At 48.2% G+C, this 57671-nt stretch carries 55 protein-coding genes; 31 read left to right on the plus strand and 24 right to left on the minus strand.

Going from position 1 to position 57671, the window contains the following annotated elements; genetic code table 11:
* The first annotated feature begins 139 nt into the window (after positions 1-139).
* Complete coding sequence (locus LRP49_RS19775) at positions 140-1609, plus strand: protein adenylyltransferase SelO (RefSeq protein ID WP_274144252.1); 1470 nt, start codon at positions 140-142, stop codon at positions 1607-1609.
* 95 nt (positions 1610-1704) lie between these two features.
* Here the strand turns inward: LRP49_RS19775 and LRP49_RS19780 are convergent, their stop codons facing one another.
* A complete protein-coding gene (locus LRP49_RS19780) occupies positions 1705-2865 on the minus strand; it encodes a 2-octaprenyl-3-methyl-6-methoxy-1,4-benzoquinol hydroxylase (RefSeq protein WP_274144254.1) in 1161 nt (386 codons plus the stop codon).
* A gap of 295 nt (positions 2866-3160) precedes the next feature.
* Here LRP49_RS19780 and miaB point away from each other — a divergent pair, with 295 nt between their 5' ends.
* From miaB to LRP49_RS19810, 6 genes are all read left to right on the plus strand, one after another.
* A complete protein-coding gene (miaB, locus tag LRP49_RS19785; RefSeq protein ID WP_274144257.1) occupies positions 3161-4585 on the plus strand; it encodes a tRNA (N6-isopentenyl adenosine(37)-C2)-methylthiotransferase MiaB in 1425 nt (474 codons plus the stop codon).
* Positions 4586-4688: 103 nt separating this feature from the next.
* Positions 4689-5765 carry a PhoH family protein gene (locus LRP49_RS19790; protein WP_274144259.1) on the plus strand — a complete coding sequence of 359 codons (1077 nt, stop codon included), beginning with the start codon at positions 4689-4691 and terminating at the stop codon, positions 5763-5765.
* Complete coding sequence (ybeY, locus tag LRP49_RS19795) at positions 5766-6230, plus strand: rRNA maturation RNase YbeY (RefSeq protein ID WP_274144261.1); 465 nt, start codon at positions 5766-5768, stop codon at positions 6228-6230.
* 25 nt (positions 6231-6255) lie between these two features.
* Positions 6256-7125 carry a CNNM family magnesium/cobalt transport protein CorC gene (gene corC, locus LRP49_RS19800; protein ID WP_274144263.1) on the plus strand — a complete coding sequence of 290 codons (870 nt, stop codon included), beginning with the start codon at positions 6256-6258 and terminating at the stop codon, positions 7123-7125.
* A gap of 7 nt (positions 7126-7132) precedes the next feature.
* Positions 7133-8662 carry an apolipoprotein N-acyltransferase gene (gene lnt / locus LRP49_RS19805; RefSeq protein ID WP_274144265.1) on the plus strand — a complete coding sequence of 510 codons (1530 nt, stop codon included), beginning with the start codon at positions 7133-7135 and terminating at the stop codon, positions 8660-8662.
* Between the two features lie 113 nt (positions 8663-8775).
* Positions 8776-9360: a lipid-binding SYLF domain-containing protein gene (locus tag LRP49_RS19810; protein ID WP_274144267.1), complete on the plus strand. Its 585-nt coding sequence runs from the start codon at positions 8776-8778 to the stop codon at positions 9358-9360.
* Between the two features lie 49 nt (positions 9361-9409).
* Here LRP49_RS19810 and LRP49_RS19815 read toward each other — a convergent pair whose 3' ends face one another.
* Positions 9410-9895 carry a zinc ribbon-containing protein gene (locus tag LRP49_RS19815; RefSeq protein WP_274144269.1) on the minus strand — a complete coding sequence of 162 codons (486 nt, stop codon included), beginning with the start codon at positions 9893-9895 and terminating at the stop codon, positions 9410-9412.
* A gap of 107 nt (positions 9896-10002) precedes the next feature.
* On the opposite strand from LRP49_RS19815, the gene leuS reads away from it, so the two are divergent.
* From leuS to lipA, 12 genes are all read left to right on the plus strand, one after another.
* Positions 10003-12576 carry a leucine--tRNA ligase gene (gene leuS, locus LRP49_RS19820; RefSeq protein ID WP_274144271.1) on the plus strand — a complete coding sequence of 858 codons (2574 nt, stop codon included), beginning with the start codon at positions 10003-10005 and terminating at the stop codon, positions 12574-12576.
* A gap of 15 nt (positions 12577-12591) precedes the next feature.
* The gene (locus tag LRP49_RS19825; RefSeq protein ID WP_274144273.1) at positions 12592-13260 is read left to right on the plus strand and encodes an LPS-assembly lipoprotein LptE; all 669 of its coding nucleotides are present in this window, start codon (positions 12592-12594) and stop codon (positions 13258-13260) included.
* Positions 13257-14285, plus strand: a complete 1029-nt coding sequence (gene holA, locus LRP49_RS19830) for a DNA polymerase III subunit delta (protein WP_274144274.1) — start codon at positions 13257-13259, stop codon at positions 14283-14285. Before LRP49_RS19825 ends, holA begins: the two co-directional genes overlap by 4 nt.
* A gap of 130 nt (positions 14286-14415) precedes the next feature.
* Positions 14416-14733, plus strand: coding sequence for a ribosome silencing factor (rsfS, locus tag LRP49_RS19835; RefSeq protein ID WP_274144276.1), 318 nt, complete (start codon positions 14416-14418; stop codon positions 14731-14733).
* Between the two features lie 4 nt (positions 14734-14737).
* Positions 14738-15208, plus strand: coding sequence for a 23S rRNA (pseudouridine(1915)-N(3))-methyltransferase RlmH (rlmH, locus tag LRP49_RS19840; RefSeq protein WP_274144278.1), 471 nt, complete (start codon positions 14738-14740; stop codon positions 15206-15208).
* Positions 15209-15211: 3 nt separating this feature from the next.
* Positions 15212-17095 (plus strand): penicillin-binding protein 2, encoded by a 1884-nt coding sequence (mrdA, locus tag LRP49_RS19845; protein ID WP_274144279.1) that lies wholly within the window; start codon positions 15212-15214, stop codon positions 17093-17095.
* Positions 17092-18213: a peptidoglycan glycosyltransferase MrdB gene (gene mrdB / locus LRP49_RS19850; protein WP_274144280.1), complete on the plus strand. Its 1122-nt coding sequence runs from the start codon at positions 17092-17094 to the stop codon at positions 18211-18213. The genes mrdA and mrdB overlap by 4 nt, the downstream gene beginning before the upstream one ends.
* Complete coding sequence (locus tag LRP49_RS19855; RefSeq protein WP_274144282.1) at positions 18213-19031, plus strand: septal ring lytic transglycosylase RlpA family protein; 819 nt, start codon at positions 18213-18215, stop codon at positions 19029-19031. Before mrdB ends, LRP49_RS19855 begins: the two co-directional genes overlap by 1 nt.
* A 93-nt stretch (positions 19032-19124) precedes the next feature.
* Positions 19125-20297, plus strand: coding sequence for a serine hydrolase (locus tag LRP49_RS19860; RefSeq protein WP_274144284.1), 1173 nt, complete (start codon positions 19125-19127; stop codon positions 20295-20297).
* 245 nt (positions 20298-20542) lie between these two features.
* Positions 20543-20812, plus strand: coding sequence for a DUF493 family protein YbeD (gene ybeD, locus LRP49_RS19865; RefSeq protein WP_274144285.1), 270 nt, complete (start codon positions 20543-20545; stop codon positions 20810-20812).
* Between the two features lie 128 nt (positions 20813-20940).
* Positions 20941-21624: a lipoyl(octanoyl) transferase LipB gene (lipB, locus tag LRP49_RS19870; protein ID WP_274144287.1), complete on the plus strand. Its 684-nt coding sequence runs from the start codon at positions 20941-20943 to the stop codon at positions 21622-21624.
* Positions 21621-22586, plus strand: coding sequence for a lipoyl synthase (gene lipA, locus LRP49_RS19875; protein WP_274144289.1), 966 nt, complete (start codon positions 21621-21623; stop codon positions 22584-22586). Before lipB ends, lipA begins: the two co-directional genes overlap by 4 nt.
* Before the next feature lie 224 nt (positions 22587-22810).
* On the opposite strand, the gene LRP49_RS19880 is transcribed toward lipA, so the two are convergent.
* A complete protein-coding gene (locus tag LRP49_RS19880; RefSeq protein WP_274144291.1) occupies positions 22811-23260 on the minus strand; it encodes a hypothetical protein in 450 nt (149 codons plus the stop codon).
* Positions 23260-23871 carry a hypothetical protein gene (locus tag LRP49_RS19885; protein WP_274144293.1) on the minus strand — a complete coding sequence of 204 codons (612 nt, stop codon included), beginning with the start codon at positions 23869-23871 and terminating at the stop codon, positions 23260-23262. The genes LRP49_RS19880 and LRP49_RS19885 overlap by 1 nt, the downstream gene beginning before the upstream one ends.
* Before the next feature lie 260 nt (positions 23872-24131).
* On the opposite strand from LRP49_RS19885, the gene LRP49_RS19890 reads away from it, so the two are divergent.
* Both LRP49_RS19890 and LRP49_RS19895 read left to right on the plus strand, forming a co-directional pair.
* On the plus strand, positions 24132-25673 hold the full coding sequence (locus tag LRP49_RS19890) for a YjjI family glycine radical enzyme (RefSeq protein ID WP_274144295.1): 1542 nt from the start codon (positions 24132-24134) through the stop codon (positions 25671-25673).
* Between the two features lie 17 nt (positions 25674-25690).
* Complete coding sequence (locus LRP49_RS19895) at positions 25691-26572, plus strand: YjjW family glycine radical enzyme activase (protein ID WP_274144297.1); 882 nt, start codon at positions 25691-25693, stop codon at positions 26570-26572.
* A gap of 27 nt (positions 26573-26599) precedes the next feature.
* On the opposite strand, the gene LRP49_RS19900 is transcribed toward LRP49_RS19895, so the two are convergent.
* The 7 genes from LRP49_RS19900 to LRP49_RS19930 all read right to left on the minus strand — a co-directional run bounded on the left by LRP49_RS19900 (position 26600) and on the right by LRP49_RS19930 (position 34013).
* On the minus strand, positions 26600-27514 hold the full coding sequence (locus tag LRP49_RS19900; RefSeq protein WP_274144415.1) for a LysR family transcriptional regulator: 915 nt from the start codon (positions 27512-27514) through the stop codon (positions 26600-26602).
* 125 nt (positions 27515-27639) lie between these two features.
* Positions 27640-28893: a glutamate-5-semialdehyde dehydrogenase gene (locus LRP49_RS19905; RefSeq protein ID WP_274144299.1), complete on the minus strand. Its 1254-nt coding sequence runs from the start codon at positions 28891-28893 to the stop codon at positions 27640-27642.
* Between the two features lie 51 nt (positions 28894-28944).
* Entirely contained in the window at positions 28945-30099 is a 1155-nt protein-coding gene (gene proB / locus LRP49_RS19910; RefSeq protein WP_274144301.1) for a glutamate 5-kinase, read from the minus strand.
* A 97-nt stretch (positions 30100-30196) separates the two neighbouring features.
* Positions 30197-30601 (minus strand): sigma factor-binding protein Crl, encoded by a 405-nt coding sequence (gene crl / locus LRP49_RS19915; RefSeq protein ID WP_274144303.1) that lies wholly within the window; start codon positions 30599-30601, stop codon positions 30197-30199.
* 202 nt (positions 30602-30803) lie between these two features.
* The gene (gene frsA, locus LRP49_RS19920) at positions 30804-32057 is read right to left on the minus strand and encodes an esterase FrsA (RefSeq protein WP_274144305.1); all 1254 of its coding nucleotides are present in this window, start codon (positions 32055-32057) and stop codon (positions 30804-30806) included.
* A gap of 145 nt (positions 32058-32202) precedes the next feature.
* On the minus strand, positions 32203-32661 hold the full coding sequence (gene gpt / locus LRP49_RS19925) for a xanthine phosphoribosyltransferase (protein ID WP_274144306.1): 459 nt from the start codon (positions 32659-32661) through the stop codon (positions 32203-32205).
* Between the two features lie 65 nt (positions 32662-32726).
* A complete protein-coding gene (locus LRP49_RS19930) occupies positions 32727-34013 on the minus strand; it encodes an NCS2 family permease (RefSeq protein ID WP_274144308.1) in 1287 nt (428 codons plus the stop codon).
* A 1002-nt stretch (positions 34014-35015) separates the two neighbouring features.
* Here LRP49_RS19930 and LRP49_RS19935 point away from each other — a divergent pair.
* Complete coding sequence (locus LRP49_RS19935; RefSeq protein ID WP_274144310.1) at positions 35016-36476, plus strand: aminoacyl-histidine dipeptidase; 1461 nt, start codon at positions 35016-35018, stop codon at positions 36474-36476.
* Positions 36477-36538: 62 nt separating this feature from the next.
* On the opposite strand, the gene dinB is transcribed toward LRP49_RS19935, so the two are convergent.
* Positions 36539-37597: a DNA polymerase IV gene (gene dinB / locus LRP49_RS19940; RefSeq protein ID WP_274144311.1), complete on the minus strand. Its 1059-nt coding sequence runs from the start codon at positions 37595-37597 to the stop codon at positions 36539-36541.
* Between the two features lie 131 nt (positions 37598-37728).
* Between dinB and LRP49_RS19945 the strand changes: the two genes are divergently transcribed.
* Positions 37729-38949, plus strand: a complete 1221-nt coding sequence (locus LRP49_RS19945; RefSeq protein ID WP_274144313.1) for a GGDEF domain-containing response regulator — start codon at positions 37729-37731, stop codon at positions 38947-38949.
* A gap of 47 nt (positions 38950-38996) precedes the next feature.
* Here the strand turns inward: LRP49_RS19945 and nqrM are convergent, their stop codons facing one another.
* The 9 genes from nqrM to bolA form a co-directional block, all read right to left on the minus strand.
* Positions 38997-39218: a (Na+)-NQR maturation NqrM gene (gene nqrM, locus LRP49_RS19950; RefSeq protein WP_078751161.1), complete on the minus strand. Its 222-nt coding sequence runs from the start codon at positions 39216-39218 to the stop codon at positions 38997-38999.
* Between the two features lie 9 nt (positions 39219-39227).
* Positions 39228-40244, minus strand: a complete 1017-nt coding sequence (locus tag LRP49_RS19955) for an FAD:protein FMN transferase (RefSeq protein ID WP_274144315.1) — start codon at positions 40242-40244, stop codon at positions 39228-39230.
* 183 nt (positions 40245-40427) lie between these two features.
* Positions 40428-41651: an NADH:ubiquinone reductase (Na(+)-transporting) subunit F gene (gene nqrF / locus LRP49_RS19960; protein WP_274144317.1), complete on the minus strand. Its 1224-nt coding sequence runs from the start codon at positions 41649-41651 to the stop codon at positions 40428-40430.
* A 31-nt stretch (positions 41652-41682) separates the two neighbouring features.
* Positions 41683-42279 carry an NADH:ubiquinone reductase (Na(+)-transporting) subunit E gene (nqrE, locus tag LRP49_RS19965; protein WP_078751158.1) on the minus strand — a complete coding sequence of 199 codons (597 nt, stop codon included), beginning with the start codon at positions 42277-42279 and terminating at the stop codon, positions 41683-41685.
* Between the two features lie 7 nt (positions 42280-42286).
* Positions 42287-42919, minus strand: a complete 633-nt coding sequence (locus tag LRP49_RS19970; RefSeq protein WP_274144318.1) for an NADH:ubiquinone reductase (Na(+)-transporting) subunit D — start codon at positions 42917-42919, stop codon at positions 42287-42289.
* The gene (locus LRP49_RS19975; protein ID WP_274144320.1) at positions 42912-43694 is read right to left on the minus strand and encodes a Na(+)-translocating NADH-quinone reductase subunit C; all 783 of its coding nucleotides are present in this window, start codon (positions 43692-43694) and stop codon (positions 42912-42914) included. Before LRP49_RS19975 ends, LRP49_RS19970 begins: the two co-directional genes overlap by 8 nt.
* Complete coding sequence (locus LRP49_RS19980) at positions 43681-44925, minus strand: NADH:ubiquinone reductase (Na(+)-transporting) subunit B (protein WP_274144322.1); 1245 nt, start codon at positions 44923-44925, stop codon at positions 43681-43683. The genes LRP49_RS19975 and LRP49_RS19980 overlap by 14 nt, the downstream gene beginning before the upstream one ends.
* A 3-nt stretch (positions 44926-44928) precedes the next feature.
* The gene (locus tag LRP49_RS19985) at positions 44929-46269 is read right to left on the minus strand and encodes a Na(+)-translocating NADH-quinone reductase subunit A (RefSeq protein WP_274144324.1); all 1341 of its coding nucleotides are present in this window, start codon (positions 46267-46269) and stop codon (positions 44929-44931) included.
* A 506-nt stretch (positions 46270-46775) separates the two neighbouring features.
* Complete coding sequence (gene bolA / locus LRP49_RS19990) at positions 46776-47096, minus strand: transcriptional regulator BolA (RefSeq protein ID WP_274144326.1); 321 nt, start codon at positions 47094-47096, stop codon at positions 46776-46778.
* 123 nt (positions 47097-47219) lie between these two features.
* Here bolA and LRP49_RS19995 point away from each other — a divergent pair, with 123 nt between their 5' ends.
* The 8 genes from LRP49_RS19995 to LRP49_RS20030 all read left to right on the plus strand — a co-directional run bounded on the left by LRP49_RS19995 (position 47220) and on the right by LRP49_RS20030 (position 53950).
* The gene (locus LRP49_RS19995) at positions 47220-48353 is read left to right on the plus strand and encodes a methyltransferase (protein ID WP_274144328.1); all 1134 of its coding nucleotides are present in this window, start codon (positions 47220-47222) and stop codon (positions 48351-48353) included.
* Between the two features lie 27 nt (positions 48354-48380).
* Positions 48381-48953: a YajG family lipoprotein gene (locus LRP49_RS20000; protein WP_274144330.1), complete on the plus strand. Its 573-nt coding sequence runs from the start codon at positions 48381-48383 to the stop codon at positions 48951-48953.
* Positions 48954-49526, plus strand: coding sequence for a peptidylprolyl isomerase (locus LRP49_RS20005; protein ID WP_274144332.1), 573 nt, complete (start codon positions 48954-48956; stop codon positions 49524-49526).
* Positions 49527-49540: 14 nt separating this feature from the next.
* Complete coding sequence (locus LRP49_RS20010) at positions 49541-49906, plus strand: hypothetical protein (protein WP_274144334.1); 366 nt, start codon at positions 49541-49543, stop codon at positions 49904-49906.
* A gap of 49 nt (positions 49907-49955) precedes the next feature.
* Complete coding sequence (locus LRP49_RS20015; protein ID WP_274144336.1) at positions 49956-51347, plus strand: AmpG family muropeptide MFS transporter; 1392 nt, start codon at positions 49956-49958, stop codon at positions 51345-51347.
* 255 nt (positions 51348-51602) lie between these two features.
* Complete coding sequence (locus LRP49_RS20020) at positions 51603-52361, plus strand: outer membrane protein OmpK (protein WP_274144338.1); 759 nt, start codon at positions 51603-51605, stop codon at positions 52359-52361.
* Positions 52362-52473: 112 nt separating this feature from the next.
* Positions 52474-53364 (plus strand): 2-dehydropantoate 2-reductase, encoded by an 891-nt coding sequence (locus tag LRP49_RS20025; RefSeq protein WP_274144339.1) that lies wholly within the window; start codon positions 52474-52476, stop codon positions 53362-53364.
* Complete coding sequence (locus tag LRP49_RS20030; protein ID WP_274144341.1) at positions 53351-53950, plus strand: DJ-1 family glyoxalase III; 600 nt, start codon at positions 53351-53353, stop codon at positions 53948-53950. Before LRP49_RS20025 ends, LRP49_RS20030 begins: the two co-directional genes overlap by 14 nt.
* Before the next feature lie 67 nt (positions 53951-54017).
* Here LRP49_RS20030 and thiI read toward each other — a convergent pair whose 3' ends face one another.
* From thiI to pomA, 3 genes are all read right to left on the minus strand, one after another.
* On the minus strand, positions 54018-55466 hold the full coding sequence (gene thiI / locus LRP49_RS20035) for a tRNA uracil 4-sulfurtransferase ThiI (protein WP_274144342.1): 1449 nt from the start codon (positions 55464-55466) through the stop codon (positions 54018-54020).
* A gap of 255 nt (positions 55467-55721) precedes the next feature.
* On the minus strand, positions 55722-56651 hold the full coding sequence (locus LRP49_RS20040; RefSeq protein ID WP_274144343.1) for a flagellar motor protein MotB: 930 nt from the start codon (positions 56649-56651) through the stop codon (positions 55722-55724).
* 10 nt (positions 56652-56661) lie between these two features.
* Positions 56662-57423, minus strand: a complete 762-nt coding sequence (gene pomA, locus LRP49_RS20045; RefSeq protein ID WP_274144344.1) for a flagellar motor protein PomA — start codon at positions 57421-57423, stop codon at positions 56662-56664.
* Positions 57424-57671: the final 248 nt, after the last annotated feature.

Raw genomic sequence — 57671 nt, forward strand, 5'->3', positions numbered from 1 at the left:
CTGAGAGCTCGCCTAACGGCGGGCTTTCTTCGTTTCTGCCCTGCCAAATTTTTCCAACGCTTATTCCCTGCTTTCTCCGTGGTTGCATCAGTGTCCAATACCTGTACGCTTTAATAAGGACAGTAAGGAAGTGGTCACCGTGAGTAAGACAAACCCGATTTCAAACCAGATTTACCTCGATCTGCCAAATGACATGTACACGCCCTTAACGCCAAAGCGTGTGGAATCTCCCACTCTTCTGGCACTTAATCACGATCTGCTAAAAAGCTACGGGCTGGATTGTGAATGGTTTGAAGATGCTGAAGGTATTAACTACCTAGCAGGAAACGGCGACTATTCAGCCTCCAATCCGATTGCAATGGCGTATGCCGGACATCAATTTGGCCATTACTCTCCGTTGCTGGGCGATGGGCGAGCCCACATGCTAGGCCAACTCAAAATCTCAGATGAGCAATACGTCGACGTCCAACTGAAAGGCTCTGGAAGAACGCCCTATTCTCGTGGTGGGGATGGAAGAGCAACCGTAGGGGCTGTTATACGCGAATATTTGATGGGTGAAGCCATGGCAGGCTTAGGCATTCCAACCACTCGCACGATCGCTATCCTGAGTACAGGCGAAAACGTCATGCGAGACTACCAGATGGTAGCGGGCGGCATTCAGGCGCGCACAGCGTCGAGCCACATTCGTGTTGGCTCCTTTCAGTACGCTTACGCCAAAAATGGCGAGTCTGGCGTCAAGGCACTGGCTGATCACCTCATTCAATATCATTATCCTGAGCTTTCTGAGCGCGATGATAAATACCCTGCTCTGCTAGAGGCCATCGGCATCCGGCAAGCTACCCTTATCGCGCAGTGGATGTTAGTTGGCTTTATTCACGGCGTCATGAACACAGACAATATGTCATTGGTTGGAGAGACCATCGATTTTGGTCCGTGCGCCTTCATGGACGAATTTAAAGCAAGCAAGGTATTTAGCTCTATCGACAGAGAAAGTAGATATGCGTGGAACCAACAAGCGAATATTGGTTACTGGAACCTTTCGCGCTTGGCGGAAACCTTGCTGCCTTTGTTCGACAGCGATTCAGAGCAAGCCATCAAGATTGCGGAAGCGCGGTTGCAGACTTACGTATCCACCTTCCAAGAAACTTTCCAGCAAGGGCTAAAAGCCAAGCTCGGCATCACGTCAGACAACGAATTAGCGAAAGATTTGATTAACAGCGCGCTTCCCACCCTCGAACGCGAAGGTATCGACTTTACGCTGTTCTTTGATGCGCTGACTCGCCATGCGATAGGTGAAAGTGACGCTGAATTGCTGTTGCTGTTTTCGACACCTGATGTCGGCCAAGCATGGTTATCTCAGTGGAAACAAGTGCGAGATAGCAGTGAAGAAGCCGTTAAAGCGATGCGACAAGCCAACTCGGCTTTGATTGCGAGAAACCATCAGGTAGAGAAAGCCATAGACGATGCCATGGAGCGAAATGACTTCACCCTCTTCCATCGTTTAGCAGAAGCGTTGAAGACGCCGTATGAAGTATCACAACAGAATCGCGACCTGCAAGCCGCCCCAGAACCACAAGAACGCGTGCTAAGGACCTTATGCGGAACCTAACAGTTGCGCCAAAATAAGATTTAGCGACATTTCTGACGCAGGATAAATGGCGATAAGCATTAGGCAAGTCGCCATTTTGGCAAGTAAGAAGGATGCTAAAGCCCCATTGCGTACTTAAGCACCTGCTGCTTAATAGGCCCACTGTTCTCAGCCACCTTTAATCCAACGTTACGCAGCAATTTGAGCGGTGCAATATCATTGCTAAAACCACCATAGAACACGTCCATACCAGTTTGCATCACAAGATTATCTGGTTTGCGCTTGCGTTCGTAGGCTTTCAATACGGCATCATCCAGCCATTCAACGCCAGCATCCGCCACGACGTCCAGTAATGCATCGACATCTTTAAAGCCAAGGTTCACACCCTGCCCTGCCAGTGGGTTGATGGTGTGCGCAGCATCGCCGAGCAGCACGACGTTATTTCGGTAGTAACGCTGAGCATGACGACGAGTCAATGGAAAGGCCCCTTGCCCGATGACGTCAATGTCCCCTAACTCTTTCGGGAAGTGTTTCAGAATTTCTTCACGCAACGCTTCAGGTGACATACCGCAAAGCTGCTTGATGCGCGCTGGGCTGTCATACCAGACCAATGACCCTTGATGTCCCGGTAACGGCAAGAAAGAGCGCGGGCCATCTGGCGTAAACCATTGCCAAGTGATGTCTTGTTGAGGAAGCGCAGTGTTAACGTTCACTAACATGCAGTGCTGACGATAATCCCACGCCGTCACACCGATTTTGCCGTAATCACGCACGCGAGAGTTCGCGCCATCGGCACCTAGCAGCCATTTGCCATGAAGCATCTCGCCATTTTCCAGCTCTACCACATGACCGGTTTCATCAGCCAGCATGGCAACGATATTACCCGGGCAAATGACCTCTAGGTTTGCCTGTGCTTCGCAGCCCTTCCAAAGGGCCAGCTGCAGAACTCGATTTTCGACAATATACCCAAGCTCAGACAGGTTCATATCCTCAGCACTAAATCGTATGCGGCACTCAGGATGCTCCCAAGTTTCAAGTCTGCGATAAGGACAAAGACGCATCTTTTCGACATCGTTCCAGACTTTTAGGGATTTAAGTAGGGCGATTGATGCAGGAGAAATCGCGGAAACACGCAAATCCATGGGCTGTTCAGGTGAATAAGCCACTGGCGCATTGCGCTCAACCATTGCGACGCGCTTTCCTTGCTTAGCAAGGCCCAATGCGGCCGCAGCACCTACCATGCCACCGCCCACGACAATAATATCGAATTGTTTCATAACACAATCTCTTTATAAGCTGACATCATTCTACCTGTAAGGCAGCACGTTAGTACAAGAACTGCAAAAATCTCAGGAACAATTCCACTAAAAATTTGGGGGGAACGCGATCTGGTCACAGAATGACTAAAGCAGTACAATACGCGGCTTATCAGAGCCCAGCCCAGCTTAAGCAGGGTGGTGGGATACACAGAATAGTGATTTTCGGTTGAGATGAGTCGGTGCTAGACAGCCTGCTCCTTTGATATCTCGCTCAACCGAAAGATATAAAACATTAACATGAGCAATAAGTTACATGGCTAAGAAACTGCTGATCAAAACCTGGGGCTGCCAGATGAACGAATACGATTCATCAAAAATGGCGGATCTTCTTAACGCGGCCGGTGGCTACGAGCTAACCGAGGAGCCAGAAGAAGCGGATGTACTGCTTCTTAATACCTGTTCAATCCGCGAAAAGGCTCAGGAAAAAGTGTTCCACCAGCTAGGTCGCTGGAAAAACCTGAAGGATCAAAAGCCTGGCCTTGTAATTGGCGTAGGTGGCTGTGTAGCAACGCAGGAAGGCGACCACATTCGTGAACGCGCACCGTATGTTGATGTGATCTTTGGCCCACAGACGTTGCACCGTCTGCCACAGATGATCAAACAGTCTCAGCAAGATCATGGTCCTGTCATGGACATTTCTTTCCCAGAGATCGAAAAATTCGATGCATTGCCTGAGCCGCGCGCCGAAGGCCCAACAGCATTTGTTTCCATCATGGAAGGCTGTTCGAAGTACTGTACCTACTGCGTCGTGCCTTATACCCGTGGTGAAGAAGTAAGCCGTCCGTTGGATGACGTACTTTACGAAATTGCTCAGCTCGCAGAGCAAGGCGTGCGTGAAGTAAACTTGCTGGGTCAAAACGTAAATGCCTACCGTGGTGACACGCATGAAGGCGACGTATGTACGTTTGCTGAATTGCTGCGCTATGTAGCTGCGATTGACGGCATCGACCGTATTCGCTATACCACCAGCCACCCAATTGAATTCACTGATGACATCATTGAAGTCTACAGTGATACGCCAGAGTTGGTTAGTCATTTGCACTTGCCAGTGCAAAGTGGTTCAGACCGTATTCTGACACTGATGAAACGCCCACATACGGCGATTGAGTACAAGTCGAAAATCCGCAAGCTGCGTGCTGTGCGTCCTGATATTGCCATGAGCTCTGACTTCATTGTTGGATTCCCAGGTGAAGAAGACGCCGATTTCCAAGCAACCATGAAGCTGATCCGTGATATCAACTTCGACATGAGCTTTAGCTTTATTTTCTCTCCACGTCCGGGTACGCCAGCGGCTGATTTCCCAGACGATACACCAGAGCAAGTGAAGAAAGAGCGTCTGTACGAGCTGCAACAGCAAATCAACGCCCAGTCGATGATCTACTCACGCCAAATGGCGGGTACTGAACAGCGTATTTTGGTAGAAGGTCCATCGAAGAAGAACCTGATGGAACTGCGCGGCCGTACTGAAAACAACCGCGTGGTGAACTTTGAAGGTTCTGTTGATTTGATCGGTCAATTCGTAGACGTGAAAATCACAGACGTGCTTACCAACTCACTGCGCGGTGAACTGATTCGCACTGAAAAAGAAATGAACCTGCGCGTGGCGGTGTCACCTGCAGAGATGATGGCAAAAACACGCAAAGAAGATGATCTTGGCGTAGGCGTGTATACTCCGTAATAATACGGAGGCCATTTAGCCATCCCAAGCCCTGCAATGACGCAGGGGAAATCACCGTTATCGGCGCGAGATACAAGCGCCGATAGCACTTGCGAGGACAGCGTTGAACAAAATCATTACTTTGGAAGTATCACTGGAACCAGCTGATAATTCACGCCTTGCCAGCCTGTGCGGCCCGTTTGATGACAACATCAAGCATCTCGAACGCCGTTTGGGTGTGGAAATCAACCATCGTAGTCACGAATTCTCTGTTGTTGGCAAGCCTCACACGGCCACTGCTGCAATCGACATCCTCAAAACGCTTTACGTTGACACTGCCCCCGTCAAAAACCGTTATCCGGATATTGAACCGGATCAGGTCCATTTGGCGATCAAAGAAAGCGGCGTCTTAGAGCAAAATGTCGAGTCAACGATCCCTTACGGCAAAGAGATCAACATCAAGACCAAGAAAGGCGTCATTAAACCGCGCACACCCAATCAGGCACAATACATTGCCAATATGGTGACGCATGACATCACCTTTGGTATTGGTCCTGCAGGTACCGGTAAGACCTATCTGGCTGTTGCCGCAGCGGTTGATGCACTGGAACGTCAGGAAATCCGTCGCATTCTGCTTACGCGCCCTGCGGTCGAAGCGGGAGAAAAGCTCGGTTTTCTGCCTGGTGACTTGAGCCAAAAGGTTGACCCCTACCTTCGCCCTCTTTACGACGCCCTGTTTGAAATGCTGGGTTTTGAGCGCGTAGAAAAACTGATTGAACGTAATGTCATTGAAGTGGCACCACTGGCTTACATGCGTGGTCGCACACTCAATGATGCCTTCATCATTTTGGATGAAAGTCAGAACACCACTGTCGAACAGATGAAGATGTTCCTGACCCGTATCGGTTTTAACAGCCGCGCCGTGATCACTGGTGACGTAACCCAAATCGACTTGCCCCGCAACGCAAAGTCTGGCCTACGCCACGCCATTGAAGTGTTAGCAGATGTGAACGAAATTAGCTTCAATTTCTTCCAAGCTGATGATGTGGTTCGACACCCTGTGGTTGCCCGTATTGTCCTTGCTTATGAAGCTTGGGAAGCGGAAGACGCCAAAGCACGTAAACATGCTGAAGAGCGTCGTCGACTAGAAAGAGAAGCCGCAATGAGCACCACTGTACACACAGAAGAGAAGCAATCTTAAATGCAATATTTCGTTGATCTTCAAATCGCGACACAAAACACTGATAATCTGCCGTCCGAAGCACAGCTACAAAGCTGGTTCGAGCAGGCTGTAAAGTCCTTCCGCGAGCAAGCGGAAGTGACAATCCGAATCGTTGACGAATTCGAAAGTCAGTCGCTTAACCGTGACTATCGCGGTAAAGACAAACCGACTAACGTTTTGTCATTTCCATTCGAAGCTCCTCCTGGTGTAGAGTTAGATCTGCTAGGCGACTTGGTAATTTGCCGCCAAGTTGTGGAAAATGAAGCACAAGAACAGAATAAAGACCTGTTTGCCCATTGGGCGCACATGGTTGTACATGGCAGTCTCCATCTGCTAGGTTATGACCATATTGACGATGAAGAAGCGGAAGAAATGGAATCTCTAGAGATTTCCATTATGAATGCGCTGGGCTTTGATAACCCTTACGCAGCCGACTTTATCTAATATCAACGTTGTAAAAATTGAGACAATGAACGAAGACAACTCACAAAGCTCTGAAGGTCCGAGTAGAAAGACCTTCTTCGAACGTTTAGGACAGTTCTTTCAGGGTGAGCCGAAAGACCGTCAGGAACTGGTAGATGTATTCCGTGACTCGGAACAGAACGATCTGATCGACCACGATACACGGGATATGCTTGAAGGCGTTATGCAGATTTCTGAAATGCGCATTCGAGACATCATGATTCCGCGTTCGCAGATGGTGACCATCGAACGCTCACAGCCTCTTGAAGAAATCATCACGATTATCAATGACGCGCAGCACTCACGCTACCCTGTGATCAGCGACGACAAAGACCATGTTGAAGGCATTCTGCTAGCAAAAGATTTGCTGCGCTATTTAATGGCGAACAGCGAACCATTCGACATCGACAAAGTAATCCGCCCTGCAGTCGTAGTGCCGGAAAGCAAGCGTGTTGACCGTCTACTGAAAGAATTTCAGGAAGAACGCTACCACATGGCGATCGTTGTCGACGAATTCGGCGGCGTGTCTGGCGTGGTAACCATTGAAGATATTCTTGAGGAAATCGTTGGCGACATCGAAGATGAATACGACGATGAAGAAGAGCAAGAAATCCGTCAGCTCAGCAAGCACACCTTTGCGGTGAAAGCACTGACCACGCTGGAGGACTTCAATGAGAAATTCGGTTCTCATTTCAATGACGACGACATTGACACGATTGGCGGTCTAGTCATGACCAGCTTCGGTCATTTGCCTGCACGTGGCGAAGAAGTGGACATCGAAAACTTCCATTTCAAAGTCACTGCAGCTGACAGTCGACGTATCATCCAATTGCAGGTTACTATTCCGGATACTACTGCAGAGGAAGAAACGGCTTAAACGTCAAATGCTAGCTATACAAACTTTAAAGCGGCCCCAAGTATTCATGCGGATCTTCGGGGCCGCTTTTTCTGGCGCACTCGCCACGTTGGCCTTCGCGCCATACTCATTCTGGCCAGCCATGCTGGTTTCCTTGGTTTCCCTATTATTGCTCCTCTATGGGCAATCGCCTAAACGTGCCGCACTAATCGGTTTCAGTTGGGGTCTGGGCCAATTTGGTACAGGCATCGGCTGGGTATACGTCGTCATCGCCAACTTCGGCGGACTGCCAACCGCAGTCGGGTTAAGCCTCATCGCATTGCTGGTGATGTTCCTGTCGCTGTATCCTGCGTTGTTCGCATTTATCCTTCAACGTATCAAACTGCCTCTTTCGATTTCCTACTTATTGTTCGCACCCTCACTGTGGCTGCTTATCGATTGGTTCCGAGGCTGGTTCCTCACGGGCTTTCCTTGGCTATGGCCGGGTTATAGCCAAATTGATGGGCCACTGGCTTCTTTTGCGCCAATGTTTGGCGTACAAGGTATCACGCTTGCCCTGCTCATCATTTCTGGCTCCGTCGCCATCACGGTCATCACACGCAAAGCGTCAGCTTTACTGCCCGCTTTAGTGGTTGCCATTGTGGGCACGCTATCAAGTCAGATTAACTGGGTACAGGAAACGGGCAAAGACGTCGACGTGGCCATGGTACAAGGTAATGTCCCACAGGAACTGAAATGGCTGCCAAGTCAACGCTGGCCAACGCTATTAAGCTACCAAGACATGACTCGCCAAAACTGGGATGCAGACATCGTCATATGGCCTGAAGCAGCAATACCAGCCCTAGAGCGCGATTTGCCCGATTTCTTGCATCGTCTGGATGCTGCCGCCATCAATAATCACACCGCATTGATCACAGGCGTCCTCGACCAAACCGATGATGGGCAGTTCTACAACAATGTCATTACCTTAGGTGAGAATGGCGAAAACGGTTATACCTACCCGGCAACGCAGAGCTATAGCAAACACCATCTGTTGGTGTTTGGTGAGTTCGTCCCGTTCGCCGACCTGCTTCGTCCGTTAGCACCGCTGTTTAATTTGCCGATGTCATCCTTCAGTCGTGGGAGTTACACACAGCCAAACATCAATGCCAAGGGCTATCAGTTAGCTCCGGCGATATGTTATGAGATCGCATTTAACGATCAGGTTCGTCAAAGCCTGACCCCAGATTCTGATTTCATTCTTACGCTGTCGAACGACACCTGGTTTGGCCGCTCTATTGGTCCTCACCAGCATCTGGAAATTGCCCGCATGCGCGCCTTGGAAAACGGCAAACCTGTCCTTCGTGCAACAAACACAGGCCTGACAGCAGCAATTGGCTATAAAGGTGAGCTGATCAAGCAGATCCCTCAGTTTGAAACTGCGGTATTACGCGCGAAGGTACCAACTACCCAAGGACAAACGCCCTACACCCAATTTGGTGATTGGCCCTTGTATGTATGGATATCGCTTTCAATGGGAGCGGCATTCTTTATGACCAGAAAGCAGAAAATTCGATAAGTGTTTAGCTTGTCGCAAAAGTAAGAGAGAACATTCCGTCTCTCTTCAAGTCTAATTCAGGCAGAGTGCTTACAATAGCACCCTGCCTGTTTTGTTTTGTGAAGGAGTCACTGATGCGTGTCGCTTTGCGTTTGTCTCTGGGCTTTTTCCTTGCCCTGTCCACCTTTTTAGTTAAACCCGCCTTCGCCGATACGGATGCTGAATTGTTTGCCGATACCCGTGCAGCGCTTGCGAACTTTCACCGCTTTGAAACTGTAAAACCCTTCTTTGATACTGCCTATGGCTATGCCGTATTTCCATCCGTGGGCAAAGGTGGTTTTTGGATTGGAGGTGCATATGGCAACGGCTTGGTTTACGAACGAAACAACACCGTTGCCAAAGCAGAGCTTGTCCAAATATCAGTAGGTCTCACCTTTGGCGGACAAGCGTTTAGTGAGATTCTTTTCTTTGAAGACAAATCCACATTTGACGCCTTCATGGCGGGCAGTTTTGAACTCGGTGCGCAAGCGTCAGCCACCGCGCTCACGGAGGGAGCAGCAGCGCACGTAGGTACTACTGGAACCTCTGCCAGTGCTGGTAACACACAATCTAAAGCCTATTACATCAATGGCACGGCCATCTTCACCCAAGCCAAAGGCGGCCTGATGATTGAAGCCGCCATCGCAGGCCAGAAATTCAACATTGAACCATTAAGATAACGTCAAAATGGTTGCTAAAGGGCGCACGTCGCGCCCTTTTGTGTTCCTGTCAGGCAGGAAAAGCTTTACGGCTGAATTGCTTGTTTCCACACTTGATGCAAGGCGTGAGTACATCAACGTGTGTGTGCTCGGTTTGATTCCCACACTTCTCACAAATCAAAATACCAAGCCCCACCACCTCGCCAGCCGAATACACGCCGTGGTGCTGAATATCTTGGAGCACCTCTCGCCATTCTAGCTGCGTCTTATCGGTAATTTCGGCCAGTTGCTCCCACAGAGTGTTAGCAATCAGGCGTTTAAACAGTTCGCTGTCCTCTTTTTCAGCTTCTGATTCGTTGTAACGCGCGCCGAACTCCTGAACATCGCGTTTGAAATAGGCTTCTATCAACGCCAGTTCATCTTTGGTCATGTCTGACGCCGCCGTGAAATAGCGTTCAGACAATTCAACCCAACGTTGTAGCTCTTCTGGACTGTGCTTTAAAGCGTCACCGATCCGCTGAACAAGCACTTTATATTCCGCTTTTTGCTCTGACATAGGCCACCTCTGCATTCAAGTGTTGTTGCGCCTTCTACCTTTAGTTATTCTATGTCGATTATTTTGGTTCATTTTATACCTATCTCACAATTTCCCGGATGTCATCGATGCAAGAACAATACCGTCCACAGGACATAGAGCCCAAAGTTCAGGCTGAATGGGACAACAACAAAACCTTCGTAGTTACTGAAGACCCAAGCAAAGAGAAATTCTACTGCCTATCCATGTTCCCGTACCCAAGCGGTCGCCTACACATGGGTCACGTACGTAACTACACCATCGGTGATGTGATCTCTCGCTACCAGCGCCTACAAGGCAAGAACGTCATGCAACCAATCGGTTGGGATGCATTCGGCCTGCCAGCAGAAAACGCTGCGGTTAAAAACAAAACTGCACCTGCGCCTTGGACTTACGAGAACATCGAATACATGAAGAACCAGCTCAAACTGCTGGGCTTCGGCTATGACTGGGATCGTGAATTCGCAACCTGTACCCCAGAGTACTACCGTTGGGAACAAGAATTCTTCACAAAACTGTACGAAAAAGGTCTGGTTTACAAGAAGACCTCTTCTGTTAACTGGTGCCCTAACGACCAGACCGTTCTGGCGAACGAGCAGGTTGAAGACGGTTGTTGCTGGCGTTGTGACACCCCAGTAGAGCAAAAAGAAATTCCACAGTGGTTCATCAAAATCACTGCGTACGCGCAAGAGTTGCTGGACGATCTGGAAACACTGGACGGTTGGCCTGAGCAGGTTAAAACCATGCAGCGCAACTGGATTGGCCGCTCTGAAGGTGTTGAGCTGAAGTTCCAAGTGGCTGGCGAAAGCGATCTGGAAGTGTACACCACCCGTCCTGACACCCTGATGGGCGTGACTTACGTGGGTATTGCAGCAGGTCACCCTCTGGCGACCAAAGCAGCACAGAACAACCCAGAGCTGGCTGCATTCATCGAAGAATGTAAAAACACCAAGGTTGCTGAAGCAGAGCTAGCGACCATGGAGAAGAAGGGTATGGACACTGGCCTGAAGGCTATCCACCCTCTAAATGGCCGTGAAGTACCAATCTTCATCGCAAACTTCGTACTGATGGATTACGGCACAGGTGCGGTAATGGCAGTACCTGGCCACGATCAACGTGACTTCGAGTTCGCAACCAAATACGGTCTGAACATTGAAGCTGTGATTCTGGCAGAAGACGGCAACGCGCCAGACATCTCTGAAGCAGCACACACCGAAAAAGGTGCGCTGTTCAACTCTGGTGAGTTTGACGGCCTGAGCTTCGAGCAAGCATTCGATGCAATTGCAGCGAAACTGGAATCAGAAGGCAAAGGTCACAAGACCGTTAACTTCCGTCTACGTGACTGGGGTGTATCTCGTCAACGTTACTGGGGTTCTCCAATCCCAATGGTGACTACTGAAGATGGCCAAGTGCACCCAGTGCCGGCTGACCAACTGCCAGTAATTCTGCCAGAAGATGTTGTGATGGACGGCGTAACCAGCCCGATCAAAGCAGACAAAACGTGGGCAGAGACCACATACAACGGTCAACCTGCGCTGCGTGAAACAGATACCTTCGACACCTTCATGGAATCGAGCTGGTACTACGCGCGCTACTGTTCGCCAAAAGCTGACGAGATGCTGGATTCAGACGCAGCAAACTACTGGCTGCCAGTTGACCAGTACATCGGTGGTATTGAGCACGCAGTAATGCACCTGCTTTACTCTCGCTTCTTCCACAAACTGCTACGCGATGCAGGCTACGTGAAGTCTGACGAGCCGTTCAAGCGTCTGCTGTGTCAAGGCATGGTGCTGGCTGATGCGTACTACTACAACAACGACAAAGGCGCGAAAGTTTGGGTTTCTCCAACTGAAGCGACCGTTGAGCGTGACGAGAAAGGCCGCATCACCACAGCCGTAGATACTGAAGGTAACAACCTTGTTCACTCAGGCATGACCAAAATGTCTAAGTCGAAGAACAACGGTATCGACCCACAAGAGATGGTTGATAAGTACGGTGCTGATACCGTGCGTCTGTTCATGATGTTCGCATCACCAGCAGACATGACCCTTGAGTGGCAAGAATCTGGCGTTGAAGGTGCTAACCGCTTCCTGAAGCGTGTTTGGAAGCTGGTCTTCGAACACACTGCGAAAGGTGACGTAGCCGCTCTGGATACATCTGCACTGAACGCTGATCAGAAGACGCTACGCCGTGAAGTTCACAAGACTATCGCGAAAGTGAGCGATGACATTGGCCGTCGTCAAACCTTCAACACCGCGATCGCCGCTGTGATGGAACTGATGAACCGTCTGACCAAAGCACCTCAAGACACTGACGCTGACCGTGCAATTCTGGACGAAGCAGTGAAAGCTATCGTTGCGATGCTTTACCCAATCACCCCGCACATCAGCACTGAGCTATGGGCTGCGCTGGGTCAAACTGACATCGACAACACGGTTTGGCCTGTTGCCGACAAAGACGCAATGGTTGAAGACGAAAAACTGATCATTGTTCAGGTGAACGGTAAACTTCGTGCGAAAATCACGGTTGCTGCTGACGCTGCGAAAGAAGACGTCGAAGCAATGGCACAAAATGACGAGCACGTAGTGAAGTTCACGGAAGGTAAGACCATCCGTAAAGTCATCTACGTACCAGGTAAACTGGTTAATATCGTTGCTAACTAATACAGGGAGTATTCGGTGAAATCGATCTTTCGCTCTCTCCGAACCCTGCTTGTCGTGGTGGCCGCTTTGGCCACCGCGTCTTGCGGATTCCATCTTCGCGGCAGCTACAATTTGCCCGACGAAATTAAAACCCTTTCAGTAACGAGCTTTGACCAGTACGGCAAGCTAACTCGGGAAATGAAATCCCAGCTTCGCCAATACGACATTGACCTCGTCACACCTGCTGCCACCGTTGCCAACCTCAATTTGAATGGCGAAAGCTACGGCGAAAGCACCTTGTCTTTGTACCAAAACAGCCGCGTAGCAGAAAAGCAGTTTGCCTACACAGTCAGCTACTCCGTGACTGTGCCAGAAAAAGGCAGCTATAACTTTTCCACATCGTTAAGTCGCACCTATCTTGATAACCCACTCACCGCACTTGCGAAATCCGTGGAAGAAGAGATGCTGGCTCAAGAGATGCGCGTAGAAGCCACCAAGCAAATCATGCGACAACTTGCGCGCCTTAACGCCCACATCGAAGAATATGAGCGTAAGGAAGCGGAAGAAAAAGCCCTGCGTGAGCTATACCAAGGTGTTGACCAGAAAAAACCTGCGATCACCATCGAAACACGTTTCGAGGGTAAAGATGAACAACGTGGTAAACCACTATCCAGCTACTCCACCAGTGGTGACAGTACGCAATGAGGGTTTATCCAGAACAACTGACACAGCGCCTCTCACAAGGCCTGTGTAAGACTTATCTGCTATTTGGCAACGAGCCACTTCTTAAGCAAGAGTCCATTCAGAACATTTTGGATGAAGCTGCAAAGCAAGGCTTTGATGAAAAGCACCGCTTTACGATCGACAGTCAGCTCAACTGGCAAGACATTTATGACTGCTGTCAGGCACTCAGTCTGTTCGCCAATCGCCAAGTTCTCATCATCACCTTCCCTGAGAACCCGCTGACCGCCGCGCAAGCAAATGCATTGAAGGAGCTCGCACCGCTTCTCCATCAAGACGTATTGCTCGTGTTCGATGGCCCTCGCTTAAACAAAAAACAAGAATCTGCGCAATGGTTTACCCTTTTTCAAAAAGAGGGTCTGTATGTACCCTGCAACACGCCTGACGCGCGACAGTTGCCACGCTTTATCGAAAACCGTTGCCATAGCTTGGGGCTTAAACCTGATCACGAGTCGATTCTTTTGCTGGCACAATGGCACGAAGGAAACCTTTTAGCCTTGTCCCAAAGCCTGATGAAGCTTCAGCTGCTTTATCCTGATGGCGAATTGACGCTCGTGCGCTTGAAAGAAGCCTTGTCACGCCACAATCATTACACCCCTTTCCAGCTCACCGATGCATTGATCGAAGGGAAAGCCAAGCGCGCCATTCGTATTGTTCGTCAACTAGAAGCGGAAGGCGTTGAGATCACTATCTTGCTACGCGTGATCCAAAAAGAGCTAGTTCAACTGTGCAAAATGCAGGAGTACGGGGCGTCAGGGATGGGATTGAGCAAAATATTCGATCACTTCCGCGTGTGGCAAAACCGCCGAGCACCACTGACAGCTGCCCTTCATCGCTTGCCATTACCTGCTCTGATGCAGTTACTGAGAAGCCTGGCGGACATTGAAACCATGGTTAAGACCGATTTCGACAGTCAACCTTGGCCAGCGTTAGCTGCGTTTTCGCTTAACATGTGCGGACACACTGTCCAACTATCTTCTGTCAACTGACAGTCAATTAGACGTCGACGTGTTTTATTCAAATACGTCGATGTTATAATTTTCCGATCCGTCCAGCAGAACGGATGTTCAATTCCTCAAGCCTCACGCTATGAGGACTAGTATCTACAAGGGGTTAACTTTGCTTCCGGAACAACTTCAACATTTCGTTGTCGATAAAGCCGATGATATGAAAGCTGCAGACATCATCACGATTGATGTCCGTGAGAAAAGTAACATCACTGACTTCATGGTGCTTTGCACAGGAAATTCAAAACGCCATGTTGCTTCAATTGCCGAACACGTCGCTGACGAAGCACGTGCTGCAAATATTCTTTACTTGGGCATGGAAGGCGAAAACGAAGGTGAATGGGTCGTACTGGATCTCGGTGATGTCATGTTGCACGTCATGCAAGATGAGCAACGTCAGTTGTACCAGTTAGAAAAACTGTGGAACTGATTAAATGAAAATTCAGTTAATTGCTGTTGGCACAAAAATGCCGAAATGGATCGAAGAAGGCTACAAAGAATATAGCCGTCGATTCCCCAAAGATATGCCGCTTGAACTGGTAGAAATCACTGCTGGTAAACGCGGTAAAAATGCCGATATTGCACGCATCCTACAAAAAGAAGGTGAAGCAATGTTGGCGGCGGTACCAAAAGGCAACCGTATCGTTACGTTAGATATTCCGGGAAAGCGCTGGGACACTGAACAATTGGCAGAACAGCTGGAAAGCTGGAAGATGGATGCCCGCGACGTGTCGATTCTCATTGGAGGCCCAGAAGGATTAGCCCCAGCCTGCAAAGCGGCGGCCGATCAAAGCTGGTCACTCTCTCCTCTAACACTGCCACATCCGCTTGTGCGTGTTGTGATGGCAGAAAGCCTTTACCGAGCCTGGAGTATCACAGCTAATCACCCTTATCACCGAGAATAATTCATGAAGTACAAGCGTAGTCCTATACGCGATCATCAGGCTGAGTCTTCTTTGTTTTTCCGCCGGGCCGTTGTGGCTTTCGGCGGTATTGTCGTTCTCGTTGGTATCCTTTTGCTCAACCTCTATAACATTCAGGTTAAAGAGCACGACGATTACATCACCCGTTCCAACGATAACCGCATTAAGGTCGTCCCTGTCGCACCCAACCGTGGCCTAATCTACGATCGCCATGGCAAGATTTTGGCCGAAAACCGTCCGGTCTACGCGTTAGAAATTACCCCTGAGCAAGTCAAAGATATCCCGGGCACCATTGAGCGTCTTAAAGAAATCCTTCCTATCACGGAAAGAGAGCTTAAAAACTTTGAACGCGACAGAAAGCGTTCGCGCCGTTTTAATGCCGTTGCGTTGAAAAACCAACTGACAGAAGAAGAAGTCGCGGTATTTTCTGCCAATCAATACAAATTCCCTGGCGTTGAAATCAAAGGCTACCTAAAGCGTTACTACCCATATGGCGACGCACTCACCCATGTGTTGGGCTATGTGGCCAAAATTAACGACAAGGACATCGCGCGCCTCGAGCGAGAAGAACTTATCAGTAACTATAAGGCGACCCGAGATATCGGTAAGCTAGGTATTGAACGCTTCTACGAAAATGTTCTCCATGGCACCGCCGGATACCAAGAGGTTGAGGTTAATAGCCGAGGCCGCATTATCCGCACGTTAAAATATGTGCCTCCCGAGCCGGGTAAAGATCTGGTCCTCAACATTGATGTCGACCTACAACTCTATGTTCGCAATATTCTCGGTGACCGACGTGCCGCGGTGGTTGTGCTGGATCCGAAAGATTCTTCCGTGCTCGCCATGGTATCGACGCCAAGCTATGACCCGAACTTGTTCGTTAATGGCATTTCCGGCAAAGATTATCGCGCCCTACTGAACGACAAGAACCGCCCGCTGGTTAACCGCGCAACGCTTGGTATCTACCCACCAGCGTCGACGGTTAAACCGTTTATTGCGGTCTCGGCACTGGAAGAGAAAATCATTACGCCAAATACCACGCGTAACGACCCCGGCTATTGGCGACTACCAAACTCCAATTCACGCCCATTCCGTGATTGGCTGCCTTGGGGACATGGTCGCGTCAATATCGTCCAGTCGATTGAAGAATCCGTTGATACCTTCTTCTATCAAATTGCGTACGACATGGGCATCGACAAGCTTTCCAGTTGGATGAGCAAATTCGGTTTTGGTGACTTTACAGGCATCGACATTTACGAAGAAAGCAAAGCCAACATGCCAACCCGTGAATGGAAAATGGGTCGATACCGACAACCTTGGTACAAAGGTGACACGATTCCCGTCGGCATCGGTCAAGGCTATTGGACAGCGACACCTATGCAAATCGCTAAAGCGACCGCAGTGTTGGTAAATCACGGTAAGGTCTACCCACCGCACCTTCTGATGCGCACTGAAAAAGAAGGCGTGAAAGAAGAGGTGCAATTGTCGCCATACCCACCAATCGCGAACGTCGATGAGAAATACTGGAACATGGCTCTGGAAGGCATGCACTTGGTAAACCACGGTCGCAAAGGCACGGCAAGACGACACTTTGCCGATGCCAAATACGAAACGGGTGGTAAGTCAGGTACGGCTCAGGTCTTTGGCTTGGGTGAAGATGAAGAATACAAAGCCGACGAAGTGGCTGAACACTTGCGCGACCACGCACTTTACACTGGCTTTGCGCCGTTTGATAACCCGAAAGTGGTTGTCTCTATGGTACTTGAAAACGCCGGTGGTGGTTCAAGCAATGGTGCCCCCATTGCGCGCCGTATATTCGATCATGTGCTTCTAGGCGAAGACAAAACCAGCGGAGAAAAAGTCCAATGAGTATTCTTGCGTCCTCGGGCCAAAAGAAATCACTGTTTGATCGTTTACACCTCGATGCCCCGCTCCTACTCGGCATTTTGGCGTTAATGGGATTCGGTCTTTTGGTCATGTGGAGCGCAAGTGGACAAAACGTTGCCATGATGGAGCGCCAAGTGTTCAGGATGTTTCTGGCACTTGGCGTCATGTTTGTACTCGCACAGGTGTCTCCCAGGCACTACGAATTTTGGGCACCTTACCTCTACATCGTAGGCCTGTGTATGCTGATCGCGGTCTTGCTCTTCGGTGAAACCGCAAAAGGGGCACAACGCTGGCTAAACCTTGGCGTCATCACCTTTCAGCCGTCAGAGCTTATCAAACTTGCCGTGCCACTGATGGTGGCGCGCTTTATCGGAAAAGAGCCTTTACCCCCGCGATTTAGAACCTTGGTCTTTGGCTTGGTTCTGGTTTTTGTTCCCACTATCCTCATTGCAAAACAACCTGATCTTGGTACCTCAATCCTTATCGCCGCTTCGGGTATTTTCGTCCTCTTTCTTTCAGGGATCAGTTGGAAAATTATCATTGGTGCAGTCAGTCTGCTCGCGTCTTTCATTCCCGTACTCTGGTTTTTCCTCATGCGCGAGTATCAACGTACCCGCGTTAGAACACTTTTTGACCCAGAATCTGATCCGCTTGGTGCGGGCTATCACATTATCCAATCTAAGATTGCCATAGGATCTGGTGGCATTTCAGGCAAAGGTTGGTTACATGGCACGCAGTCTCAACTCGAGTTCTTGCCAGAGCGTCATACCGACTTTATCTTTGCCGTGATCGCAGAAGAATGGGGCATGATCGGTGTGGCATGTTTGCTCACACTCTACCTTTTCGTTATCGGTCGAGGACTGCTGCTGGCAAGCCGTGCCCAGACAGCTTTTGGACGCATGATGGCAGGAAGTGTCGTATTGAGCTTCTTCGTTTATGTGTTTGTTAATATCGGGATGGTGAGCGGTATTTTGCCTGTGGTGGGTGTTCCCCTTCCACTGGTCAGCTACGGAGGTACATCAATGGTGACCCTCATGGCAGGCTTTGGCATTTTAATGGCCATCCATACTCACAGAAAAATGCTCTCGAAGGCGTTGTAATGAAAAAATACTTAGTGATGTCTGTTTTGGTGTTGGCAGGTTGTGCGACCACAGAGAATGATGGCCGATACACACTGGCTGACGATACCGCGCCAGACGTTGTGCCTACCCTTCAACACGTTGAAGACGCACAACCACGTTATGAGCCTTATAGCCGAGCGGGAAACAAAGACTATACCGTTCTTGGTGAGCAGTATCATGTACTGAAAAACCCTGAGGACTATTCTGAAACAGGCATAGCCTCGTGGTATGGCAAGAAGTTCCATGGACACAAAACCTCAAATGGTGAGATTTATGACATGTACTCCATGTCCGCTGCGCACAAAACGCTGCCTCTCCCAAGTTATGTTGAAGTGGAAAACACCGCGAACGGTAAGAAAGCCATTGTTCGAGTGAACGATCGCGGCCCTTTTCATGAAGGCCGAATCATCGATTTGAGCTATGCCGCAGCCTCAAAACTTGACGTACTAAAAACGGGCACCGCACCTGTTAAAGTGACACTGCTAAAAGTAGATAAACCGGCGGATGATACCGAATGGCAAGGCGCGCGCCTGAACCGCTATTTTGTACAACTGGTCGCCATTTCAGACAAAGAAAAAGCACAACGTGCCGCTGAAACCTTTGGAAAACAGCTCGACCAGCCAACCGACATTCTGCAAGCGGGTAATGTGTATCGTGTTCGTTTAGGGCCATTCTATGATTACGATAAAACCCAGAATGCCGCCATGCGAGCGCGTGAACATCAAATAAATGAAGCTTTTGTTGTAGTTGAACCGATCACTAATGAACCGACGCCAAATTTGAATGTCAGTAATTAGTAAGTTGTTGTAACCCCGTCTGACACTTGCCTACCTATCTGATATAGTGTGGGCTGTTTTGACTAGAGAAATACCGAGTAAGTACCTAAATTTATGAAAAAATCACCCTCATTGTTGCGCTCTTTAGTCTTATCGACCGCTGTTTTAACTTCTGCGAGCGTTTTCGCAGCACCAAGCGTTGTACCTGATGCCCCACAAATCGCGGCAAAAGGCTACGTATTGATGGACTACAACTCAGGTAAAGTTCTGGCTGAGCACAATGCTCACGAGCGTCTGAACCCAGCGAGTCTAACCAAAATGATGACCAGTTATGTTATTGGTCAGGAAATCGAACGCGGCAATATCAGCCTCGATGATGAAGTGGTGATCAGCAAAAACGCGTGGGCGAAAAACTTCCCAGGCAGCTCGAAAATGTTCATCGAAGTTGGCACGACTGTGACCGTCAACGAACTGAACCACGGCATTATCATTCAATCAGGTAACGATGCATGTGTGGCAATGGCTGAACACATCGCGGGCTCTGAAGATTCTTTTGTTGATCTAATGAACGGCTGGGCGAAATCGCTGGGCATGAAAGACACACATTTCATGAACGCGCACGGCTTAGATCATGACGACCTTTATTCAACGCCTTACGACATGGCATTGCTTGGTCAAGCACTGATCCGCGACGTTCCAGAGGAATACCGCATATACAGTGACAAGCAATACACCTACAACGGCATTACCCAATACAACCGTAACGGTCTGCTTTGGGATAAGAGCATGAACGTTGATGGCATCAAAACCGGCCACACTGACAAAGCGGGTTACAGCCTAGTTAGCTCAGCAACCGAAGGCAAAATGCGCCTGATTGCGGTTGTGATGGGTACAAACAGTGCCAACGCGCGTAAAGCAGAAAGTAAGAAACTGCTGAACTACGGTTTCCGCTTCTTCGAAACAGTTGAGCCACACAAAGCAAACGAAACCTTCGTGACAGAAAAAGTATGGATGGGTGACACAGACCAAGTAGCACTGGGTGTAACCGAAGATACTTACGTCACTCTGCCACGCGGCAAAGCGAAAGATCTGGAAGCGAGCTTCGTACTGGAAAAAACGCTGGAAGCCCCTATCGCGAAAGGCGACGTTGTCGGCAAACTTTACTACCAAGTTGATGGTGAAGACGTTGCGGAATACCCATTGGTTGCACTAAACGATGTCAAAGAAGGTGGCCTATTCAGCCGCTTGATGGATTACATCGTGATGTTCTTCAAGAACCTATTCTAAGCACCCAATACGACGAATATAAGGGCAGTGACTTCACTGCCCTTTTTATTTTCCACTTTCGCCCCCATATACCTTTATGTGGTGAGCGCGCATCATCTTGTTTTCTTTTAACAGGACGATTACTATTCTCCCCCAATTATATTCGTGATCGAAATCTCAGTTCCTGCGATACCTACACAGTGCACAGGAGCTCGTACAAACAAGTATTCGGCTGCTTTTTTCTGCCGCCGATTGTGGAGTCATACATGCAAGAAGAACCAAAACTGAGAGACTTACTGGAGTTCCCGTGTAAGTTCACTTACAAAGTGATGGGCTATGCGAAGCCAGAGCTTCCAGATCTGGTTTTGGAAGTGATTCAGCGTCACGCCCCAGGCGACTACAGCCCGACTGTAAAGCCAAGCGGTAAAGGCACCTATCACGCGGTATCTGTGACCATTACAGCCACCTCTATTGAACAAGTTGAAACGCTGTACAAAGAACTGGCTGATATCGAAATCGTTCGTATGGTTCTGTGATCAGCTCACGCTAATCGCGTAATACCCTTACTGACGGCGGCTGTTAATTCAGCCGTCGCTCGTTATAATATCTCACTGGCATTTCGAAGATTTGTCATCTTCTTACCGCAATTCCCGTCGGATTTCGGATGAAGCTTTCGCAAACTGGCAGGTGTACTTTGCAGCAAAATCGTCTCATCATCAGACAGCTTGGATTGCGCCCTTACGAGCCGACCTTTCAAGCCATGCACACGTTCACTGACGAACGTGAAAGTGATACGCTAGATGAAATTTGGCTGGTAGAGCATGAGCCTGTGTTTACCCAAGGTCAGGCTGGCAAAGCGGAGCATTTGCTCGCAACGGGTGACATTCCCGTTGTTCAGAGTGATCGCGGTGGGCAAGTCACCTACCATGGTCCCGGTCAGCAGGTTGCCTATGTGCTGATTGACCTAAAGCGGAAGAAGATGGGTGTTCGCGAGCTGGTTACCCATATCGAGAACATTGTGATCGATACGCTCGCGCATTACGGTATTGAATCCCGAGCTCGTCCAGATGCACCGGGTGTGTATGTGGGTGATAACAAAATCTGCTCGTTGGGTCTTCGGATCCGTCGGGGCTGTTCGTTCCACGGATTGGCACTAAACGTCAATATGGACTTGTCACCGTTCCTGCGCATTAACCCATGTGGTTATGAAGGCATGGCGATGACACAAACCGTCGATTTAGGGGGCCCAGCATCGCTTGCTGAGCTTTACCCTGTGTTAGTTGATAAACTGACTTCGCACCTCGGCTACGATGAGGTGGAGTCCCTAACAGAAAGCAACGAATTATGAGCAAACCGATCCAGATGGAACGCGGCGTTAAGTACCGCGATGCAGACAAAATGGCGCTCATCCCGGTCAAAAACATGCCGACCGAGCAAAAAGAGATGCTGCGCAAGCCTGAGTGGATGAAGATCAAACTTCCATCAGACAGTAAACGTATCCAAGACATCAAGTCTGCGCTGCGTAAAAACAATCTGCACTCGGTGTGCGAAGAAGCGTCTTGCCCTAACTTGGCAGAATGTTTTAACCATGGCACCGCGACCTTCATGATTCTGGGTGCGATTTGTACCCGTCGTTGCCCTTTCTGCGATGTTGCACATGGCCGTCCAAACCAGCCGGATGAAAATGAGCCAGCGAAACTGGCAAAAACCATCAGCGACATGAAGCTAAAATACGTGGTTGTTACCTCGGTAGACCGTGATGACCTGCGTGATGGTGGTGCGAAGCACTTTGCGGACTGTACCCGCGAAATTCGTGCCCTGAACCCAGAAATCCGCATCGAGACGCTGGTGCCTGACTTCCGTGGTCGTATGGACACCGCGCTTGAGCTTCTGAAAGACAACCCGCCAGATGTGTTCAACCACAACCTGGAAACCGCACCTCGCCTTTACCGTAAAGCGCGTCCGGGTGCGAACTACAAATGGTCTCTGGAGCTGCTGAAGAAGTTCGGTGAAATGCACCCTGACGTCCCGACCAAGTCTGGCGTAATGATGGGTCTGGGTGAAACCAAAGAAGAAATTATTCAAGTCCTGAAAGACTTGCGTGAACACGGTGTGACCATGCTGACCTTGGGTCAGTACTTGGCACCAAGCCGTCACCACCTTCCGGTAGAGCGTTACGTGCCACCTGAAGAGTTTGACGAGCTGCGTGATATTGCGTTAGAACTAGGCTTCACACACGCTGCGTGTGGTCCGTTCGTTCGCTCTTCTTACCATGCAGACCTGCAAGCACAGGGCGTGGAAATCAAGTAAGAGCCAACGTGAATCTAAATACGAAAACGCCGAGCATTGCTCGGCGTTTTTTGTTTCTGGTCGTTGAGGCTTGGGTGGTGAGGGGGGAAAGTATCGTGGCACTTTAGGTGGATTGGGACAATTTCGATAACTTCATAAAAGCTGCTGGCTTTATTGTTCGAGAGCATTGGCTGCTGACGCAGCCAAAATTAACAATGAATACTTGTGTTAAATAGCTACTTGTTTTAAGCACCACCTAGCCCGACAACAGCCCTCATATTACTAAAGCCACTTGAAGAAAATGAAGTATTCATAATGTTCAGCGATTCAGAATTGGCTGTAACATTTATCCCAAATGGCCTTAAGTTTAATTTATGGACAACAATAGTGCCGTCATTCCTTTTCTCACAATCAATCACCTCTCCATCTGGCGTTGTTACTTTTACACCATTGCTACGCTTCAGCACAATCACTGCTGGATTTGTTGAGAAGTTGTCTTTGACAAGGGGGTACCATTCAGTACCTTGTTGATTCATTGGCACATTAATCCAAATGTGCGGTGTATCTCCGTCACCGACTAGAATTGGAGAAAATCCATTAAAATCGATCAGTGTTTGCACGTTCTTTAGTGAGTTTGACCCAATTAGCATCTGTTCAGGGGCTGAGTAATTACTAGGCAGTGATTCAATTTTCATCACTTATCTCCCCCTTGAGTTAAATGAACTCGACGCTTCCTATTTTGAGTAAAATGCGCATCAACGACTGATAACAATTGTTCTTTTTCTTTCTCGTCATCTGACTTAATTTTTTTCTTTACCAAAATTGAAATGCCTATACCTACAACTACCGCAACAATTTCCCACGTTGCTAAACTAGGATCTTTCTTATCTATCAAAGAAGCAATTGTCTTCCCTGCAACTGTAATCACAACTCCAGCCGTACCGCCTGCAATCAAATTAAACCACGTTTCAGAGCTAGATGACTTTTTTAAAATACTAAACTCATACCGCGTAAGGTCATACGGTTTTTCAGCAACATACCTCTCAGGCTCATAATCAATCCCCCCTTCCATAATCAAAGGAGTATCAAAAGTCTCGCCTCGAACATGCGGGGTATCATCTACAACAGTTTTTTCTAACACATAAAACCCCTTTTGATTCAAAAAAGCGCAGCCATTTGCCAGATTCACAACAAAACAATCGAAATTGTCAGCATCTAAGGCGGCTGAAATATAACACGCTGATTTAAATGAATTATATCTGAGGAACTGGAATTGTGAGCGAAATGGAAAGATATGTAGTTCCATTCCTACAAACTTCTCGAGCAACAACAAGAAAACCTAATAGTGCAGCTTGATGAGAGACTGATTAGTTTTGCATTAACTAATACGATACGGAAAATTTTGGAGTTACTTAGGCCCTAGCCCCCACCTCTCCACTTCTTTTAACCGGCTATTTCACACACCATACGGATTTCCATTTTGGAAAAATATGCTTCTTCATTGTTCAATAGTGACAAACCGGATTCGCGCTTAGAATAAACCCAAATTAAAGTAGGGTCTTTTCCATGAGCAAGCATCTGACAGAACTTCAAGAACGTTTCTACCAAATCATCAACAACCCAACCCTGTCGCCAAAGCAGAAAAACCAATGGCTGGCGTTGGAAGCAGAAGCTAGCCTGCCTTACATGGATATCTCTGACGATATCGAGCAGGCGATGAAAGACGGCGTTATCTGTGACATGTTTGAAGGTCACGCACCGTTCAAACCACGCTACGTGCTGCCAGACTACGCAAAGTTCCTGTCTCAGGGTTCTGAGTACCTAGAGCTGTCTCCAGCAGAAAACCTTGATGATGCGCTGAACATGCTGAACATCATCTACCACCACGTACCGTCTGTGACCAACATTCCTGTTTACGTGGGTCAGTTGGATGACGTGTTGATGCCTTACGTGGGCGACCTGTCAGACGAAGAGATCTACCAAAAAATTAAGCGTTTCTGGATCATGCTGGACCGCACCCTGCCAGACGCATTCATGCACGCAAACATCGGCCCAGCAGACAACATCATCTGTCGCACTATCCTGCGCGTGGATGCTGAGCTAAAGCAAATTGCACCGAACCTGACGTTCATGTACGACCCAGCGGTTACGTCTGACGACCTGCTGCGTCAAGCGACATCAAACATCGTTGAGTGCAGCAAGCCGCACATCGCGAACTACCCAATGCACGCTGCCGCATACGGTGACAAGCGTTTCGGTATCGTAAGCTGCTACAACTCGCTGCCACTGGCTGGCGGTTCTAACACGCTAGTGCGCATGAACCTGAAGCACGCTGCTGAGAAAGCAGAAAGCGCACAAGACTTCCTGAACGCAGTGCTGCCAACGTACAGCAAGCTGATGGTTGAACTGATGGACGTGCGCAGCAGCTTCCTGCACGAGTCTTCAAACTACTTCAAACACTTCCTGGCAACAGAAGGTCTGATTGAAGAAGGTCGTTTCGCGCCTATGTTCGGTATTTACGGCATGGCGGAAGCGGTTAACATCCTGATGGAGAAAGACGGTCAGTCACAGAAGTACGGTCACGGCATCGCGGCAAACGAACTGGGCCACGCTATCTCTGCAAAACTGGCAGAGCTGGTTGAAGCAAGCCCTGTGAAATATGGCCTGAACGGTAAAGCGGTTCTGCACTCACAAGGTGGCATCAGCATCGATAAAGACGTGACCCCAGGTGTTCGTATTCCTTACGGTACTGAACCAGACCCAGTGACTTACGTTCACGCAACCGCTGGTCACCACAAATACTACACCTCGGGTATCAGTGACATTCTGACCATCGACGAGACGGTAAAATCAAACCCAGAAGCCATGTTCAACCTGTGTAAGGGTGCAATCAACATGGGCTACCGCGAGTTCACCGCGAACGTTGCGTCAAACGATCTGGTACGTGTAACGGGTTACATGATCAAACTGTCTGACATCGCGAAATACGACGATGAAGGTTCTCGTAAGAACACCACGTGGCTGGGCGCAGAAGCGGCTTGCAACACGGGGATTCTTGACCGCGCACCACGTGTGGTGAGCTTCGAGACCACGCCTGTTTACAAGTAATCGCATACCACCGGAGAATGTCAGTGAAACCGAGTAAGACAAACGCATTGGTCAGCCGTATCCTGACATTCTCTTGTGTCGATGGACCGGGCAACCGCCTGGTCATCTTTTTGCAGGGCTGCAATTTCGACTGCATTACCTGCCACAACCCGCATACCATCAATCACTGCACCGATTGCGGCGATTGTGTGGCACCCTGCCCTGCTGATGCGCTGTCATTCAGTGCTGAAGGCAAAGTGGTTTGGGATGCAGCAAAGTGCACACACTGCGATCTTTGCATCGATGTATGCCCTCACAAATCCAATCCGAAAATTGTCAGTTACAGCTTGGATGACATGCTGGCCTTGGTTCGCCAACACCACTTTTTCCTGAACGGTATTACCGTGTCAGGCGGTGAAGCCACGCTGCAACTGCCGTTCATTATCGAGCTATTCAAAGCCGTAAAAGCCGATCCTGCGTTGTCACACCTGACATGCTTTATCGACAGCAACGGTTCATTGTCGCGTGCAGGTTGGGAGCGTGTTGCCCCTTACCTTGATGGCGCAATGATTGATTTAAAATCTTGGCAATCCGAGACGCACCGCTGGCTCATTGGTCGCGATAAACACCGCGTTATCGATACTATCGACCTGTTGGCTGAGATGGGAAAACTGCACGAAGTGCGTTTGCTTCATATTCCGGGGAAAAGTGACTTGGATACGGAAGTGGATGCCGTCGGCGCGTATCTCAATAAACTGCCAGAATCGGTTCAAATTCGCCTTAATGCCTTTCAGCACCATGGCGTGATGGGTCAGGCACTGGAGTGGGAAAAATGCAGCGAAGCCGAAATGGATCGCTTCCACGACTTGCTGTTCGCCCGTATTCAGCGTCCGATGCTGAAACCGACCATTTATACCTAATTTACCATCCTGTTTTCGGCTGGCTTTTTAGCTCTCGGCAATAAGCTGGCTGTGAAGCCAACGACACGCTGGGTTGTTCAAGCTCACCATGTTCCACACCAAACTGTACGCCACTTGTCCGTAATCGAAGGGCAAGGGTTTTGCGACCAGATCTTTTGCCTGCAAGGCGGTTTCCGCCCAGCGTTTGGAGCAGGTAAACAGATAGTCTGAGTGATGGCAGGTCAGTGCCGCAGAGCCAAAATCTGCGACCATCAAAGCGATGTTGCGCGCGCCATGGCGTTGCGTCAGCGTCATCTCAAAATACGGTTCAGCCAAGTCTTTGTCGATCACCCGAATGTGGCGGCAACTTAAGTATCCCTCAATCGTTAAGTCTTGCTGTGCGAGCGGATGATCGGCACGCATCAGACACACCATTTCATCTTCCATAATGGTTTGCCACACCAAGCTTTTGCTTTGTGTCGGTGGCTGGCTGATGTCGTGCGGCAACAACAGGAAATCCAACTTACCGCTTTGCAGCGCTTCAAAGCTGAACTGCTCTTTGGTGGAGATGTTAAGGCGTGCTTTGTCTGAAAGCTGGGCGGAAATTCCGCAAAGCTTCGGTGCAAACAGCTCAAAGGTGCTTTCACGCATTGAGAGCGACAAGGTGCCTTCATACACCTCTGGCGAGAACTCCCCTTGCTGGAAAATGCCATTGATGTTCGACAGCACATTGTGAATCGCAGGGCCGATACTGAGCGCAAATTGCGTGGGCGTTAGCTGATTACCACGACGGAAGAACAGATCGTCATTAAGCTGCGTTTTTAACTGACTGAGTGCCTTGCTGACACTGGATGGGGTCACACACAGAATATCCGCCGTTGCCGTAACACTGTGCGTCATCAAGAGCACATGCATCACAGTGAGATTCTTAAGGCTGATCCGAGAGAGTGTGGTGTAATCCATCGCAGTTTCTGGCGTTATCGAATAGTGGCGAGAGAGTACCGCCATTCAATGAAAACAGATAGTGGCTGAATAGAAAAAAGGCACTCATGGAGAATGCCTTCTGCTGCGATTTATTCAACGTCGCCTTAAGGGCGTGCGAGATAATCTGCTTTACCTACCCATTTGTAGGTGGTGAGCTCTTCTAAGCCCATTGGGCCACGCGCATGCAGTTTCTGAGTAGATACCGCAACCTCTGCGCCCAAACCGAACTGTGCGCCGTCTGTGAAGCGTGTTGACGCATTCACATACACCGCCGCTGAACCTGCACCGTTGATGAAGGCTTCTGCCGCCATCAGATCGTTAGTCAGGATCGCGTCTGAGTGGCTCGCGTTGTGATCGCGCATGTGCTTCAGAGCAGCATGCACGTCAGAGACAATCGACACGCCCAGCGTATAGCTCAGCCATTCGGTGTCAAAGTCACCTTCGCCCGCTTCATGCAAATCAGCAACCGCTGACAACAGAGGGTAAGCTGCGCTGTCTGCAACGATCTTCAACTTGTTGTCATTCAGCAGTGGCACCAACTTTTCAAACAGCTCAGTCGCAACGTCTTCATGCACCAGCAGCGTGTCCAGCGCGTTACACGCTGACGGACGCTGTGCTTTCGCGTTGATGATAAGATCCAGAGAGCGATCCAGATCCGCAGTCTTATCAACAAACAGGTGGCTGATACCAAAACCGCCGATGATCACAGGGATAGTGCTGTTCTCTTTACACATTTTGTGCAGACCTGCACCACCACGTGGGATGATCATGTCGACGTATTCGTCCAAACGCAGCAGTTCACCCACCAGCTCACGGTCTGGTTTTTCGATGTACTGAACAGATGCAGCCGGTAAGTCAGCTTTTTCCAGCGCAGTCTGAATCACTTTCACAAGCTCAACGTTTGAGTGGAACGTTTCGCGACCGCCACGCAGGATGCTCGCATTACCGGTTTTCAGGCAGAGCGAAGCAATATCAATGGTCACATTCGGGCGCGCTTCGTAAATCACACCAATTACACCAATGGGCTCACGACGACGACTCAGTGTCATGCCATTTTCTAGCACTTTGCAGTCAATCTCACTGCCGACGGGGTCAGTCAGAGAAATTACATTGCGTACGTCTGCGGCAATACCCGCCAGACGAGATTCATTCAAAAGCAGACGATCAAGCATCGCGTCGGGCAGACCTGCTGCGCGACCCGCGTCGATGTCTTTTGCGTTAGCAGCAAGAATTGCCGCCGCATTTGCTTCTAATTCATCAGCAATCACTGCCAGCGCTTTGTTTTTCTGCGCCGTCGGTGCGGTTGCCAGTGCGTAAGCAGCGTCTTTCGCTGCGCGTCCCATTTGTTGCAGACTCATTTCAGCCTCTATTGCTCTTCCATTTAGGCCGCGGCTTGCGCCACAGCCTGATTAATCGATGACGACCAAATCGTCGCAGTGCACCGCGACGGCTCCGTGTGCATAACCCAGAATATCTTGAATATCCTGACTATGTCGACCTGCGATGGCACTTAAATCTTTGCTTGAGTAACGACAGATCCCACGCGCCAGCAGTTTTCCGTCCTTATTACAGATACGTGCAACAGCACCACGGTCAAATCTACCTTCAACAGCAGTAATGCCTTTTGACAATAAACTGCTGTGACGCTCAACCACGGCTTTCGCTGCGCCATCATCAATGATGATGTTACCTGCTGGAGGAGGACCCGCGAGAATCCAACGCTTGCGGCTTTCCAGTGGTGATTCTAGCGGTAAGAAGCGCGTACCCGCAGGTTTGCCTTCCACCACATGCTGAATCACTTCAGGACGGCTGCCCGCGGCGATGGTCACTTCAATACCTGAACGACGCGCAACGTCTGCCGCTTGCAGTTTGGTCGCCATGCCGCCCGTGCCCAAACCACTTACGCTGCCACCCGCCAGTTTATGCAGGGTTTCATCAATAGTATGAACTTCGTGAATTAGTTCAGCGTCTGGATTGCTGCGAGGGTCTGCCGTAAACAGACCAGGCTGGTCGGTAAGAAGCAACAGCTTGTCCGCTTCTGCCAAAATCGCCACCAGTGCTGACAAGTTGTCGTTGTCACCCACTTTGATTTCCGCAGTTGCAACAGCATCGTTTTCATTCACAACCGGAACGATATTGTTGTCGAGCAGTGCTTGCAGCATATCGCGCGCATTCAGGTAACGCTCGCGATCATCCAAATCTGCACGCGTAAGCAGCATCTGACCGATGTTGATGCCATAAATGGCAAACAGGCTTTCCCATGCTTGAATAATGCGCGACTGGCCTACCGCTGCCAGCATTTGCTTGTTAGCGATAGTGTTTGCGATTTGAGGATGGTTTAAGTGCTCACGACCTGCCGCAATCGCACCCGAGGTAACGATAACAACATGATGACCTTCGCGAATCAGCATGGCGCACTGACGAACCAGTTCAACCATGTGTGCACGATCCAGTTTTTTAGATCCGCCGGTAAGTACGCTGGTGCCCAGCTTTACAACGACAGTCTGGCGATCAGATTGACCACCAGACGTTTTGATAGATAAATTGTTTTCTTGGCCTGACATGACATTGATAACAAATAAAGCAAATGAGCTCTTCTTTTATCAATCTCAGCCCAAGATAACAAGCGAATAAAGCATTCGTTTGCGTGATATTCGAAAGTTATGCAGCCGAACCCAGCTTTGGTTGCTTAAGTGATGGGAGTGCTGAAATCTCCAGCGACAGGTCACCTTCAACAAATGCCGTGATTTTCTGGTAGAAAGTGTCCAGAGACGCTTTCACTTCAGTGGCACTTTTGTTCGGGACATTTTCTTCTTTCCATTCGCCCGCCGTATCAAACTTGCCGAAGGCGTAAAAATATTCAAATCCACCCTCTTTTGGCGTCAATTCCATCCACCAACCCCAAAATTCACGACTTTCGGGTGTTTTTTTTGCGTTTACACAGGCAGATAGGCAGTCGAAGAAGTAGCTTTCTTCTGAGGATTTATTCTGGCGAAGATAGGGGCCCAGTTGCGCGAACTTTGTCATTAGTCGGCCATGGGATAGTGATTTAGTTTCGTCTGTCATAGCAAGCTCCCTTAAAACGAATTCCAATGTTGTTATTATTCGTTGCGTTATTCACAGGCGATGCTGTCAATACAAGACCTCAAAGCCAGGTCGATTTTTAATCAGCAAACTTCAAGTGTATAACAATCGAACAAAGGAATTCGTCTAATATCAGAGAGCCTTGACCAATTCGAGGTACCTAAAACGAGTTAAAAGACCTTAGTCACAAGGTCTTTGAAAACCAAGCCATGGCCTCCAACATGATTCTGTGATAACCATCATGCAATGGTGCGCTTGGTAAGGTTTTCGCCTTTCCACCTTGGCTATAAAGTGCGGCCAATTGGTTGTCTGTTTCAGGGCACACAGGATCCCCTGATAGGCTTAGTGCCAACACAGGAACTTTAGTCCGTCTACCGGTCAACAAACCCTGATTTTTGAGGGATAACGCCTGCAGTTGCGTCAGTAGCGATGTACTTGCAACCGACTTACCCATTCGCGAAGCTATCGTATCAAGATACATAGGCGGAATGTTTTTTTGCAGGTACGCTTCATTCAACATGGTATGCAGCATGCCGCCCACAGACACGCATGATTTCACGTTGTTTTGCTCAACAAATGCCATTCGGACCGCAGCATTCGCCCCCATGCGCACACCTAAACAACCGATGCGGTGATGGTCAACCCATGGTACAGAACGTAACTCTTGCAACATTGCCTGATGCAAACGGCTGGTATCTTCTGTGAGGTTCCAGTGACTGCTTCGCCCAACAGACGGCATATCCAGCGTCAACATGGCGATATTGGCAGGTGCAAAATAGGTTTCAAACAAACGCCATGCGTCGGTTTGCAAGCTATCGACACCACCACTGACGATCACGGTCGGCAACGGCTCATTGGTATGAGGGAGATACAAAAAACCTTCCAGCGGTTTTCCATCAACCTGAGTAACAACGGTTTTAACCTTGTATGGCAGTTTGTCTATCGCATTATGAAACGCTTTATTGGCCAGCGTTTCTGCTTGTAGCGATAAAGGATCACCTTTTAAATGCGGATAAGCAGCGATGCTGAAACAGGTACTTGCCAGCAGCCACGTATTTGCCGCGTCCGCTTTTTTACCGGACTCTTCGAGACGTTGCGCCGATTTTTGATGACGCATTCCGCATTGCGTCCATTCATACGCCCAGTTTCCTGCCCGATAGCCTACGACGGTATCAAGTAATTTTTCGCTGCTTCGATCGTTATCAGACACCGCAATTCTCGCCAATGTCTCTTCCATTTCAATGGGGTCGACACCTTGCCATATCCACTGAGGACGGCGAAGGATACGGTACCAGCTATTGTCACTGTCTCCATCCAAGGCATTGTGTAAACCACTTAGGTTTTGATTCACCGAGCCAACAATGGTTGAGGTTTCCTTGGCATGCTTGTGTTGTTTGAAGAGTTTAATTGACAGGTTTTCGGATTCGGTTTCGCTCACGCAACCTCTCCCAAATATTCAGAAATTACTGGGGTTAGTGTAAACCATCATAGGCAGAAAACCATGATGTTTGCCCGTATAAATAGCACCGTCTTCACTAATATTTAGATATAAAAAAAGCCCCTTTCGGGGCTTTTTACAATTCTTAGCGCTTAGCAACAGGCTCAACGAATGTCACGCCCATATCCCAAGGCTGCTCAATCCAGCAATCCTGAGCGATGTCTACCACGTAGTCGTCAACCAAGTGCTTACCAGCAGGTTTCGCACACACAGTTACAAACTTCGCTTTCGGGTACATTTCACGGATAACTTCCGCAGTACCACCAGTGTCAACCAGGTCATCAACAACGATGAAACCTTCACCGTCGCCGTCGGCTTTCTTCAGGACTTGCATATCACGCTGATGATCATGATCGTAGCTAGAGATACAAACTGTATCTACGTGACGAAGACCCAATTCACGAGCCAGAATTGCGGCTGGTACCAAACCACCACGGCTTACCGCGATAATACCGGTCCACTGATCAGCAGGAAGCAGCTTCTCTGCCAGCTGGCGGGTGTACATTTGCATGTTGTCCCAGGTGATAACAAACTTGTTGCTCATTTAGAAAACCTCAGAGGCGATGGTCGCCAATATAACTCACTCAAAAGATTGCGGCGTATTGTGTCTTACATAACAAATTTCAGCAAGAACATCGCAGAAAGAACCCACACACTGATATGTACGTCACGTCCTTTGCCACTAAGTGCCTTGATTGCACAGTAAGAGATGAAGCCCAGACCGATACCGTGTGCGATTGAATACGTCAACGGCGTTAGCAAACAAACAACCACGACTGGTGCTGCTTCAGTCAGATCGCGCCAGTTTACGCTCACCAGTCCTGACATCATCAGAATCGCAACATAGAACAATGCGCCTGCTGTCGCGTAGGCTGGAACCATGCCCGCCAATGGTGAGAAGAACAGGGCAAGGATAAACATGATACCGACAACAACCGCTGTCAGACCTGTACGACCACCCGCTGCTACACCAGACACACTTTCAATGAAAGACGTCGTGTTTGACGTACCCAGAACCGCACCAACTGTCGTTGCAGTACTGTCAGCCAACAGTGCTTTGTTCAGGCGAGGCAATTTGCCATCTTTGTCCAACAGCTCTGCTTTAGTTGCAACACCAACTAGGGTGCCGGCAGTGTCAAACAGGTCAACAAACAAGAATGCAAACACAACCGAAATCATCGCAACATCAAACGCACCAGACAGGTCCATTTGCATAAAGGTCGGAGCGATGCTTGGTGGCGCAGACATGATACCTGCGTATTGAACGTTACCCGTGATAACAGCAATTGCTGTCACAATCAGAATGGCAATCATTACCGCGCCTTTAATGCCGCGATTAACCAGACCGATAGTCAAGAAGAAGCCCAGTGCCGCCATTGCAGGACCAAACGAAGACAAATCACCCATTGCAACCAGCGTTGCAGGGTTGTCGACAACGATACCTGAATTTTGCAGTGCGATCAGTGCCAAGAAGATACCGATACCTGCTGAAATGCCCGTGCGCAAAGAAAGGGGGATAGAGTTGATAATCAGTTCACGGACTTTAAACAGGCTCAGTGCAATAAAGCAAAGACCAGACAGGAATACTGCGCCCAATGCTACCTGCCACGAGTAACCCATCTGGAATACTACGGTGTAAGTAAAGAAGGCGTTCAGACCCATACCCGGAGCTTGTGCTACTGGGTAGTTGGCAACTAGACCCATGATGAAACAGCCAATCGCCGCAGCCAAACAGGTTGCAACGAACACTGCACCGCGGTCCATGCCCGTCTCAGAGAGGATTGCTGGGTTAACAAAAATGATGTAAGCCATCGTCAGAAACGTTGTGAGTCCTGCGATAACCTCGGTGCGTATATCTGTACCTTGCTCTTTTAGTTTAAAAAGACGCTCAAGCATGGCTTTCAATTCCTTGGAAAGAGTGTTTATGGCCAGTCAAAAATGACGCAAACGTTTTCCACAAACGTTTGCGTGGAAATTCGACGCGAATATTACCCGCCACTTCTCGAAATTTCCAGCGTGAATTGCGTCACGTTAACATCGTTTGGTGGTGATTTAAGCTAAAGACCGCTTGTTCGAGTAACTGCGCATATAGTAGAAGGAATTTTCGCACAATAAATGTACAGCTGGAGATTATGAGATCGATATAAAGTATCTACTCAGCAATTGGGCGGGATTAGACATTTTTGGAAAAAAAGGTAAAAAAAACGCCACTAATATGTGGCGCCAGATGAAACGTTGTTTCCAAGCTGGAAACAAATTATCTGTTAGAGTTGGGGTATTACTGTATCGTGCGCAAGTACGGTCACTTACGCTGATAACCGAACGCGTTCGGGTATCGGAAATTAGCTGTTAATACTGAACCTTGGTTCCAATAGCTGGAAGCGGAATTACCTTTCATCGTTTAGGGTACTCTTTCTCAATACATTCGAATGGATGCAGCTTTTACAAAGCTCGGTTCCTTGGAGACGAATAATATCGGGCTTTTCCTTAAACGAATGAAAGCGCATCACCAAATCCTGGGTGCGTAGACCTTTCTTCACAGTCCTGCTTCAGGACGGTGAGATAATAACCTGTTCGTTATTTTATTACAATCCCCATAGAGATCTATGTCACATAAATTTCATCAAACAGGCCATTTATGTAATAAAATTACAGAAAAGGTCATCCTAGTGCTACGGTTTCTTAGTAAAACCATTGGATCAAGCCCAATAAACCCTCTCACCCGCAGCATGTGTGACAGATAAAACCCTTACTTTATAGTTTAAGATTTAGTCACCTATCAGATTTATAGGGATATCCTTTTAACAAGGCATACTTTTCCGTTACAAATTCTGTTAGGTTATCGACGTGCAGCATTTGTTGCGCATCGATTTTTTTTCGTTTTTCTGGAGAAAGCCTGTGTCAGAAATCAGCCAACTGTCACCACAAGCTGTGTGGCAATTTTTCGATAAGATTTGTTCGATTCCTCACCCGTCTAAGCACGAGGAAGCATTGGCGCAATACATCATTGATTGGGCAACCAGCGAAGGCTTGGCTGTTAAACGTGATGATGTGGGTAATGTCATCATTAAGAAACCTGCAACAGCAGGCATGGAAAACCGTAAAGGTGTCGTACTGCAAGCGCACATCGACATGGTTCCACAGAAAAACGAAAACACCGAGCACGATTTCACGGTTGATCCAATCCGCCCTTACATTGATGGCGAATGGGTAACGGCTGACGGCACCACATTGGGCGCAGACAATGGTATGGGTATGGCTGCGTGCCTTGCAGTACTTGCGTCAAAAGAGATTGAACACGGTCCATTGGAAGTTCTGCTCACTATTGACGAAGAAGCAGGCATGACGGGTGCGTTCGGTTTGAAAGAAGGCTGGCTTGAAGGCGACATTCTGCTGAACACCGACTCTGAGCAAGAAGGCGAAATCTACATGGGTTGTGCAGGTGGCGTAGACTCGTCACTGACGTTTGCGCTTGAGCGTGAAACCGTGCCAGAAGGCTTTGTGGGCAAAACGCTACAAATAAAAGGCCTGAAAGGCGGTCACTCTGGTTGTGATATTCACACTGGTCGTGCCAACGCCAACAAACTGCTGGGTCGTTTCCTTGCAGGTCATGCAGAAGAACTGGGTATCCGTGTTCTGTCTATTCGTGGCGGTTCGCTGCGCAATGCAATTCCACGTGAAGCATTTGGTGACATTGCACTGCCTACTGAAAACGCAGAGAAACTTGCCTCACTGTTCAGCCACTACCAAAACCTGCTGAAAGAAGAGCTAGGCGCAATTGAAACCTCGATTGCGCTGTCAGTTGAAGAACTCACTATCAGTGAGCAAGCACTTACCGCCTCAACTCAAGCGCGCATTATTGCAACGATTAATAGCTGTCCAAATGGCGTGATTCGAATGAGTGACGACATTGCCGGTGTGGTTGAAACCTCGCTGAACTTGGGTGTTATTACCACAGAAGAAAACACCCTAACGATGCTTTGTTTAATTCGTTCGCTGGCAGACAGTGGACGTAGCTACGTAGAAAGCATGCTGACCTCATTGGGCGAACTTGCAGGTGCAAACGTCGCGTTTGCGGGTGCTTACCCTGGCTGGAAACCGAATGCTGACTCTGAAATCATGCATGTTTTCCGCAAGACCTATGAAGATATCTACGGCCGTATTCCAAACATTATGGTGATACACGCAGGTCTTGAGTGTGGTCTGTTCAAAGAACCGTACCCAAACATGGATATGATCTCTTTCGGTCCGACAATCAAGTTCCCTCACTCTCCAGATGAGAAAGTGAACATTGAAACCGTGGGATTGTTCTGGGAACAAATGATCGCGATTCTAAAAGCGATCCCAGAGAAAGCATAATTACTCTGCCACAACGAAAAAGAGCACCTCTGGGTGCTCTTTTTGTTTCCGCTAAGCTCAAACTACCAATTAAAGCTGAGCTGTGACGGACCGTGTTTGTCTTCAGCTTTCAGGCCGACATTCAATCCGATTAGTCTTATGCCCCTTCCCTGCTGTCTGTCCAAGGCCTCTTTAAGCAAGTCTGGAAACATCTTCTCATCGTATCGCCATTGACGATGCTCAACCGTCGTTTGTTGGAAATCCGAAAACTTGAGCTTCACACCTTGGCGCGCAATTTCCATTTCTGGGCAAACACGACGCAATCGCTGCTCCATTTCTTCATAGAGTGAAGCCATCACTTCGAGGCACTGGGCTTCGGATTGAATGTCTTCTGCCAGTGTACGCTCCACTCCCACCGACTTTCTCACCCTATCGGTCTCGACGTTTCGATCGTCAATCCCGTGGCAGCGACTCCAAAGCGATTGCCCAAACTTACCAAAACGCTGTAATAACGCGTGCTTCTCAAACTGCTGAACATCTTCACCAACATAAAGCCCTAGCTCATGAAGTTTGCCCAAGGTGACCTTGCCAACGCCTGGTATTTTTTCAAGCGGCAAACGTTTCACGAACTCGTCCACCTCGGGTGGTGTCACGACATGGATACCATCAGGTTTATTGATATCAGACGCTACCTTCGCGATGAACTTAACCGGCGCAACACCGGCCGATGCAGTCAGTCCCAACTCGGTTTTTATCGCCAACCGAATATCTTCCGCAATCATGGTCGCAGAGCCCCTAAAAAGTAAGCAATCACTTACATCCAGATAGGCTTCATCAAGGGAAAGTGGCTCAATTTTATCGGTGTACCGTTCAAAAATGGCACGGATTTGGCGAGAGACCGCTTTGTATTTGTTCATGTCGCCACGCACAACGGTCAGATTTGGACACAGCTTGAGAGCATGTGCCGTTGCCATAGCCGAGCGAACACCAAACTTACGCGCAATATAGTTACAGGTAGAAATCACCCCGCGACGCTTCTCAGAGCCGCCAATCGCTAGAGGAATGTTTCGTAGCTCCGCGTTGTCTCGCATTTCTACAGCAGCATAAAAACAATCCATGTCGACGTGGATAATTTTTCTCATTTGGTCACATATCGAATTAAATACCTGTGTATAAAAACAGTGTCTGGTGCAAATGTCAAACTACACAATTTTCACTCTAATGTGTCCTATAGTTAATAAAAAAGACAATAATGAACTCATCAGGCTTTCGTATGACAAAAAATCACCAAGTCTTAGTCGTCGAAGATAGTCCGACTTTTCAAAGCTATATTTCCTCTCTTCTTGAGGATGCTGGATTTGAGCCAGTTATTTTCAGCAACCTCGCAGACACAAAAGCATACCTTGAAACCGAGCCAACATTCCTTTGTGCCGTTCTTGATTTTTGCTTGCCAGACGCCCCGAAAGGCGAAGTCATTGACTATGTGCTCGCCTATGGTCATCGCGTTGTCGTGCTAACGAGCAATAATGACCCAGACACAAGAAAATACCTGTTTGATAAGGGCATCATTGATTTCATCCTAAAAGACAGTGCCGTGTCTGTTGCTTTTCTGAGCCCCTTGCTCAACAGATTGGTTCACAACATCAGCAAGAAAGCCTTGGTCGTCGAAGACTCCGTCTCGATGCGAGCGAGATTGGTAGACCTGTTAGAGCGTCAGTATTTAACTGTCCTATCAGCGGAGAATGGCTTAGAAGCCTTGGAGATTTGCGAACAAGTAGACGACATTAATTTAGTCATTACCGACAATGATATGCCGTTAATGAAAGGCATCGAATTAGTGCAGCACCTACGGCTTGATTACAGTAGAGATCAGTTGTCAATTATTGGTCTTTCTGCCTCTTCAAACTCTGAGCTTACCTCTCAGTTTCTTAAAGCTGGTGCCAACGATTATTTAAATAAACCATTCAACCAAGAAGAGCTTTATTGCCGTATCCACACGCTTCTCGATATACAGGATGCCAGCGAGCAGCTTTTCTATCTCGCGAACCGTGATGAGTTAACCGGGCTTTGGAACAGACGGTATTTTTTCAATTTTGCTGCTGAAAACCCAAGTCCAAATAAAATGCTGGCAATGATAGATGTCGATCACTTTAAAAAGATCAATGACAGCGTGGGTCATGAAGGCGGGGATCATGTATTGAAAGAGCTTGGTCACCTGTTAAAGCACTCTTTCTCCTCGGCACTACCTGCCAGACTTGGAGGCGAAGAATTTGTCGTGATCTGCACGGGGAATGAAACGGTCTTTGAGCAAGAGCTCCTCGCGTTCAAAACGGCGGTAGAGCGTTTTCACACCGAGTTCGATGGCAACAATATAAACTTCACAGTGAGTATTGGTGCATCCAGAGGTAACCGTTCACTGTCTTTACTGCTAAAAGAAGCTGACGATAAGCTGTATCAAGCCAAAAGAGAAGGCAGAAACGCGCTCGTCATCTAACAAAATGAAGGCAAAGAAAAAGACCGCTTAAAAGCGGTCTTTTTCATTTAAAGGATTTGATTCTTTTTCCATTCTTCGGTTTTCGCCGCGCGAGCTTCACGCTTTTTACGTGCATCGCAAGGCTCAGGGCAGTCGCATTCTTTCTCTATGCCAACAGCACCCAAACCACCACAGCTACCGCTAATGGTTTTACGCTGGATAATGAAGCCGATGGCCATTCCTGCAATCACAAGCAGAAACACCGAAAACGTTATCAAATATACAGACATCTTTTTACCTTAACGAGAGAGATATTGTTTAAACGCATCCGATGCGATTTCTTTATACCCATTATCCGTCTTTACGATGAAAAATGCAGGGATATTTTCGCTGTTAGCAACCTTCAATGCCTTATCTGCGCCCAACACCATAAATGAGGTAGAAAGGCCGTCAGCTGTCATACAAGACTTATCCAACACGGTCACTGATACTAAACGGTGGCGGATCGGCTCTGCCGTTTTAGGATCAATCGTATGCGAATACCGCACCCCATTTTCTTCAAAGTAATTTCTGTAATCGCCTGACGTGGCGATGGCCATATCGCCCGGCGCAATAATTTCTTGCACCGTTTGCTGCTCATTAGTTGGCTTTTCAATGGCAATACGCCATGGCTGACCTTCTGCATTTATCCCCTTAAGCTGAAGTTCTCCGCCAATCTCCACCAAGTAATTTTTAATACCCAGTTCGGACAAGTAGTTGGCAACCACATCCACACCAAAGCCTTTCGCGATCGAGGACAAATCGACATACAGTGCTGGATTAGTTTTGATCAAGCTATTGCCTTCCACGCTCAGGTGCTCAATCCCCGTCATCGCGCGGCGCGCTGCAATTTGTTCGTCAGAAGGAACACGGTTTGGGCGACCTTCAGGACCAAAGCCCCATAGGTTCACCAACGGCCCCACAGTCACATCCAACGCACCATCTGACAGCTTATTAATTCGAATCGCCTCTGCAACAACCTTCGCGGTATCCGCAGACACTGCAACCGGATCATTGCCTTTGTGTTGATTGAAAACGCTAAGCTCTGAGTCCTTGCGGTAGGTAGACATTTGATCGTTTACCAATTCAAGACGCTTATCGATTTCAGCCTGCACCTCTTTGGATGAAGGAACACCTTCTTCAGGCAAGTACTTGATTGAATAATAAGTACCCATGGTTGAGCCTGTCAGATGCACTTGCTCAGGGGTTTTATCACAGCCAGCCAGCAGCAAAACACTGCTAATCAATAGACCGACTGACAACAGGAATTTCTTCATTACTTCATCCAGTTGATAAATCTAATATCAGAGAGAATCACTTTCGACCATCAGAGGCACAGTAACTCTTTGAGAAAACAATGATTCTGTCTGACAAAATAACGGTATGTTAGGTTTATAGACCTTGAATACAAAATGGCTGACCCTGAGGCCAGCCATTTTCTCTTTCAGACTCAGGGGCGATTAACCACCGAAGTCATCCAGCAAGATGTTTTCGTCTTCAACACCCAGATCTTTCAGCATGCCGATAACAGCCGCATTCATCATTGGAGGTCCACACATGTAGAACTCACAATCTTCTGGTGCATCGTGATCACGCAAGTAGTTCTCGTACAGAACATTATGGATAAAGCCGGTGTAGCCTTCCCAATTATCTTCTGGAAGAGGATCTGACAGTGCACAATGCCATACGAAGTTTTCATTCTCAGCCTGCAGGCCGTCGAAGTCTTCCACGTAGAACATTTCACGCTTAGAACGCGCACCGTACCAGAAAGACATCTTACGCGTAGACTTAAGACGCTTCAGCTGGTCAAAGATATGCGAACGCATAGGTGCCATACCTGCACCACCGCCGACGAATACCATTTCTGCATCAGTGTCTTTCGCGAAGAACTCACCAAATGGGCCAGAAATTGTACAAGTATCACCTTCTTTCAACGACCAGATGTACGAAGACATAATGCCTGGAGGCGCGTCTGGGTTGTTAGGTGGCGGCGTAGCAATACGCACGTTTAGCATGATGATGCCGAACTCTTCAGGGTAGTTCGCCATTGAGTAAGCACGAATCGTGTCTTCGTTTACCTTAGACTCGAAACGGAACAGGTTAAACTTGTCCCAATCTTCGCGGTACTCTTCTGGTACATCAAAATCCGAATACTTAACATGGTGAGCAGGTGCTTCGATTTGGATGTAACCACCCGCACGGAACGGTACTGACTCGCCGTCTGGAATTTGTAGCTTAAGCTCTTTGATGAAGGTTGCTTTGTTATCGTTTGAGATAACAGCACATTCCCACTTTTTAACACCAAAGATTTCTTCTGGCAGCTCAATGTCCATGTCAGTTTTCATTGCTACCTGACAGGCCAGACGCTCACCTTCGCGTGCTTCACCTTTGCTGATGTGATCAAGCTCTGTTGGCAGAATATCACCGCCACCAGATTTGATTTTCACGCGACACTGGCCACAAGAGCCACCGCCACCACACGCTGATGATACGAATACGCCTGCACCAGCCAATGCGCCCAGCAGCTTGCCGCCAGGTTGAGTGGTGATCGCAAGGTTTGGATCGCCATTTACAGAGATGGTGATGTCACCTGATGGTACTAGCTTGGACTTGGCGAACAAAATCACCAGTACCAGAGCCAGTACGATTAGAGTAAACATCACTACACCAAGAATAATGTCCATTGACTATTCCTTAATTCGCGGTTTACCCGACTTACAGTTGAACACCGGAGAAAGACATAAAGCCCAACGCCATCAAACCTACAGTGATAAAGGTAATACCCAAACCACGCAGTGCAGGAGGTACATCAGAGTACTTCATCTTTTCACGGATACCTGCCAGCGCAACAATCGCTAGCATCCAGCCCACACCTGAGCCGAAACCGTAAACCACAGACTCGACAAAGTTGTAGTCACGTTGAACCATGAAAGATACGCCACCAAAGATCGCACAGTTAACGGTGATCAGTGGCAAGAAGATACCCAATGCGTTGTATAGCGGCGGGAAGAAGCGGTCCAGAACCATTTCTAGGATCTGTACCAGTGCCGCGATAACGCCGATGAAAGTGATGAAGTTTAGGAAAGTAAGATCCACGCCTTCAACAATCGCACCGTTTTTCAGTACATAAGTGTAAATCAGGTTGTTAACCGGAACGGCCACAGACAGTACTACGATAACCGCAACACCCAGACCGAAAGAGGTTTTAACTTTCTTGGATACCGCCAGGAAAGTACACATACCCAGGAAGAAAGACAGTGCTAGGTTTTCGATGAAGATCGAACGAACCAGCAGGCTGATGTAATGTTCCATTACGTCCTTACTCCTTCGCTTCAATTTGTTCAGGTTTGAACGTACGTACAGCCCAGATCAGGAAGCCGATCAGGAAGAACGCTGATGGAGCTAGTAGCATCAGGCCATTTGGCTGGTACCAACCACCTTCTGAAGTCAGAGGCAGAATTGATACGCCGAACAGCTTGCCAGAGCCCAGCAGTTCACGGAAGAAACCAACAGAGATCAGTACAAAGCCGTAGCCCAGACCGTTACCAATACCGTCGATGAAAGATGGCAGCGGCGCAGACTTCATTGCGTACGCTTCTGCACGACCCATTACGATACAGTTGGTAATGATCAGGCCAACGAATACTGACAGCTGCTTAGAGATGTCGTAAACGTAAGCTTTTAGGATCTGGTCAACCACGATTACCAGCGATGCAATGATCGCCATCTGAACGATGATACGTACAGAGTTAGGAATGTGGTTACGAATCGCAGAAACAAACAAGTTAGAGAATGCCGTTACGAATACTACCGCAATGGTCATTACAAATGCTGTTTCCAGCTTAGTGGTAACTGCCAGCGCAGAACACACACCCAGTACCTGAAGGGCAATTGGGTTGTTGTCTAACAGTGGGCCCCACAGATTCTTTTTCAGTTCTTTAGTATCAGCCATTGATCAGCTCTCCCTGTTGAACTTTCTTCAGGAATGGGCCAAACGCGCTGTCGCCGAACCAGAAGTCAAACGTGTGCTGAACACCGTTAGACGTCAAAGTTGCACCAGACAGGCCGTCTACGCCATGAACATCACCAGGTTGTGCGCCGCCTTTAACCACTTTCAGTGCTGGATAACCTTTGTCATCAAACAGCAGCTTGTCGTGGAACTGAGCACGCCAGCGTGGGTTTTCAACTTCGCCACCCAGACCCGGTGTTTCACCGTGTTGGTAGTAAGCGATGTCTTCGATAGTGTTGCCATCAGTGTTCAAAGCAACGAAAGCGTACATCATGCCCCACAGACCACTACCGTGTACCGGCAGGATCAGCGTTTCAGTTTTACCTTCGTCGTTTTTCACTAGGTACACTTTCGCCACTTCTGACAGACGACCGATCTTCGCGATATCCTTGTCTGCAGTCAGTTTTTCTGACTGAGTAGGATCTGAAGATGCGATACGCAGGTCAAAGTTTTTCGCTTCTTCCACCGTGCCCACGAAGTCACCTGTTTTCAGGTCAACCAAACGCGGTTCGATGAATTTTTCGAAAGTACCTGTGATGTTGCCTTGAGCATCAATGCCAGCAACAGAAAGGATGTTGCGCTGCACGTCCAGCACGGCATTTTTCTCTTGCAAAGGACGCAGAGAAACAGCCGCGAAAGAAACCACAACTGAACAAACTAGGCTCAGTGCGATAACTACGGTCAGCGTTTTTTTAATGCTATCGTTATTGCTTGACACGAGCCAGTCTCCGTTTGATGTTGCCCTGAACTACCAGGTTGTCGAACAGCGGTGCAAACAGGTTCGCGAACAGGATAGCCAGCATCATACCTTCTGGGTAAGCTGGGTTAACCACACGAATCATCACTGCCATCGCACCGATCAGGATGCCGTACCACCATTTTGCTTTATTGGTGAACGACGCAGAAACTGGATCGGTTGCCATGAACATCATACCGAATGCAAAGCCACCCAGAACCAAGTGCCAGTGCCAAGGCATGCTGAACATTGGGTTGGTGTCAGAACCGATGATGTTGAACAATGTTGCAGTTGCAACCAGACCAATCATGGTACCCAGAATGATGCGCCATGAAGCGATTCGCATCGCTACGATCATTGCACCACCAATCAGGATTGCCAGCGTAGATACTTCACCGATAGAACCTGGGATGTTACCAATGAACGCGTCCATCCAAGAGATGGTTTGACCGGTTACATTGTGAACCAGTGCGCCTTGACCACCCACAGCCCATTGGCTCAGAGCAGTTGCACCCGAGAAACCATCAGCCGCAGTCCAAACCAAGTCGCCTGAAATCTGTGCAGGGTATGCAAAGAACAGGAACGCACGGCCAGCAAGCGCAGGGTTCAAGAAGTTACGGCCGGTACCACCAAAAATTTCTTTCGCAACAACAACACCAAAGGTAATACCCAGTGCTGCTTGCCACAGAGGAAGTGTAGGTGGAACAATCAGTGCAAACAGGATAGAAGTAACAAAGAAGCCTTCGTTTACTTCGTGCTTACGCACCATACAGAACAGCACTTCCCAGAAACCACCAACCAGGAATACGGTTGCGTAGATAGGAAGGAAGTATGTTGCACCCAGCAACATCATGCTGCCCCAGCCTGCTTCAGCTGAAAGCGTACCGCCGACCATTTCGGTCAACCAGTAGTGCCAGTTACCATCAATGATCGCTGTTAGCTGATCACCGCTGTACATAGCATTCAGTGCAAGAACAGCTTGGTGACCTGTATTGTACATACCCCAGAACATTGCTGGGAATACGGCAATCCACACCATGATCATGATGCGTTTCAGGTCGATGCTGTCACGAATGTGTGCACCGCGTTTGGTCACTTGGCCTGGGGTGTAAAGAAGAGTTGCAACTGCTTCATACAGTGCAAACCACTTCTCGTGCTTACCACCTGGCTCGAAGTGATGCTCGATATCTTCAAGGAAATTCTTCAGGCTCATTGCTTACCCTTCCTTCTCAATTTGATCTAGGCACTCGCGTAGCATCGGGCCAAAATCGTACTTGCCAGGGCAAACAAAAGTACACAGAGCAAGATCTTCAGCATCTAGTTCTAGTGCGCCCAGTTGCGCCATGCTGTCCAGATCACCTGCACAGATGTCACGAAGCAACAGAGTTGGCTCGATGTCCAATGGCATAACACGCTCATAGCTGCCGATTGGCACCATAGAACGCTCACTACCGTTAGTAGTGGTTGTCATGTTGAACAGCTGGCCTTTAAAGAACTGGCTAAGGAAAGCACGGGTAACAGAGAACTTGTTCTTACCTGGAACAATCCAGCCAAACAATTCTTTCTCACGACCTTCGCGCAGAGCACTTACCTGAAGATGGAAGCGACCTAGGTAGCCGTGAACACCACCAGCTTGTGTACCACTTAGTACGGAGCCAGAAATGAGACGGATTTCTCCAGGCATCAACTCTTTGTCGGTAAGTTCAGTTAGAGACGCACCGATTTGAGTACGAACCAGACGTGGATTGTTTACAACCGGACCCGCAAGAGAGATAACGCGATCGGTGAATAGCTCGCCCGTTAGGAAAAGCTTACCGAAAGCAATAACATCTTGATAGTTCAGGTGCCATACCTGCACATCCATACCAACAGGGCGTAGGAAGTGGATATGAGTACCAACCAGACCTGATGGGTGCGGGCCTGCAAACACATGCTCTTCTACATTCGACTGCTTGCTGCGTGGCAGGCTAGACTCGCCTTTACACACAAATACTTTGCCATCAGTCAGACGAGAAACCACATCCAAACCAGCCACGAATGCGTCTTGCTGTTCGTTGATGATCAGCTCAGCGTTTGCTGCTAGTGGGTTTGAGTCCATCGCAGTAACAAATACAGCCGCAGGACTTGCGTCAACCGCAGGCGATTTGCTGAATGGGCGAGTACGAAGCGCAGTCCACATGCCTGACTCAACAAGTTGTTCTACAACAACCTGACGGTCCAAGCCTGCGATGTCTGAAGCTTCATATTTATTGAAAGTGACTTGCTCGTTGCCTTCGATTTCGATGACAACAGACTGAAGAACACGCTTAGCACCACGATTGATTTCAACCACAGTACCTGCTGCAGGAGCAGTAAATTTAACGCCTGAGTTCTTTTTGTCTTCAAAAAGAATCTGACCTTTTTTCACTACATCCCCAACACGAACATGCATCGTTGGACGCATACCAACGTACTCTTCGCCAAGCAAGGCGACTTTTTTGATGGCTGGGCCATCATTTATCACCTGAGCAGGAGTCCCTGAAATTGGGATATCCAAACCCTTTTTTATTGTAATCATACGCACTTGCACTACATTAACGGGAAAAAATTCTGTTATTGCGCAGTTAATACACGACTTTCCACTGTCTGGCGGACCCATTCCAAGCCTCGCCTTCGCAACTTCCTCATCACTAACCTGCAACAATTCATCGTGCAGGGTTAGTATTCAAGCGGTGGATTCTACCATCAACCAAAGTCGCTATTCCACGGCAAACACCGTGATACACACTGAATTTTCGGCAACTGAGCAAACTATCGCCACTTGTAGGTAATTAATATGAGCAAGTGCACAAATTTACGCGTAAAAATCATGTTTCCGAACTGTTACAACGGTAACAAGACGTAAAAAACAACGCGAATTTTTACTGGGTTGTTAATACACCAAAACGGTTTACAATTGCTCAAAATTACCACGCCGCGAGTGATTTCTCGGCCGATCTTGTTAACTGCTCGTTATCTTTTTCGTTTTTATTACCACGATTCGTCATTTCCTAAATCGTGGTTTTAAATCGTGGTTTTAAATCGTTACTTATCGAACAATGAGCCGCCACGACATGCTGGGGAGGATGGAACTTCTCCTTTCGACTCTAACCATTCTTGTTCAGTATAAGTATGGATGGCTAACGCATGAATATCATTTTTTAATTCGTCGGCAAGTGTTGTATTTACCGCACGGTGCCTCGCGATCAGCCTTAGCCCGTCAAAGTCTGCACTCACAATCGTCACCTTAAAGTGACTTTCTGCCCCCTCAGGCACGCTGTGCATATAACTTTCATTTTTAACTTCTATATATATAGGCGAAAAAGCGGCGTTTAGTTTTTCTTCGATGCGCTGCTGGATGACCATGACTTCCTCACTTCCTAATTATCAAACCACAAAAATCACCTTGGGAGCCCCAAGATAATTGCAGTATTCCTCTCATTTGCGACAATATAACGCATTATTCAAAGAGCTTCGCTGACACCTTCCATGAAAACCACATTAGAGATTGCCGGTATTTCGCTATCACTGCGCCGATACCCACTACAAAACAATGAGTCGCTCCAAGCATGGGATGCTGCCGACGAATATCTGATTGATCACCTTGAGAGCATGGATCTTGCTGAGAATAGTCACTTGTTGGTACTTAACGACAGTTTTGGCGCGATAACTTGTTGGGCATCGCAGAAAGGAGTGCGTGTCACAACTGTCAATGACTCGCTATTATCTCAGCAAAGCGTTGAACAGAACCTGACTGAGAATGCGCTTGCCTCTGAAAAGGTTAATCTTCTTTCGTCAGTAGATACACTGCCGTCAGACATTACCCTCGCCGTGATGAAGTTACCGAAGAATAACCGCCTTCTTGTTTGGCAGTTACAGCAGCTTTCACACTTAACAAATGACTCACTAGTTCTCGTTTCAGGGGCGAAAGCGAAAGATATTCATACCTCTACGCTCAAGTTGTTTGAAAAGTACCTGGGGACAACTACAACCTCACTGGCAAAAAAGAAATCGCGACTCATCTTCACGCAAAAAGAAAAGCACATTGAACGCTTGCCGGCTGCTACCACTTCTTTTGAGGTTCCCGAATACAAGCTGTCATTGGAGAATCACGCCAACGTCTTTTCTTCTGAAAGCCTAGACATCGCAGCGTATTTGATGCTCGAACACATTCCGCAATCAGAAGACATTAAAAACATCATTGACCTAGGCTGTGGAAACGGTGTTTTGTCTATTCAGGCGGCACGTTTAAATCCGCAGGCAACCATTACCGCGGTCGACGAGAGTTTTATGGCCGTTGCATCAGCCAAGTTAAATTTGGAAAAGCATGGTATTGATGAAAGTCGTATTCATTGTTTAGCGAATAATTGTCTGGACGGATTTGAAAAAAATACCGCTGATTTGGTACTTTGCAACCCTCCGTTTCATCAACTCCATGCAGTGACAGATCACATCGCATGGCAGATGTTTTGTGACGCCAGACGGGTTCTAGAGCCTAATGGGCGTATTGTTGTTATTGGAAACAGGCACCTCGGCTATCATGCTAAATTGAAACGTCTTTTTGGCAATGCACAAGTCATTGCTTCTAACCAAAAGTTTGTTATTGTCGAAGCTCAAAAATAGCAAGACACTAAAGGGATGCGTTAACTCATGAAAAAACTTCTGCTTATTACTGGTATCGTTCTCGGATTGAGCGCTTGCTCTGCACCAAGAGAGCCGCAGTTAACTATTGCACCAAATCCGACGATCTCTAATGTGCCAATTGCTCAAGGTAAATCACTGACCGTAGAAAGCCGAGACCTGCGTACCGCCCAATTTGTCGCTGTTGTCGACAACGGACGAAAAAATGTACAGCCTATTCAAGCAACGTCAAATTTGCGCGTTGTACTGGAAAATGCGTTGTCTCGTCAATTGAGCTCTCAAGGGTTCAAAGTCGGCACCGACAGCCCGAACACTGTGCGCCTGGATGTCCTAGATGCGTTGGTTAAAGTTGAACACTCCATGCTGTCTCACAACATGGTAACCAATGTTCAAATCCAATTGGTCGCTGAAAATGCAAGCACCAAGTTTGTAAAACGCTACTCAGGTAAAGCCACCTCTGAAGGTGCAAGCAGCGTGTCTACAGAAGAAATGGAAGTGGCATTGAACAGTCTGCTCGAAGCGGTTTTGCAAGACATTGCACAAGACAAGCAGCTTAATACCTTTTTGAATGAGAATTTCTAAATGAAAACAATCCTGAAAAGCGCAGTGATCGCAACGTCGATGCTGTTTGCTTTACCAGCATTGGCAGCAAACCCAATCGTTGAAGTTGAAACAAATTTGGGCGACTTCAAACTGGAACTGTATCCAGAAAAAGCCCCGAAGACGGTTGAGAATTTTCTAAAGTACGTGGAAGACGGCAGTTATGTTGGAACCCAGTTCCATCGTGTTATCCCGGGGTTTGTAGCTCAAGGTGGCGGCTATGATAAATCTTTCAAGCCAGAACCGAGTACTTACGGTGAAGTCGTTAATGAGTCCAAAAACGGTCTTAGCAACAGTCGCGCCACCATTGCCATGGCACGTAAGCAACACCCAGACTCTGCCACCCGACAGTTCTATATCAACCTTCAGAACAACAGTAACTTAGACGGAAGTGCGTACAAACCCGGCTATACCGTGTTTGGTAAGGTAATTGAAGGCTTTAATACGGTTGAAAAAATGGCAACCGTTAAAACTGTCACAATACCAGAAACTCGTATGCGCGACGTTCCTCAGCAACCTATACTTATTGAGAAAATCATCATCTCAAATAAGTAACAGGTAGTGAGGGAATGCTGGAACTGATCGCAAACAATCCCGAACAGAACAATGGTCATTTCGCCGGAGAGCATATTGGAAAATATGCCCCGGCGTATGCGGCGGATGTTATCCGATTCATCATACGTCAATCTGACTATGACGAATTAGTGGTGTCCACTAAAAAACAGTTCACGGATTGGTGGCAACTGGCGATTTCAAGTGGTACACCCGAAAGCTCCTATGAATCCGTCTACTGGTATTTGGTCTATCTCATCGAATCACGACGTGAAGATGAGCTTCGAGGTAACCGTTTTGTGAAACAACGCATCCAAGAATGCGCTTGTTATTTGATCAACAAAGGAAAAATCCCAAACTTCGCGCATGGCATTCGTCCTTGAAGCACGGTAGCATGGTTCTATCATTCAAGCGCAACAAGGACTGCTACTCGTGTCCAAAGCCTCCACTCTCTCTTGGCGAGAAACACTAGAAAGTTATCTCGACCGTCGACTCTTATGGGTATTTATGCTCGGGTGCGCCAGTGGTTTCCCTTGGCTACTCATTGGCTCAAACATGTCCGGCTGGCTAAAAGATGCAGGCCTGACACGCACTGCTATCGGGCTATTTGGTTCCATCTTTGTTGTATACGCCATTAACTGGATGTGGGCACCGCTGATCGACCGTGTGAAGCTCCCGTATTTATATAAACGCTTGGGGCAACGACGCAGTTGGATTTTCCTCATGCAGTTGGTGATGCTTGTCTGCACACTTGCGATAGCCAACACCGACCCGTCATTCAACCTCTGGCTAACCTCTATGCTGGCGTTAACCATCGCCGTCGTGTCTGCCACGCAGGATATTGCGATTGACGCTTTTCGTATCGACAGCTTTGGTGAGCAAGAAAAGTCAAAACTTCCTCAAGCCGCAGCAATGGCCGTGATCGGATGGTGGACAGGATATAGTCTTCCTGGTTACTTTGCCTTTATTAATGCCGACTCTATCGGTTGGAACGGCGTGTATTACGGTATGGCCGCCTTTGTTGGCCTTCTTATTCTTTTCACGCTCTTTGTCGGCGAACCCGAATCTAAACGCGACGAATTACAGGCTGAAGCCGAACAGCGGTATAACACGTCGAAAATGGGTAAAAACCGCATTGCGCTTTGGTTTACTGTCACGCTTGTAGAACCGTTTGCGGAATTTTTCCGTCGCAACGGCGTTCAAGTGGCACTGACGTTATTACTTTTCGTTTTCTTGTTCAAAATCGGTGAGGCCTTTTTGGGTCGCATGTCGATTGTATTCTACAAAGAAGTCGGCTTTAGCAATGAAGACATCGGTTATTACTCCAAGCTTATTGGATGGGGTGCGACTGTCGTATTTACCCTGATTGGCAGTGCCATCAACGTAAAATTTGGTGTCGTTAAAGGCTTGTTGATTGGTGGCTTGGCGATGGCAAGCAGTAACCTGATGTTTGCCATCATGGCGCAAGTTGGCCCAAACAAAGACTTGTTCCTAGCCACTATTTTGGTCGATAACTTCACCAGTGCATTCGCTACCATTGCCTTTGTTTCATTCTTAACCTTCCTCACGGGCAGGGCTTTTTCTGCAACCCAATATGCGCTCCTAGCCTCTTTGGGCAACCTCGGCAGAACGACCCTTTCCTCGTTCAGTGGCTCAATGGTGGACTGGATTGAAGGCTTTGAATGGCTGCATCACGTGAGTTGGCTAAATCCGTGGTCACTGTTCTTTATCCTGACAACGTTAATGGTCATCCCTAGCCTTGCCATGATCGTCGGATTGAGAAAACACTTTCAGCGCCTTTCTGACGCGCAAAACTCCCACTAAACTCTGTTGAACCCGTGACATATGTCGCGGGTCTAACGCATTTTTCCTGTTTAAACCTTTACTCACGTCATACTTTGAAACACTTATCGCAAATGTAATGCATTGCAACGAGATCAAGATCACAGTTGGCAAACGTTTGCTATTTCATTGCATTTTCTTTTTTGAACTTTCCCCTAGAATGGCGCTCGCAACGGCGGAGGTCCAACCACAACGGTGTCTTTGCCCCCAATCCTGATGATGTAAAGAGAACTAAAGATGCGTAAATCTGTAGTAGCACTTAGCGTTCTAGCAGCAGCCGCTGCTGTACCTGCTCAAGCTGAATATCTGTACGGTTTCGGTAATGTGTATGCCGACTACCTAACTTGGACCAATGGTACTCAAGGCTTCAACGGCGTTGACGTAAGTGAAGGTCGTGATGACCACATCACCATCGGTGCTGAAGGTGGTGCAGGCTTTACTTGGGGTGAGATCTACGGTTTCTACGAATACGAGAAGCTAAACGAAGCATCTGACAAGCGTGGTCAAGCTGCTAAGTTCTCTATGCACTATAAAGTTGCTGGCAATATAACTGCTTACGGTCAAGTTTACGACCTATCTCAAAGCGGTGAAGGTGCAGCATTCGACGAACAAAACCGTGTTCTAGGTATGGGTTACGTTGGCCTGACTGGCGACAATTACTGGTTCAAACCATGGATTGGTGTTCACGATGTAATCACTGGTTCTGGTGAAGCTGCTGGTATGAACGGCGGTATGTTCGGTTGGTCAGCTGGCTACAGTTTCGAAATCGCAGGTCAACCTCTACTGGTTACCAACTGGAACGAAATCGAGTTTGCACGCAACGATGCATACGAAGTAATGCAAAATGGTTCAACTGGTTTGAACGGTGGTGTAAGCCTGACTTACGACATCACTGACCGCGTATACACCAGCGTGACTTACCGCTACTTCGCGAACAAGCTGGGTGTTGACGGCTACGGCGACGCAGCAATCTTCCGTATCGGTATGCACCTGTAATCGCAAGATTATGAAAGAAAAGGCACCTTCTGGTGCCTTTTTTGTTTTTGCTTTCCGCCACTTTCCAGATTGATGGTATCCTTTCAGCGAACTATCGATACAGGGCAAATCAATGCGTTTCACCATAGTCGGAGCGGGTGCGGTGGGCTCCTTGTGGGCAATCAAACTTCACGAGGCTGGGCATCATGTTCATTTTTGGACGCGCGAATCTGACACTCAGATCGTAAGGCACGCTGAACGCTCAGCACCTCTAGTTTTCTCGGCAAACAATGTCGATGACATGGCAGAGAGCGACTGTATCATTGTTTGCGTGAAGGCCTTTCAGGTCAAAGACACGCTGAGTGCCATTAAAACGTCGGTTCACCCAGACACACCCGTCGTATTCATGCATAACGGTATGGGCTCAGCCGATATTGCGCTAAGCGCATTGCCAAACAACCCGATTCTATTGGCAACGACCTCTCACGGCAGCCTAAAAGTAACACCTGAAACCATTCGACATACAGGTGTAGGCGAAACCCGCCTCGGTGGGATTAATCCTACTGGCTACCAATGCGATTTCTTGGCCGACGTATTTCACCATGCGCTCGCCCCCTGTTATTGGGAGCATAATATTCAACATGCGCTTTGGAAGAAACTTGCCATCAATTGCCTGATCAATCCCATAACGGCACTTGAGCAGATACAAAATGGAGCACTTTTAGAGGCAAAATTTGAACCGGTACTCGATAAACTGAGTGAAGAAGTGAGTAACGTTATGTGTGAAGAAGGACTACCTATATCACGCCAAGCGGTACTAAATAATGCACTGGCAGTTGCTTCAGCTACCGCAGAAAACTACTCTTCGATGAATCGTGATGTCTTTTATCACCGCCATTCAGAAATAGATGCCATCACCGGATACCTTCTCCACCGAGCAACCCTCCATGGTATTGCCGTTCCAGAAAACGAAAGGCTATATCACGCAATAAAAAAACTGGAGCAATCCTATGACCACACCTAGTGTACTTGTCTGTCTGGCCCCTGGCACAGAGGAAATGGAAGCTGTCACTGTCATTGATATCATGGTTAGAGCAGGCTTTAACGTGACGACAGCCAGCGCAGAAGAAAACGGTGAGCTAACACTGACATGTTCTCGCGGCGTTAAACTGATTGCCGATGTGCCATTAGTCAAAGTGGCAGACGAAGAGTTCGACTGCATTGTGCTTCCTGGTGGCGTTGAGGGTGCAACACACCTTGGTGAAAGCGCATTGGTCGTGGAGATGATCCGCCAACAACTCTGCGATCAAAAATGGGTAGCCGCTATTTGCGCAGCCCCTGCATTGGTGCTTGAGAAAAACGGTTTGTTCCCAGAGGCGCATAAAACCTGCCATCCAGCGTTCATTGACCGCATTCCAACCGACAAACAAAACTCTCGCCGCGTTTTCACTGAACATGACTATAAGCTGATCACCAGCCAAGGTCCTGGAACGGCTCTCGAATTCGCCGTCGAGATTGTTTACATGCTTGCAGGGAAAGAAAAGGCAAAAGAAGTTGTAGGCCCAATGGTGGCAATTCCAAGCCTACATTACGACAAGAAATTCGCCTGATTTCTCATGTCATGACAAACATAAAAAAACCGACCCTGAGGTCGGTTTTTTTTGAAACGTGGCAAATCTACGGACGGTAAACTTTTACGTTGCTGTAGCCATTCTCTTGCAGATACAACGCTTGCAGTCGGCTCATCACACCACGGTCACAGTAAAGCAGATAAGTTTTACCCTGATCCAGATCGCCAAACTTGGTTGCCAGTTTGAAGAACGGAATGTGAACAACCTCTGCACCGTCGATTTCTAGCGGTTTTTCATCTTCTTCTTCTGGGCTACGGATATCTAGAACAACTGCGTTGTTCGCGATCTCGTCCACCAGTTCAACTTCTGGTGCTTTCTCTTTGCTGATCTTCTCGATATCACGGATATCAATGATGCGTGCGTCGTAAACCACCTTGTCCAGAATATCGAAGTTGAACTTCGCTTCTTCCACTTCCAGCTTCTCTTTTTCCGCTTTGATGGTTGGTTTACGAGAAATCACACCGCAATACTCAGGCATGGTTTTCGCAAAATCCTCAGTACCGATCTGACGAGCAAGATTGATGATGTCTTCTTTGTCCCAGTTGATCAGTGGACGCAGAATCAGTGAGTCACTCACGTTGTCGATCATGCGCAGGTTAGTCAGCGTCTGGCTCGAAACCTGACCCAATGCTTCACCCGTCACCAGTGCTTGAATATTGTATTTTTCAGCAATCTTGGACGCTGCGCGCATGAACATACGCTTCAGAACCACGCCCATTTGGCCGTCGTCTACATTCTCAAGGATTTCTGCAACGACAGGTTCGAAGTCGATAGAAACAAACTTCACTTTTGCAGAAGAACCAAATTTCTCCCACAGGTAATATGCCGTCTGCTGAACACCGATTTCATGCGCAGCACCGCCAAGGTTGAAGAAGCAGTAATGCACCTTGCTACCGCGTTTGATATGCAGGTAGCTAGAAACACCTGAGTCAAAACCACCTGAAATCAGGCTCAACACATCTTCTTGCGTACCAAGAGGGAAACCGCCCAGACCTTTGAAGCGCTCGCGAACAACGTTTACGTTTTCTTTGTCCACTTCAAGGTGCACGACCGTATCAGGGTTTTTCAATTGAACGCGTGCTGTTGCAACGTCTTGGTTCAAACCACCACCGACATAACGCTCAACATCGATAGAGGTAAAGTCGTGATTACCGCGACGTTTCGCACGCACACAGAACGACTTGCCTTCCAACTGGTGAGCTACCGTTGCCGTCACAATTTCATAGATGTTGTGCAAATCAGTAAATGGCGTTTGCTCAACTTCCAAAACGTGGTGGATACCTGGAGTGCGAGTCAGCACATCCAAAGCCATTTGACGCTCAGACTCTTCTTTTAGCGAAACCTCGATATGATCGCGACGGTTGAATACCGACACTGAATCTGACTTTCGCTTAAGAATATTTCGGATATTAGTTTCCAGAATTTTCGTGAAGCGCTTCCGTACAGATTCACTTTTGACCATCACCTCTGGGTGAATTTTTACGATAAATTTCATAACAGGTTTCGCAACAGCATTAATAAAGGCGCGGATTATACATCAAGCATACTTTATACCCAAGTAACCTGAAGGGAGGATTCAGCGACCTCTATGGGTGCTTGGTGCTTGGTGCTAGAAGGATGCTTGCAGGTATTAAGCAAAAGTAAGGCAACGTTTGGCATAAGTCGTACCGCCCCCCTTCCGTGTGGCAGAAGAACCCCCAATAAAAAAGGCAGCGTTAATATGCTGCCTCTGGTTGTTTGATCTTTGGCCTTAATTTTCTTGGATGGGCTCAATCGGAGCCTCGGCTGAAATGGACTCCGACTCTCTAGGTTTACCCTGCATAATGGAGATTTCAACGCGACGATTTTTCATCCGATTTGTTGGGGAATCGTTGGGATATCTTGGTGATGTCCCTGCTAAACCTTCAACACGCATGCGTTCTGCATCAAAGCCTTTCACTTTTTCCATTTCTTGAGCCACTGAGACGGCACGTTGTGCAGACAAATCCCAGTTTGAGCGGTACAACTCAGAGTCCAATGGGGTGTCGTCGGTATGGCCTGAAATACGAATTTCACCGGGTACATCTTTGACCAAATCGGCGATTTGCCTCACCAACGGTCTGAACTTGGGCTGTAAGAAGGCTGAGCCTGCTGGGAACGACCCATTTTCACGAATACGTATGATTAATTGCTGGCCGAGATTTTCGACTTCAACCGCGCCTTCTTGCACTTCCCTTTCAAGTGCTTGAACTACCATCTGTGCCGTGCTCGACATCTTCTCAGTGTCTTGCTCTTGTTCTTGCATTGATGCGTCCGTTGCGGTGGAGCCGCCGTCGAGTTTTGCAGAGTCACGTTGTGAACCACCCGCGCGATCTGACTCTCCATCTTGAAAGTCGAGCGTACGCTGCGTCATGTCGATCGTTTGCTGCATGATCACTTCAATGGGTGTCGGCTCTGGCCTGCCAGGTCTAAATTCTTGCGCGATCACACTGGTACCTTTTGGAATATCTTTCACTTCCAAAAGGTTTTGCACACCAAACGCAAACTTCATCGAACCCGCAATCTGCTTAAACTTCAATACGTCCATTTCCGAAAACGAAAGGAGCAGTACGAAAAAGCACATCAAAAGAGACATCAGGTCCGCGAACGTTCCCATCCAAGCCGGTAGCCCGGGGGGGGGACATTTGCATTCTTCTTCCATATCCGACTCCTTACCCGTCTACGTCAACAGTACGTTTTTTCTCGTTGAGGTAGTTTTTCAAGTAGCCGTCAATAACACGTGGGTTTTGACCATCTTGTATCGCGAGCAAACCATCCATAATCAATCGACGGTTGAGTTTCTCTTGGTCTTTACGAAGACGAAGCTTCGCCGCAATAGGGATGGCAACCATGTTCGCGAGCATCGCACCATATAACGTTGTTAAAAGTGCTACCGCCATTGCAGGACCGATGGCTTTTGGGTCATCCATGTTTGAAAGCATAGCAACCAGACCGATCAGTGTACCGATCATCCCCATCGCAGGGGCAACGTCAGCAATCGCACTGTAAAACTGCGCACCATTATCGTGCCGCTCTTCCGTCATAATGATGTCTTTTGCGAGCGTCATTTTAACGACTTCCGCATCATGACCATCCACCAGCATATCCACCCCTTTTTTCATAAAGGTGTTCGGCACTTCCATCTCTTCCAACGCGAGGAAGCCACCTTTACGCGCGGCGTCTGCCATCTCAACAATCTTGGCAATGAGGTCTTCCGGGTCATCCGCTTTAAACATAAAAGCTTTACCCGCAATTTTGAACGCGCCGAAAAACTGCCCCATGGTGTAGTTCATCAAGGTAACAAATAGACTACCGCCAAATACAATCAATAAAGAGGGTGTATCGACGAACATGCTGATAGTTCCACCCAGCAGCATCGCCATAACGATAAAAGCAAATGCACCTAAGATTCCAATGAGTGTCGCCAGATCCACAGAATCATCCCCTTAAAACGTAGAGCCAAAAATGAGTAAAGATAACCAGACAGCGCATTCCGCTAATCTAGTTAGCGGCAGCAGAGCAAATTGATTTAGCGCATCCCCTAAATTTTATACCTAACTCGTCGCAAGATGCAGAATTCATTTACAAGTTGAGACACCATGTGCTGATTTAAGCAAAGATACAAGATTGAGATTGTTATCCTGTCGAAATTTCCAGCAATTACGGTGAATAAATACCCCTT

This window comes from Enterovibrio qingdaonensis (assembly GCF_028683135.1).
In the GTDB taxonomy this organism is placed as follows: Bacteria; Pseudomonadota; Gammaproteobacteria; order Enterobacterales; family Vibrionaceae; genus Enterovibrio; species Enterovibrio qingdaonensis.

Coding starts and splice junctions, on each gene's coding strand:
- LRP49_RS19780 (WP_274144254.1), bottom strand. CDS start 2,865: ATGAAACAATTCGATATTATTGTCGTGGGCGGTGGCATGGTAGGTGCT.
- miaB (WP_274144257.1), top strand. CDS start 3,161: ATGGCTAAGAAACTGCTGATCAAAACCTGGGGCTGCCAGATGAACGAA.
- ybeY (WP_274144261.1), top strand. CDS start 5,766: ATGCAATATTTCGTTGATCTTCAAATCGCGACACAAAACACTGATAAT.
- corC (WP_274144263.1), top strand. CDS start 6,256: ATGAACGAAGACAACTCACAAAGCTCTGAAGGTCCGAGTAGAAAGACC.
- lnt (WP_274144265.1), top strand. CDS start 7,133: ATGCTAGCTATACAAACTTTAAAGCGGCCCCAAGTATTCATGCGGATC.
- LRP49_RS19810 (WP_274144267.1), top strand. CDS start 8,776: ATGCGTGTCGCTTTGCGTTTGTCTCTGGGCTTTTTCCTTGCCCTGTCC.
- LRP49_RS19815 (WP_274144269.1), bottom strand. CDS start 9,895: ATGTCAGAGCAAAAAGCGGAATATAAAGTGCTTGTTCAGCGGATCGGT.
- leuS (WP_274144271.1), top strand. CDS start 10,003: ATGCAAGAACAATACCGTCCACAGGACATAGAGCCCAAAGTTCAGGCT.
- holA (WP_274144274.1), top strand. CDS start 13,257: ATGAGGGTTTATCCAGAACAACTGACACAGCGCCTCTCACAAGGCCTG.
- rlmH (WP_274144278.1), top strand. CDS start 14,738: ATGAAAATTCAGTTAATTGCTGTTGGCACAAAAATGCCGAAATGGATC.
- mrdA (WP_274144279.1), top strand. CDS start 15,212: ATGAAGTACAAGCGTAGTCCTATACGCGATCATCAGGCTGAGTCTTCT.
- mrdB (WP_274144280.1), top strand. CDS start 17,092: ATGAGTATTCTTGCGTCCTCGGGCCAAAAGAAATCACTGTTTGATCGT.
- LRP49_RS19855 (WP_274144282.1), top strand. CDS start 18,213: ATGAAAAAATACTTAGTGATGTCTGTTTTGGTGTTGGCAGGTTGTGCG.
- LRP49_RS19860 (WP_274144284.1), top strand. CDS start 19,125: ATGAAAAAATCACCCTCATTGTTGCGCTCTTTAGTCTTATCGACCGCT.
- ybeD (WP_274144285.1), top strand. CDS start 20,543: ATGCAAGAAGAACCAAAACTGAGAGACTTACTGGAGTTCCCGTGTAAG.
- lipB (WP_274144287.1), top strand. CDS start 20,941: ATGAAGCTTTCGCAAACTGGCAGGTGTACTTTGCAGCAAAATCGTCTC.
- lipA (WP_274144289.1), top strand. CDS start 21,621: ATGAGCAAACCGATCCAGATGGAACGCGGCGTTAAGTACCGCGATGCA.
- LRP49_RS19880 (WP_274144291.1), bottom strand. CDS start 23,260: ATGAAAATTGAATCACTGCCTAGTAATTACTCAGCCCCTGAACAGATG.
- LRP49_RS19885 (WP_274144293.1), bottom strand. CDS start 23,871: ATGGAACTACATATCTTTCCATTTCGCTCACAATTCCAGTTCCTCAGA.
- LRP49_RS19890 (WP_274144295.1), top strand. CDS start 24,132: ATGAGCAAGCATCTGACAGAACTTCAAGAACGTTTCTACCAAATCATC.
- LRP49_RS19895 (WP_274144297.1), top strand. CDS start 25,691: ATGTCAGTGAAACCGAGTAAGACAAACGCATTGGTCAGCCGTATCCTG.
- LRP49_RS19900 (WP_274144415.1), bottom strand. CDS start 27,514: ATGGATTACACCACACTCTCTCGGATCAGCCTTAAGAATCTCACTGTG.
- LRP49_RS19905 (WP_274144299.1), bottom strand. CDS start 28,893: ATGAGTCTGCAACAAATGGGACGCGCAGCGAAAGACGCTGCTTACGCA.
- proB (WP_274144301.1), bottom strand. CDS start 30,099: ATGTCAGGCCAAGAAAACAATTTATCTATCAAAACGTCTGGTGGTCAA.
- crl (WP_274144303.1), bottom strand. CDS start 30,601: ATGACAGACGAAACTAAATCACTATCCCATGGCCGACTAATGACAAAG.
- gpt (WP_274144306.1), bottom strand. CDS start 32,661: ATGAGCAACAAGTTTGTTATCACCTGGGACAACATGCAAATGTACACC.
- LRP49_RS19930 (WP_274144308.1), bottom strand. CDS start 34,013: ATGCTTGAGCGTCTTTTTAAACTAAAAGAGCAAGGTACAGATATACGC.
- dinB (WP_274144311.1), bottom strand. CDS start 37,597: ATGAGAAAAATTATCCACGTCGACATGGATTGTTTTTATGCTGCTGTA.
- LRP49_RS19945 (WP_274144313.1), top strand. CDS start 37,729: ATGACAAAAAATCACCAAGTCTTAGTCGTCGAAGATAGTCCGACTTTT.
- nqrM (WP_078751161.1), bottom strand. CDS start 39,218: ATGTCTGTATATTTGATAACGTTTTCGGTGTTTCTGCTTGTGATTGCA.
- LRP49_RS19955 (WP_274144315.1), bottom strand. CDS start 40,244: ATGAAGAAATTCCTGTTGTCAGTCGGTCTATTGATTAGCAGTGTTTTG.
- nqrF (WP_274144317.1), bottom strand. CDS start 41,651: ATGGACATTATTCTTGGTGTAGTGATGTTTACTCTAATCGTACTGGCT.
- nqrE (WP_078751158.1), bottom strand. CDS start 42,279: ATGGAACATTACATCAGCCTGCTGGTTCGTTCGATCTTCATCGAAAAC.
- LRP49_RS19970 (WP_274144318.1), bottom strand. CDS start 42,919: ATGGCTGATACTAAAGAACTGAAAAAGAATCTGTGGGGCCCACTGTTA.
- LRP49_RS19980 (WP_274144322.1), bottom strand. CDS start 44,925: ATGAGCCTGAAGAATTTCCTTGAAGATATCGAGCATCACTTCGAGCCA.
- LRP49_RS19985 (WP_274144324.1), bottom strand. CDS start 46,269: ATGATTACAATAAAAAAGGGTTTGGATATCCCAATTTCAGGGACTCCT.
- bolA (WP_274144326.1), bottom strand. CDS start 47,096: ATGGTCATCCAGCAGCGCATCGAAGAAAAACTAAACGCCGCTTTTTCG.
- LRP49_RS19995 (WP_274144328.1), top strand. CDS start 47,220: ATGAAAACCACATTAGAGATTGCCGGTATTTCGCTATCACTGCGCCGA.
- LRP49_RS20000 (WP_274144330.1), top strand. CDS start 48,381: ATGAAAAAACTTCTGCTTATTACTGGTATCGTTCTCGGATTGAGCGCT.
- LRP49_RS20005 (WP_274144332.1), top strand. CDS start 48,954: ATGAAAACAATCCTGAAAAGCGCAGTGATCGCAACGTCGATGCTGTTT.
- LRP49_RS20010 (WP_274144334.1), top strand. CDS start 49,541: ATGCTGGAACTGATCGCAAACAATCCCGAACAGAACAATGGTCATTTC.
- LRP49_RS20020 (WP_274144338.1), top strand. CDS start 51,603: ATGCGTAAATCTGTAGTAGCACTTAGCGTTCTAGCAGCAGCCGCTGCT.
- LRP49_RS20025 (WP_274144339.1), top strand. CDS start 52,474: ATGCGTTTCACCATAGTCGGAGCGGGTGCGGTGGGCTCCTTGTGGGCA.
- LRP49_RS20030 (WP_274144341.1), top strand. CDS start 53,351: ATGACCACACCTAGTGTACTTGTCTGTCTGGCCCCTGGCACAGAGGAA.
- thiI (WP_274144342.1), bottom strand. CDS start 55,466: ATGAAATTTATCGTAAAAATTCACCCAGAGGTGATGGTCAAAAGTGAA.
- LRP49_RS20040 (WP_274144343.1), bottom strand. CDS start 56,651: ATGGAAGAAGAATGCAAATGTCCCCCCCCCGGGCTACCGGCTTGGATG.